Annotated in this window: 53 protein-coding genes (2 of these 53 only partly in view); 37 read left to right on the top strand and 16 right to left on the bottom strand. The window is 71.5% G+C overall.

Features of this window, described 5'->3' with window-relative positions:
• Together ACIBTU_RS30200 and ACIBTU_RS30205 are read left to right on the top strand one after the other, a co-directional pair.
• A protein-coding gene (locus ACIBTU_RS30200; RefSeq protein WP_399129713.1) for a M23 family metallopeptidase crosses the window boundary here: on the top strand, positions 1-778 show its 3' portion. It extends 26 nt beyond the left edge of the window; only the last 778 of its 804 coding nucleotides appear in the window; its start codon lies off the left edge, out of view; it ends in the stop codon at positions 776-778.
• Between the two features lie 267 nt (positions 779-1,045).
• Positions 1,046-1,732: a GntR family transcriptional regulator gene (locus tag ACIBTU_RS30205; protein ID WP_399129714.1), complete on the top strand. Its 687-nt coding sequence runs from the start codon at positions 1,046-1,048 to the stop codon at positions 1,730-1,732.
• A 263-nt stretch (positions 1,733-1,995) separates the two neighbouring features.
• Here the strand turns inward: ACIBTU_RS30205 and ACIBTU_RS30210 are convergent, their stop codons facing one another.
• Entirely contained in the window at positions 1,996-2,277 is a 282-nt protein-coding gene (locus ACIBTU_RS30210) for an HPr family phosphocarrier protein (RefSeq protein ID WP_399129715.1), read from the bottom strand.
• A 178-nt stretch (positions 2,278-2,455) separates the two neighbouring features.
• Between ACIBTU_RS30210 and ACIBTU_RS30215 the strand changes: the two genes are divergently transcribed.
• From ACIBTU_RS30215 to ACIBTU_RS30230, 4 genes are all read left to right on the top strand, one after another.
• The gene (locus ACIBTU_RS30215) at positions 2,456-5,278 is read left to right on the top strand and encodes a GNAT family N-acetyltransferase (RefSeq protein WP_399129716.1); all 2,823 of its coding nucleotides are present in this window, start codon (positions 2,456-2,458) and stop codon (positions 5,276-5,278) included.
• 83 nt (positions 5,279-5,361) lie between these two features.
• On the top strand, positions 5,362-5,952 hold the full coding sequence (locus tag ACIBTU_RS30220) for a DUF5998 family protein (protein WP_188336415.1): 591 nt from the start codon (positions 5,362-5,364) through the stop codon (positions 5,950-5,952).
• On the top strand, positions 5,949-7,136 hold the full coding sequence (locus ACIBTU_RS30225; RefSeq protein WP_399129717.1) for an alkaline phosphatase family protein: 1,188 nt from the start codon (positions 5,949-5,951) through the stop codon (positions 7,134-7,136). Before ACIBTU_RS30220 ends, ACIBTU_RS30225 begins: the two co-directional genes overlap by 4 nt.
• A 69-nt stretch (positions 7,137-7,205) precedes the next feature.
• On the top strand, positions 7,206-7,856 hold the full coding sequence (locus ACIBTU_RS30230; protein WP_188336413.1) for a thymidine kinase: 651 nt from the start codon (positions 7,206-7,208) through the stop codon (positions 7,854-7,856).
• A gap of 12 nt (positions 7,857-7,868) precedes the next feature.
• Here the strand turns inward: ACIBTU_RS30230 and ACIBTU_RS30235 are convergent, their stop codons facing one another.
• A complete protein-coding gene (locus tag ACIBTU_RS30235; RefSeq protein WP_399129718.1) occupies positions 7,869-8,651 on the bottom strand; it encodes a VOC family protein in 783 nt (260 codons plus the stop codon).
• A 216-nt stretch (positions 8,652-8,867) separates the two neighbouring features.
• Between ACIBTU_RS30235 and ACIBTU_RS30240 the strand changes: the two genes are divergently transcribed.
• Positions 8,868-9,722 carry a sulfurtransferase gene (locus tag ACIBTU_RS30240; RefSeq protein ID WP_399129719.1) on the top strand — a complete coding sequence of 285 codons (855 nt, stop codon included), beginning with the start codon at positions 8,868-8,870 and terminating at the stop codon, positions 9,720-9,722.
• A 75-nt stretch (positions 9,723-9,797) separates the two neighbouring features.
• On the opposite strand, the gene sepH is transcribed toward ACIBTU_RS30240, so the two are convergent.
• Positions 9,798-10,880: a septation protein SepH gene (sepH, locus tag ACIBTU_RS30245; RefSeq protein ID WP_399129720.1), complete on the bottom strand. Its 1,083-nt coding sequence runs from the start codon at positions 10,878-10,880 to the stop codon at positions 9,798-9,800.
• Positions 10,881-11,399: 519 nt separating this feature from the next.
• On the opposite strand from sepH, the gene ACIBTU_RS30250 reads away from it, so the two are divergent.
• On the top strand, positions 11,400-12,653 hold the full coding sequence (locus tag ACIBTU_RS30250) for a hypothetical protein (protein ID WP_399129721.1): 1,254 nt from the start codon (positions 11,400-11,402) through the stop codon (positions 12,651-12,653).
• A 13-nt stretch (positions 12,654-12,666) separates the two neighbouring features.
• Here ACIBTU_RS30250 and ACIBTU_RS30255 read toward each other — a convergent pair whose 3' ends face one another.
• A complete protein-coding gene (locus ACIBTU_RS30255; protein ID WP_399129722.1) occupies positions 12,667-13,995 on the bottom strand; it encodes a D-arabinono-1,4-lactone oxidase in 1,329 nt (442 codons plus the stop codon).
• Positions 13,946-15,199: an MFS transporter gene (locus ACIBTU_RS30260; RefSeq protein WP_399129723.1), complete on the bottom strand. Its 1,254-nt coding sequence runs from the start codon at positions 15,197-15,199 to the stop codon at positions 13,946-13,948. The genes ACIBTU_RS30255 and ACIBTU_RS30260 overlap by 50 nt, the downstream gene beginning before the upstream one ends.
• Positions 15,200-15,360: 161 nt before the next feature.
• Here ACIBTU_RS30260 and ACIBTU_RS30265 point away from each other — a divergent pair, with 161 nt between their 5' ends.
• Positions 15,361-16,500, top strand: coding sequence for a ferrochelatase (locus tag ACIBTU_RS30265; protein WP_399129724.1), 1,140 nt, complete (start codon positions 15,361-15,363; stop codon positions 16,498-16,500).
• 10 nt (positions 16,501-16,510) lie between these two features.
• Positions 16,511-17,326 carry an inositol monophosphatase family protein gene (locus ACIBTU_RS30270; protein ID WP_399129726.1) on the top strand — a complete coding sequence of 272 codons (816 nt, stop codon included), beginning with the start codon at positions 16,511-16,513 and terminating at the stop codon, positions 17,324-17,326.
• Positions 17,327-17,441: 115 nt separating this feature from the next.
• On the opposite strand, the gene ACIBTU_RS30275 is transcribed toward ACIBTU_RS30270, so the two are convergent.
• Positions 17,442-17,606, bottom strand: coding sequence for a hypothetical protein (locus ACIBTU_RS30275; RefSeq protein ID WP_188336404.1), 165 nt, complete (start codon positions 17,604-17,606; stop codon positions 17,442-17,444).
• A gap of 327 nt (positions 17,607-17,933) precedes the next feature.
• Between ACIBTU_RS30275 and ACIBTU_RS30280 the strand changes: the two genes are divergently transcribed.
• From ACIBTU_RS30280 to ACIBTU_RS30295, 4 genes are all read left to right on the top strand, one after another.
• Complete coding sequence (locus ACIBTU_RS30280; protein ID WP_399129727.1) at positions 17,934-18,587, top strand: response regulator transcription factor; 654 nt, start codon at positions 17,934-17,936, stop codon at positions 18,585-18,587.
• A gap of 7 nt (positions 18,588-18,594) precedes the next feature.
• Positions 18,595-19,836 carry a sensor histidine kinase gene (locus ACIBTU_RS30285; RefSeq protein ID WP_399129728.1) on the top strand — a complete coding sequence of 414 codons (1,242 nt, stop codon included), beginning with the start codon at positions 18,595-18,597 and terminating at the stop codon, positions 19,834-19,836.
• 427 nt (positions 19,837-20,263) lie between these two features.
• Positions 20,264-20,560 (top strand): DUF4193 domain-containing protein, encoded by a 297-nt coding sequence (locus ACIBTU_RS30290; protein WP_018535993.1) that lies wholly within the window; start codon positions 20,264-20,266, stop codon positions 20,558-20,560.
• 13 nt (positions 20,561-20,573) lie between these two features.
• Positions 20,574-21,566, top strand: coding sequence for a hypothetical protein (locus tag ACIBTU_RS30295; protein ID WP_399129729.1), 993 nt, complete (start codon positions 20,574-20,576; stop codon positions 21,564-21,566).
• Between the two features lie 51 nt (positions 21,567-21,617).
• Here the strand turns inward: ACIBTU_RS30295 and ACIBTU_RS30300 are convergent, their stop codons facing one another.
• Positions 21,618-22,067, bottom strand: coding sequence for a DUF3093 domain-containing protein (locus tag ACIBTU_RS30300; protein WP_399129730.1), 450 nt, complete (start codon positions 22,065-22,067; stop codon positions 21,618-21,620).
• A 58-nt stretch (positions 22,068-22,125) separates the two neighbouring features.
• On the opposite strand from ACIBTU_RS30300, the gene ACIBTU_RS30305 reads away from it, so the two are divergent.
• The 9 genes from ACIBTU_RS30305 (at position 22,126) to ACIBTU_RS30345 (ending at position 30,981) form a co-directional block, all read left to right on the top strand.
• On the top strand, positions 22,126-22,710 hold the full coding sequence (locus tag ACIBTU_RS30305; RefSeq protein ID WP_399129732.1) for a PaaI family thioesterase: 585 nt from the start codon (positions 22,126-22,128) through the stop codon (positions 22,708-22,710).
• The gene (dut, locus tag ACIBTU_RS30310; protein WP_399129734.1) at positions 22,707-23,252 is read left to right on the top strand and encodes a dUTP diphosphatase; all 546 of its coding nucleotides are present in this window, start codon (positions 22,707-22,709) and stop codon (positions 23,250-23,252) included. Before ACIBTU_RS30305 ends, dut begins: the two co-directional genes overlap by 4 nt.
• 1 nt (position 23,253) lies before the next feature.
• Positions 23,254-24,018: a DUF3710 domain-containing protein gene (locus ACIBTU_RS30315; RefSeq protein WP_399129735.1), complete on the top strand. Its 765-nt coding sequence runs from the start codon at positions 23,254-23,256 to the stop codon at positions 24,016-24,018.
• A gap of 213 nt (positions 24,019-24,231) precedes the next feature.
• On the top strand, positions 24,232-25,446 hold the full coding sequence (locus ACIBTU_RS30320) for an alginate lyase family protein (protein ID WP_399129737.1): 1,215 nt from the start codon (positions 24,232-24,234) through the stop codon (positions 25,444-25,446).
• A gap of 96 nt (positions 25,447-25,542) precedes the next feature.
• Positions 25,543-26,277 (top strand): ABC transporter ATP-binding protein, encoded by a 735-nt coding sequence (locus ACIBTU_RS30325; RefSeq protein WP_399129738.1) that lies wholly within the window; start codon positions 25,543-25,545, stop codon positions 26,275-26,277.
• A gap of 144 nt (positions 26,278-26,421) precedes the next feature.
• Positions 26,422-28,992, top strand: a complete 2,571-nt coding sequence (locus ACIBTU_RS30330; RefSeq protein ID WP_399129739.1) for an ATP-binding protein — start codon at positions 26,422-26,424, stop codon at positions 28,990-28,992.
• The gene (locus ACIBTU_RS30335; protein ID WP_399129740.1) at positions 28,989-29,672 is read left to right on the top strand and encodes a response regulator; all 684 of its coding nucleotides are present in this window, start codon (positions 28,989-28,991) and stop codon (positions 29,670-29,672) included. The genes ACIBTU_RS30330 and ACIBTU_RS30335 overlap by 4 nt, the downstream gene beginning before the upstream one ends.
• A 94-nt stretch (positions 29,673-29,766) precedes the next feature.
• Complete coding sequence (locus ACIBTU_RS30340; protein WP_399129742.1) at positions 29,767-30,177, top strand: OB-fold nucleic acid binding domain-containing protein; 411 nt, start codon at positions 29,767-29,769, stop codon at positions 30,175-30,177.
• A 3-nt stretch (positions 30,178-30,180) separates the two neighbouring features.
• Positions 30,181-30,981, top strand: a complete 801-nt coding sequence (locus ACIBTU_RS30345) for a DUF3159 domain-containing protein (RefSeq protein WP_399129743.1) — start codon at positions 30,181-30,183, stop codon at positions 30,979-30,981.
• 88 nt (positions 30,982-31,069) lie between these two features.
• Here ACIBTU_RS30345 and ACIBTU_RS30350 read toward each other — a convergent pair whose 3' ends face one another.
• Both ACIBTU_RS30350 and ACIBTU_RS30355 read right to left on the bottom strand, forming a co-directional pair.
• Positions 31,070-31,741: a TrkA family potassium uptake protein gene (locus tag ACIBTU_RS30350; protein WP_161301657.1), complete on the bottom strand. Its 672-nt coding sequence runs from the start codon at positions 31,739-31,741 to the stop codon at positions 31,070-31,072.
• Entirely contained in the window at positions 31,741-32,412 is a 672-nt protein-coding gene (locus ACIBTU_RS30355; protein WP_399129744.1) for a potassium channel family protein, read from the bottom strand. The genes ACIBTU_RS30350 and ACIBTU_RS30355 overlap by 1 nt, the downstream gene beginning before the upstream one ends.
• A 325-nt stretch (positions 32,413-32,737) precedes the next feature.
• On the opposite strand from ACIBTU_RS30355, the gene ACIBTU_RS30360 reads away from it, so the two are divergent.
• Together ACIBTU_RS30360 and ACIBTU_RS30365 are read left to right on the top strand one after the other, a co-directional pair.
• Entirely contained in the window at positions 32,738-34,786 is a 2,049-nt protein-coding gene (locus tag ACIBTU_RS30360; RefSeq protein ID WP_399129746.1) for an APC family permease, read from the top strand.
• A gap of 114 nt (positions 34,787-34,900) precedes the next feature.
• Complete coding sequence (locus tag ACIBTU_RS30365) at positions 34,901-36,229, top strand: class I SAM-dependent RNA methyltransferase (protein WP_399129748.1); 1,329 nt, start codon at positions 34,901-34,903, stop codon at positions 36,227-36,229.
• A 101-nt stretch (positions 36,230-36,330) separates the two neighbouring features.
• On the opposite strand, the gene ACIBTU_RS30370 is transcribed toward ACIBTU_RS30365, so the two are convergent.
• Both ACIBTU_RS30370 and ACIBTU_RS30375 read right to left on the bottom strand, forming a co-directional pair.
• Positions 36,331-39,279, bottom strand: a complete 2,949-nt coding sequence (locus tag ACIBTU_RS30370) for a tetratricopeptide repeat protein (protein ID WP_399129750.1) — start codon at positions 39,277-39,279, stop codon at positions 36,331-36,333.
• Positions 39,276-39,746 carry a hypothetical protein gene (locus ACIBTU_RS30375; protein WP_399129751.1) on the bottom strand — a complete coding sequence of 157 codons (471 nt, stop codon included), beginning with the start codon at positions 39,744-39,746 and terminating at the stop codon, positions 39,276-39,278. The genes ACIBTU_RS30370 and ACIBTU_RS30375 overlap by 4 nt, the downstream gene beginning before the upstream one ends.
• Before the next feature lie 366 nt (positions 39,747-40,112).
• Between ACIBTU_RS30375 and ACIBTU_RS30380 the strand changes: the two genes are divergently transcribed.
• Complete coding sequence (locus ACIBTU_RS30380; RefSeq protein ID WP_399129752.1) at positions 40,113-41,261, top strand: amidase domain-containing protein; 1,149 nt, start codon at positions 40,113-40,115, stop codon at positions 41,259-41,261.
• Positions 41,262-41,320: 59 nt separating this feature from the next.
• Here the strand turns inward: ACIBTU_RS30380 and ACIBTU_RS30385 are convergent, their stop codons facing one another.
• Together ACIBTU_RS30385 and ACIBTU_RS30390 are read right to left on the bottom strand one after the other, a co-directional pair.
• Positions 41,321-42,013 (bottom strand): hypothetical protein, encoded by a 693-nt coding sequence (locus ACIBTU_RS30385; RefSeq protein WP_399129753.1) that lies wholly within the window; start codon positions 42,011-42,013, stop codon positions 41,321-41,323.
• Entirely contained in the window at positions 42,006-42,551 is a 546-nt protein-coding gene (locus tag ACIBTU_RS30390; RefSeq protein ID WP_399129754.1) for a SigE family RNA polymerase sigma factor, read from the bottom strand. Before ACIBTU_RS30390 ends, ACIBTU_RS30385 begins: the two co-directional genes overlap by 8 nt.
• 154 nt (positions 42,552-42,705) lie before the next feature.
• On the opposite strand from ACIBTU_RS30390, the gene ACIBTU_RS30395 reads away from it, so the two are divergent.
• From ACIBTU_RS30395 to ACIBTU_RS30405, 3 genes are all read left to right on the top strand, one after another.
• Complete coding sequence (locus ACIBTU_RS30395) at positions 42,706-43,098, top strand: carboxymuconolactone decarboxylase family protein (protein WP_188336385.1); 393 nt, start codon at positions 42,706-42,708, stop codon at positions 43,096-43,098.
• A 2-nt stretch (positions 43,099-43,100) separates the two neighbouring features.
• Complete coding sequence (locus ACIBTU_RS30400; RefSeq protein ID WP_399129755.1) at positions 43,101-43,319, top strand: hypothetical protein; 219 nt, start codon at positions 43,101-43,103, stop codon at positions 43,317-43,319.
• Positions 43,320-43,424: 105 nt separating this feature from the next.
• A complete protein-coding gene (locus ACIBTU_RS30405) occupies positions 43,425-43,688 on the top strand; it encodes a GlsB/YeaQ/YmgE family stress response membrane protein (RefSeq protein WP_399129757.1) in 264 nt (87 codons plus the stop codon).
• Positions 43,689-43,770: 82 nt separating this feature from the next.
• On the opposite strand, the gene ACIBTU_RS30410 is transcribed toward ACIBTU_RS30405, so the two are convergent.
• Together ACIBTU_RS30410 and ACIBTU_RS30415 are read right to left on the bottom strand one after the other, a co-directional pair.
• Complete coding sequence (locus ACIBTU_RS30410; RefSeq protein WP_399129758.1) at positions 43,771-44,808, bottom strand: LacI family DNA-binding transcriptional regulator; 1,038 nt, start codon at positions 44,806-44,808, stop codon at positions 43,771-43,773.
• Positions 44,805-47,222, bottom strand: coding sequence for a glycoside hydrolase family 2 protein (locus ACIBTU_RS30415; RefSeq protein ID WP_399129822.1), 2,418 nt, complete (start codon positions 47,220-47,222; stop codon positions 44,805-44,807). The genes ACIBTU_RS30410 and ACIBTU_RS30415 overlap by 4 nt, the downstream gene beginning before the upstream one ends.
• 212 nt (positions 47,223-47,434) lie before the next feature.
• Between ACIBTU_RS30415 and ACIBTU_RS30420 the strand changes: the two genes are divergently transcribed.
• Positions 47,435-48,244: a thioesterase family protein gene (locus ACIBTU_RS30420; RefSeq protein ID WP_399129760.1), complete on the top strand. Its 810-nt coding sequence runs from the start codon at positions 47,435-47,437 to the stop codon at positions 48,242-48,244.
• Between the two features lie 10 nt (positions 48,245-48,254).
• Here the strand turns inward: ACIBTU_RS30420 and ACIBTU_RS30425 are convergent, their stop codons facing one another.
• The gene (locus tag ACIBTU_RS30425) at positions 48,255-48,986 is read right to left on the bottom strand and encodes a GNAT family N-acetyltransferase (protein WP_399129761.1); all 732 of its coding nucleotides are present in this window, start codon (positions 48,984-48,986) and stop codon (positions 48,255-48,257) included.
• Positions 48,987-49,324: 338 nt separating this feature from the next.
• On the opposite strand from ACIBTU_RS30425, the gene kdpF reads away from it, so the two are divergent.
• The 7 genes from kdpF to ACIBTU_RS30460 all read left to right on the top strand — a co-directional run.
• A complete protein-coding gene (gene kdpF, locus ACIBTU_RS30430; RefSeq protein ID WP_399129762.1) occupies positions 49,325-49,414 on the top strand; it encodes a K(+)-transporting ATPase subunit F in 90 nt (29 codons plus the stop codon).
• Between the two features lie 8 nt (positions 49,415-49,422).
• A complete protein-coding gene (kdpA, locus tag ACIBTU_RS30435) occupies positions 49,423-51,084 on the top strand; it encodes a potassium-transporting ATPase subunit KdpA (RefSeq protein WP_399129763.1) in 1,662 nt (553 codons plus the stop codon).
• Positions 51,085-51,165: 81 nt separating this feature from the next.
• A complete protein-coding gene (gene kdpB / locus ACIBTU_RS30440) occupies positions 51,166-53,274 on the top strand; it encodes a potassium-transporting ATPase subunit KdpB (RefSeq protein ID WP_399129764.1) in 2,109 nt (702 codons plus the stop codon).
• 24 nt (positions 53,275-53,298) lie between these two features.
• Positions 53,299-53,949: a potassium-transporting ATPase subunit C gene (locus ACIBTU_RS30445; RefSeq protein ID WP_399129766.1), complete on the top strand. Its 651-nt coding sequence runs from the start codon at positions 53,299-53,301 to the stop codon at positions 53,947-53,949.
• Positions 53,950-54,109: 160 nt separating this feature from the next.
• The gene (locus ACIBTU_RS30450; RefSeq protein WP_399129767.1) at positions 54,110-54,964 is read left to right on the top strand and encodes an ABC transporter ATP-binding protein; all 855 of its coding nucleotides are present in this window, start codon (positions 54,110-54,112) and stop codon (positions 54,962-54,964) included.
• Between the two features lie 120 nt (positions 54,965-55,084).
• A complete protein-coding gene (locus ACIBTU_RS30455) occupies positions 55,085-55,900 on the top strand; it encodes an ABC transporter ATP-binding protein (protein ID WP_399129769.1) in 816 nt (271 codons plus the stop codon).
• 12 nt (positions 55,901-55,912) lie between these two features.
• Positions 55,913-56,595, top strand: the 5' portion of a protein-coding gene (locus ACIBTU_RS30460) for an FtsX-like permease family protein (RefSeq protein ID WP_399129771.1). It continues 655 nt past the right edge of the window; the window shows 683 of its 1,338 coding nt (coding positions 1-683); it begins with the start codon at positions 55,913-55,915; the stop codon falls past the right edge of the window.

The following is a 56,595-nucleotide window of genomic DNA, read 5'->3' on the forward strand; positions in this document are numbered from 1 at the left end:
GCATCGTCGTCCGAGCCGCCTCACGCGCACCACGGCGCAGGTCGCCGGCGTCGCGGCGCTCACCACGACCGGTGTCATCGGAGGCCTCGCCGCCCCCGCTCTCGCCGCCGACACCGCCGCGCCCGCCGACCAGAACGGTCTGACGCAGGCCATCGCGATCGGCGACACCCTGGCCGCCCAGATCGACGCCCAGGCGACCGCCCAGAAGAAGGCCGCCGAAGAGGCCGCCGCCCAGGAGAAGGCCGAGGCCGAGGCCAAGCGCCGGGCCGAGGAGGCCAGGCGTGAGGCCGCGAAGAAGGCCGCCGAGAAGGCCGAGAAGGAGCGCGCGGCCAAGGAGCGCGCCGCCCGCGCGGCCGAGCGCAAGCGCCTCAACACCTACGTGGCGCCCATCTCCGGCTCGTACGTCTCGACCGCCTACAAGGCGTCCAGCGGCCTGTGGTCCTCCGGCAGCCACACCGGCATCGACTTCCACGCCGCCAGCGGCACGAGCGTCCACGCGGTCGGCTCCGGCACCGTCGTGGAAGCCGGCTGGGGCGGCGCCTACGGCAACAACATCGTGATCAAGATGAACGACGGCACGTACACCCAGTACGGCCACCTGTCGTCGATCGGCGTCTCCGTCGGGCAGAGCGTGACGCCCGGTCAGCAGATAGGCCTCTCCGGCGCCACCGGCAACGTGACCGGGCCGCACCTCCACTTCGAGGCCCGCACGACGCCCGAGTACGGCTCGGACATCGACCCCGTCGCGTACCTGCGCTCGCACGGCGTCGGCATCTGACCCGACGCCCGCAGCATGCAAGAAAGCCCCGGCCGCGCGCCGGGGCTTTCGCGTTCCCGTGCTCGGTCGAACGTTCACCGAGTCCCAGGTCCCCGCGTCTTCGCTGTCCAAAAAATATCCCTCAATTAGAAGCTCCCGTCGGAAATTCGGGCGCGGTGGAATAGAGTCACTGGACGAGCGCGCGGAAATCGGTGCCGATCGCGCTTTCAGGGGCGCCCGCCGTCCGCGTTTCGCGGGGCGGGCGGAGAGCAAGGCGGAGGTCGGGGCATGCGCATTCCCGCGCACTCGGTATGCGCGGCGATCCGCGACGACATCGTCGCGGGCGTGTACGAGCGCGGCAGCAGACTCACCGAGGAACTGCTCGCGCGCCGCTACGGAGTCTCGCGCGTTCCGGTCCGCGAGGCGCTGCGCACCCTGGAGGCGGAGGGCTTCGTCGTCACGCGCAGGCACGCGGGCGCGTGCGTGGCCGAGCCCACCGAGCAGGAGGCGGCCGACCTCCTGGAGATCCGCATGCTGCTCGAACCGCTGGGCGCCGCCCGCGCGGCACAGCGCCGCACGGACGCCCACCTCAAGGTGCTGCGCGGCCTGGTCAGACTGGGCCAGGACCGCTCCAAGGAGGGGAGCGGCGAGGATCTGCGCTCCCTGGGCACCTGGTTCCACGAGACGCTCGCCCAGGCCTCCGCCAGCCCCGGCCTCATCACCCTGCTCACTCAGGTCCGGCACAAGATCGCGTGGATGTACGCGGTGGAGACCCCCGAGCGGCCGGTCGACTCCTGGGCCGAGCACGGCGCGGTCGTCGACGCGGTGGCCCGTCGCGACGTCGAGCGCGCCCGTGCCCTGACGGCCGCGCACATCGCTCGCGAGGCGACGGTCCACAGGCTGCGCGTCCCCCGCGCGAGTGAACGTGTGAGGACTTCGCAACATGCCGTAAACACGACCGGGCTCCACCATTAACACGACCGCCGTATACAAATACGTACGGCATTCATGGAGCGGTCCGTCCGGAGTTTTCCCCGCCTGAATTCTGGCAGGGAATTAACCCCGTGAATCTTTCTGTGACGAATTCCTGTCGCGCCCTGAGTGTCCTGGGCGTCGTGAGCGCCTTGAGTGCTCTGAGTCCGGAAGCGGAAATGCTTCCGGGAAAAGCAGAACCGCGCGCTCCCGGAGGGAACGCGCGGTTCTGACGTCGAGCGCCGTCGAGTCGGCGCCCGGCGATGTCAGACGGTCTCGGGCAGCTCGTCGAGGCCCTCGGCGACCAGCTTGGCCAGACGGTCGAGCGCGACGTCCGCGCCCTCGGCGTCGGAGGCGAGGACGATCTCCTCGCCACCCTGGGCGCCCAGGCCCAGCACGGCGAGCATGGAGGCGGCGTTGACGGGGTTGCCGTCGGCCTTGGCGATGGTCACGGGGACGCCGGAGGCCGTGGCCGCGCGGACGAAGATGGAAGCGGGGCGGGCGTGAAGGCCCTCGGCCCAGCCGACGTTGACGCGGCGCTCAGCCATGTGATGCTGCCCTTCAGGTGACTCAAGGTTGTCTAGACCATTCTAAGCACACCGGGCTGCGGGCCCGGATCCCCCGGGCGTACGGCCCCGCGGACCCCCTCAGCGTGCCCCCGGGCCGCCGGGCACGCGACCCGTACGACAGACGCCACTTGTCGGTGGTCCGCCCTACTCTTGCCGCATGGAGACCCCGTCGGACCGGCACGCCTACCCCTCCCACTGGGAGGCCGACGTGGTGCTGCGCGACGGCGGCACCGCGCGGATCAGGCCCATCACCACCGACGACGCGGACCGGCTGACCAGCTTCTACGAGCAGGTGTCGGACGAGTCGAAGTACTACCGCTTCTTCGCCCCCTACCCCCGGCTGTCCGCCAAGGACGTGCACCGCTTCACCCATCACGACTACGTGGACCGGGTGGGACTCGCCGCCACCGTGGGCGGCGAATTCATCGCGACCGTGCGCTACGACCGGATCGACGCGCACGGCCGGCCCGCCTCCGCGCCCGCGGACGAGGCCGAGGTCGCCTTCCTCGTCCAGGACGCCCACCAGGGGCGCGGCGTGGCCTCCGCCCTTCTGGAGCACATCGCGGCCGTCGCGCGCGAGCGCGGCATCCGCCGGTTCGCCGCCGAGGTGCTCCCCGCCAACACCAAGATGATCAAAGTCTTCACGGACGCCGGATACACCCAGAAGCGCAGCTTCGAGGACGGCGTCGTACGCCTCGAGTTCGACCTGGAGCCCACCGAGGCCTCCCTCGCCGTGCAGCGCGCCCGCGAGCAGCGCGCCGAGGCCCGCTCCGTCCACCGCCTCCTCGCCCCCGGCTCCGTCGCCGTGATCGGCGTCGGACGCACCCCGGGCGGCGTCGGCCGCAGCGTTCTGCACAACCTGAAGGAGGCCGGATTCACCGGCCGCCTCTACGCGGTCAACAAGGCCTACCCGGAAGGCCTCACCGAGGCCGAGGGCGTCCCCTTCCACCGCTCCGTGCGCGACATCGACCCGGCCGTCCAGGTCGACCTGGCCGTCGTTGCCGTCCCCGCCCCCCAGGTGCCCGAAGTCGTCGCCGAGTGCGGCGAGCGCGGCGTCCAGGGCATCGTCGTCGTCTCCGCCGGCTACGCCGAGAGCGGCCCCGAAGGACGCGAACGCCAGCGCGCCCTCGTCCGCCAGGCCCGCACCTACGGGATGCGCCTCGTCGGACCGAACGCCTTCGGGATCGTCAACACCTCACCCGACGTGCGCCTCAACGCCTCGCTCGCCCCAGAGATGCCACGCCCCGGCCGCATCGGACTGTTCACCCAGTCCGGCGCCATCGGCATCGCCCTCCTGTCCCGCCTGCACCGCCGCGGCGGCGGCGTCACAGGAGTCACCGGAGTCTCCACCTTCGTCTCCGCCGGCAACCGCGCGGACGTCTCCGGCAACGACGTCCTGCAGTACTGGTACGACGACCCCGACACCGACGTCGCCCTCATGTACCTCGAATCGATCGGCAACCCCCGCAAGTTCACCCGCCTCGCCCGCCGCACCGCCACCGTCAAGCCCCTCGTGGTCGTCCAGGGCGCCCGGCACAGCGGCGTCGCCCCCACCGGACACACCGTCCGCGCCACCCGGCTGCCCTACGCCACGGTCTCCGCCCTCCTGCGCCAGGCCGGCGTCATCCGCGTCGACACCATCACCGAGCTCGTCGACACCGGCCTCCTCCTGGCCCGCCAGCCGCTCCCCGCCGGCCCGCGCGTCGCCATCCTCGGCAACTCGGAATCCCTCGGCCTGCTCACCTACGACGTGTGCCTCTCCGAAGGCCTGCGCCCCAAGACACCCCGCGACCTGACCACCGCCGCCACTGCAGCCGACTTCCGCGCCGCGCTCGAAGCCGCCCTCGCCGACGACAAGACCGACTCCGTCGTCGTCACCGCGATGCCCGCCGTGGGAGAGGACATCACCGGCGACGCCGAGCTCGCGGCCGCCCTGAGCGCCGCCGCGGCCACCGCGCCCGCCAAGCCCGTCCTCGTCGTCCACGTCGAGCTCGGCGGCCTCGCCGAGACCCTCTCCCGCGCCGCCAGCACCGGACCGAACGCGCCCGGCACCCAGGCACCCCGCCCGGCCCCCACCGCCGCGGAGACCCCGGCCGGCGCCGCCCCGCGCCTCATCCCCGCCTACCCGGCCGCCGAGCGCGCCGTCCACGCACTCTCCGAAGTGGTCAAGTACGCCCAGTGGCGCCGCGACACCGCCGAGCCGGGCAAGGTCCCCGAGTACGAGGACATCGACGAGGCCGGGGCCGCCGCCCTGATCGCCGAGGCGCTCGCCGCCGACGACGACCCGCGCGGCATCGAGCTCACCCCCGAGGACACCCGCGCCCTGCTCTCCCACTACGGGATCACCGTGCGCCGGACGCTGCCCGCCCCCGACGCGGACCAGGCCGCACAGGCCGCCGCCGCACTCGGCTACCCGGTCGCGCTCAAGACCACCGCCCCGCACCTGCGCCACCGCGCCGACCTCGGCGGCGTCCGCCTCGACCTCGCCGACGAGCGCGAGCTGCGCCGCGCCTACGAAGAGCTCACCGACCGCCTCGGCAAGCCGGCCGAGCTCCGCCCCGTGATCCAGGCCATGGCACCGCGCGGCGTCGACACCGTCGTCCGCGCGGTCATCGACCCCGCGGCGGGCGCCGTCCTCTCCTTCGGCCTCGCCGGAGCACCCTCCGAGCTCCTCGGCGACACGGCGCACCGCCTGATCCCCGTCACCGACAAGGACGCCCAGGCGATCGTCCGCTCGATCAAGACGTCCCCGATCCTGTTCGGCTGGCGCGGCGCCGCCCCCGTGGACACACCCGCCCTGGAGGAGGTGCTCCAGCGCGTCTCACGGCTCGTCGACGACCACCCCGAGGTCGCCGCGGTCGCCCTCGAGCCGGTCGTGGTCGCCCAGGACGGTGTCACCGTCCTCGGCGCCTCCGTCCGCCTCGCGCCACCACCCGCCCGCGACGACCTCGGCCCCCGCACCCTGCCCGCCGCCTTCTGACCCCGCCACGGGCGGCCCCGGGCCCCGCGAGCGTTGTCCACAGGCGCACCGGAGGCCTCTTGGCGGGCCTTAAGATGGAGGGCATGGCCAAGACCAGTACGACGACCCAAGGGCTGCGCGCGGCGATCGAGCGCAGCGGCTACTACCCGGCCCTCGTGGCCGAGGCGGTCGAGGCCGCGGTGGGCGGCGAGGCGATCTCGTCGTACCTCGTGCACCAGGAGACCACGTTCGACGCGAACGAGGTGCGTCGTCATGTCACCGTCCTGGTCCTGACCGACACCCGCTTCATCGTCAGCCACACCGACGAGCAGGCGGCCGACAGCACCTCCCCGACGCCCTACGCGACCACCTCCACCGAGTCCGTCAAGATCGGCCGGATCTCCTCGGTCGTCCTCAGCCGCGTCGTGGCGAACCCCGAGAAGTACGTCCCGGGCACCCTGCCCCGTGAGGTCGTCCTGACCATCGGCTGGGGCGCCGTCTCCCGCATCGACCTGGAGCCCGCCGCCTGCGGCGACCCGAACTGCGAGGCGGACCACGGCTACACGGGCAGCTCCACCGCGGACGACCTGAGCCTGCGCGTCAGCGAGGCCGGCGACGGCCCGGAGACGGTGCGCCAGGCCCTGACCTTCGCCCAGTCCCTGTCCGAGGCGACAGCGGACGCGGGACGCCGATGACCCAGGCCGCCTGGGACGACGTAGAGCCCCTGCCCGTCCACACCGCTCCCGTCCCGGCGTACGGCACCGGCTCCCTCGCCGACCTGCTGCCGACCCTCGGCTCCCACCTCGGCGTCCCCGACTGCACGGCGGCGATCCCCGAGCTCGCCCCGGCCGACCGCGCCTGCGTCTTCCTCATCGACGGCCTCGGCTGGCGCCAGCTTCAGGAGCACCCCGACGAGGCGCCGTTCCTCAGCTCGCTCATGGCGTCCTCGCGCGGCGGCACCGGCCGCCCGATCACCGCGGGCTACCCGGCCACCACCGCGACCTCCCTCGCCTCGGTCGGCACCGGCCTGCCGCCCGGAGCCCACGGCCTGCCCGGCTACACGGTGCGCAACCCGGACACCGGCGAGCTCATGAACCAGCTCCGCTGGAACCCGTGGACGAAGCCGCAGACCTGGCAGCCGTACCCGACCGTCTTCCGGCGCGCCCACGACGCCGGAGTCCACACCGCGCAGGTCTCCGCGCCCGCCTTCGAGTCGACGCCGCTCACCAAGATCGCGCTCAGCGGCGGCACCTTCCACGGCCGTCTCTCCGGCGAGGACCGCATGGACCTGGCCGCCGAGCAGCTGGCGGCGGGCGACCGCTCGCTGGTCTACACGTACTACAGCGAGGTCGACGGCAAGGGGCACCGCTTCGGCGTCGACTCCGACGCCTGGCGCGGCCAGCTCATGTACGTCGACCGGCTCGCCCAGCGCCTCGCCGAGCAGCTCCCGCCGCGCAGCGCCCTGTACGTCACCGCCGACCACGGCATGATCGACATCCCCTTCGACGAGCAGTCCCGCATCGACTTCGACGAGGACTGGGAGCTGCGCGCCGGAGTCGCCCTGCTCGGCGGCGAGGGACGCGCACGCCACGTGTACGCGGTCCCCGGCGCCCAGGGCGACGTCCTCGCCGTCTGGCGCGAAGTCCTCGGCGAGCAGTTCTGGATCGCGAGCCGCGACGAGGCCATCGCCGCCGGCTGGTTCGGCCCACAGATTGATCAACGGGTGTACGAGCGACTCGGCGACGTGATCGCGGCCGCCCGCGACGACGTCGTCATCATCGCTTCCGAGAACGAGCCGAACGAGTCGAAGATGGTCGGCAACCACGGCTCCATGACCGAGGCCGAGCAGCTCGTCCCCCTCCTCGAAGTACGCTCCTGAACGCGCCACGCCCGCCCGACCGTTCCCACGGATCTCCCTGAACTCCCCCTGAAAGGTGCTCACTTCCCCATGCCCGAGCTGGTGTTCTTCTCCGGAACGATGGACTGCGGAAAGAGCACCCTGGCTCTGCAGATCGAGCACAACCGCTCCGCACGCGGCCTCCAGGGCATGATCTTCACCCGCGACGACCGGGCCGGCGAGGGCAAGCTCTCCTCGCGCCTCGGCCTGGTCACCGACGCCGTGGAGGTCGCCGACGACCTGGACGTGTACGCGTACGTCGTCGAGCACCTCTCCCAGGGCGGCAGGGTGGACTACGTGATCGCCGACGAGGCCCAGTTCCTCGCACCCGGCCAGATCGACCAGCTCGCCCGCGTCGTCGACGACCTGGACCTGGACGTCTACGCCTTCGGCATCACCACCGACTTCCGCTCCAAGCTGTTCCCCGGCTCGCAACGCCTGGTCGAACTCGCCGACCGCGTCGAGGTGTTGCAGGTCGAGGCGCTCTGCTGGTGCGGCGCCCGCGCCACCCACAACGCGCGCACCATCAACGGTGAGATGGTCGTCGAGGGCGCCCAGGTCGTCGTCGGCGACGTGAACCACGCGGAGGACGAGATCGGCTACGAGGTGCTCTGCCGACGTCACCACCGACGCCGCATGACCGCCGCCTCCACCCGCGCGGGAGCCCTGTCCCCGGACGTGCTGCCCGTCGCCGCCGACTGAACGCCGGACGGACTACCCGTCGCTCTCCCGCGACGCCACCAGCGCGAACCGCGCACCCTCCGGGTCCGCCACCGTGGCCACCCGCCCGTGCGCGCCGTCCCGCGGCGCACGCACCACGCGCCCGCCCAGATCGGCGACCCGCTCGACGGCCTCGTCCACGTCCTCGACCTCGAAGTACGTCATCCAGTGCGGCCCGCGGTCCCGGGGGAGCGCGTGCCCGACGCCCTGCACGGAGGCCACGGGGCGATCCTCCAGACACAGCGTCAGACAGTCGAAGTCGGCCGAGATCACCGCCTCTTCGGTGTATCCGAACACCGCCTGGTAGAACTTCGCGACACTCGCCGTCTCCCGTGTCACCAGCTCGTTCCACGCCACCGCGCCCGGCACCCCGGTCAGCCCCGTGCCCACATGCGCAGCGGCCTGCCAGATGCCGAACACCGCGCCTTCCGGATCGGAGCCGATCGCCATCCGGCCCGCCTCCCCGGCGTCCAACGGCCCCACCCCGACGGTGCCGCCGCAGTGCCGCACCGACTCGGCGGTCGCGTCCGCGTCGTCCGAGGCCAGGTACGGCGTCCACGCAACGGGGAGCTGCCGGTCGGGCGGCAGCTGACCGATCCCGGCCACCTCCTTGCCGTCGAGCAGCGCCCGCACATACGGGCCGAGCTGCTCGGGGCCCGGCCTGAACTGCCAGCCGAACAGCGCCCCGTAGAAGTCCTGGGTCGCCACCATGTCGTGCACCATCAGGCTCACCCAGCAGGGGGTGCCAGGTGCGCGACGGGCCGCTGCCTCGGTCATCGTCACTCTCTCCTCTGATGGCGGCACTCCGTGCCGCGCGGAGCTCCCGGACCGCGCCGGAACCGCCGGGCCCTCGCCCAGGGTGCCCGCGTTCGGGTCGCGCAGTCGTCGCGGCGCGCATCCCGGCCGTGACCGACCGGTGAACGCTCGGTAGTCGATCGAGCACGCTAGCCGAACGATGCCGCTCGGGCCAGCCCATGAGCAAGGATGGCCTCCATGAATGCCATCATCACCGCATCCGAACTCGCGAGCGACTTGGCGGCGGGGAACCCGCCCGTCCTGCTCGACGTCCGCTGGCAGCTGAGCACCGCCAAGGCTGCCGGCGAGCCCGCCTTCGACGGCAGCGCGGAGTACCGCGCGGGTCACGTCCCCGGGGCCGTCTACATCGACCTCGACGCGGAACTGGCAGGTCACGCGGGTACGAGCGGCCGCCACCCGCTGCCTGACACGGAGGCGTTCGGCGCCGCGATGCGGGCCGCCGGTGTGTCGGCGGACCGGGACGTGGTCGTGTACGACGGCGGCCAGGGCTGGGCGGCGGCCCGTGCCTGGTGGATGCTGCGCTGGACCGGTCACCCGTCCGTGCGGGTCCTGGACGGCGGCCTCGCGGCCTGGGACGGGCCCCTGGAGACGTCCGTACCGGCCCCGCAGCCCGGCACCTTCACCCCTGCACCGGGTGCCAAGGGCCTCCTCGACGCGGACGCCGCCGCCGCGCTGGCCCGCTCGGGCCTCCTCCTGGACGCGCGGGCGGCCGAGCGCTACCGCGGTGACGTGGAGCCCTTGGACCGGGTCGGCGGCCACATCCCGGGCGCGGTGTCGGCGCCGACCACGGAGAACGTCGTGGAGAACGGCCGGTTCCGCCCGGCGGCCGAGCTCGCCGAGCGCTTCAAGTCCCTTGGCGCGACCGGCGATCCGGACCAGGTCGGCGTGTACTGCGGCTCCGGCGTCTCCGGTGCCCACCAGGTGCTCGCGCTGGCTGTGGCGGGCATCGACGCGCAGCTCTACGTGGGTTCCTGGTCGGAGTGGTCCTCGGACACCTCCCGTCCGGTGGCGACGGGGCCCGACCCCCAGTGACGACCGTGCGGTGAGACGCAGTCGGGGCCCGCACCGAGCGATCGGTGCGGGCCCCGACTGCGTCGTCCGCCTCGGTCAGTCCTGCTTCTTGCGACGCGTGCCGAAGACGATCTCGTCCCAACTCGGCACCGCGGCACGGCGTCCCGGACGCACCCCGTCGGCCTCGGCCTGCCGGTCCGTGGTCCCGGTGAGCCGGTCCCGGTGTCCCGCCACACTGCGTGGCATCAGGATGTCCGCGTACGCAGATCCCGCACCGGCCGACGCGGCGGGCGCCGGCGGCTCCTCCACGGCCTCGGCGGCCGCGGGCGGCTCCGGCTCGTCCAGTGGCGGCGGCTCGGGAGCCGCCGACGGACGCTCCGGCAGCACGAGGTCGCCGCGGTAACTGGGCACGGCTTCCAGGAGGCTGGTCAGCGAGTCCCGCTCCGAGGAGGAGGACGACGCGATCGCCGGCAGGTTCTCCTCGAGAGGAGGCTCCGGCGGTGTCGGACGCTCCAACTGCCGGTCCAGGGCGCGGTCCAGCGGACGGTCCCGGGGCAGCCGGGCGATCCGCGGCACGAACGGGAACGTGGGTTCGGGCGCACCGATGTCGTCGGACTCGCCGATCAGTGAGCGTGCCTCGTCGTCCACGGCCTGGACGAGCCGGCGCGGCGGGTCGTAGGTCCAGCTCGCCGAGTGCGGCTCACCCGCGACCCGGTAGACGAGCAGGACCTCCCAGGTCCCGTCGTCGCGGCGCCACGAGTCCCACTGGACGGTCTCCTTGTCGGCGCCGCGCAGCACGAGTCGTTCCTGCACCGCCTCGCCGAGCTGGGGGCCGGTGTTCTCGCCGGGACGGCGCACGGGAGTCTTCCTGGCCCGCTCGGCCATGAAGGCACGCTCCGCGAGCACGGGGCCCTCGAAACGGCGCACACGGTCGACGGGGATACCCGCGAGCTGGGCGACCTCCTCGGCAGAGGCACCGGCACGTATACGCGCCTGGATGTCGCGGGGGCGGAGATGACTCTCCACCTCGATCTCGATCTGGCCGAGGCGCGGACGGTCGCCGCGTACCGCGGCCCGGAGGCGCTCGTCGATCGGAAGCGTGTACTCCGTGCTGTCCGCAGCCTTCAGCACCAGCCGTGTGCCGTCGTTAGAGACGGCCACGACACGCAGTTCGGGCATGGGGACCTCCCGGGTGGTGCCTGCCGACGTCACGTGCGTCGCTGCTTCCGCTAGTCGAGTGTGGCCTGCCCGGGTGCAGCCTGCCACAACCTTGCTGAGTTGCCCGGCGTGTCGGGCACGGGCCCAGGATCGCCGTTATGACACGGTTACCTGTTCGCAACGCTAAGTGACGGAAGTCGTCACCCTGTGCAACAAGCCCCCTCCTGACGGCCCTGGAAGGCCTCGGGCACCCTGGCGGGAGACCGGGCCCAGGGCTCGCAACAGTACTCCATTCGGGCCACTCACGTGGATCGGCACGCCGCCGAACTTCTCACAGGGGAGGGGAGTTGGGTACGGGGCCTCGGTACCGGAAGGGCGATTCGTGGGGGATCCGCGTGGCGTGCTTCACGAAATCTGCAGAACCGGAACTGTGCTCTTCGTCCATACGTCCCCTTGTCGTGCGGCACAAGAAGTTCGCGTAGCCTCGAGGGCTTCCTGTGTATTGGGCGTTATGTCGAGAAAGGCAGGCAAGATCCACAGATGGGCGAGAAGCCGGAGAACTCCGAAGACGGTCAGGGCGAGGTCAAGGAGAAGAAGCGGCTGGATCTGAGCGTGCCTCAGGTGGCGGGCAGTGCGGTCGCCGCCGTCGTGGCCGCGAAACTCGCCTCCAGCTTCGGTGTCTACGGGACGATCCTCGGCGCCGGTGTCGTGAGTGCCCTCGCGACCTGCGGAGGCACCGTCTTCCAGCACTTCTTCAAGCGGACCGGCGAGCAGATACGTGACGCGACGGTCCAGACGGAGCCGAAGGGCCGTCAGATACCCGTCACGGCGGAGGGGCGACCGGTGCCCCGGACCTTCCGCTCCGACGCCTCCATGGACGCGACGCAGGTCATGGCTTCCCCGAAGGCCGTCGCGACCGGCGTCCCGCAGCCCGCCGCCGGTGTGCTGCCCACCACCACGACCTGGGGCCGCCCGTCCGGCACGGACGACGACGCCTGGCCGGCCGACGAGGACGGCACGCAGCTCCTCGACACCGGAGCCGTGGCCGATCTGCTGCCCGACGACCCCGAGAGCGATCCGGAGCGGACCCGGCTGCTCGGCACGGCCGACCCGGAGCGGACCCGGCTCCTGCGCCAGAGCCCCGTCGACGAGGCGACCCGGCTGCTCCGGACCGCTTCCGCCGAGCCGGAGCTCGAGCCGGAGCGCGAGGGGCGGTTCGAGGGGAGCGCCGACGAGTTCACCGAGGGGACCGTGCACCGGTCCCGAGTCAAGAGCTGGAAGCGGCCGTTGATCGCCGCCGCACTCGTGTTCGGCGTCACCATGGGCGGCATCACCACGTACGAACTTGTCTCCGGCCACAGCTTCAACGGCGACAGCGGGAGCACCACGTTCCGCGACGCCTTCACCGGCCACGGCACGTCGTCCGGCGGCGACGCTCCCGCGCCCGGCACCTCGACGCGGCCGTCCGACGGCAGCAGCACCGGCACCGAGGACCGCACGCGGCAGCAGGACGGCGGCGCGGCCCAGGACGGCACGGCCACCCCGACGCCCAGCGGCAGCACCGGCAAGGGGAGCGGCACGGACCCGGACGCCGGGGCCGGCACGGGCACCGGCTCGGGCGACGACTCCGGTACGGACCCGGGGGCGGGCTCCGGCGACGGCGACTCCTCCACGAGCCCGACACCCACACCCACCCCGTCGCAGAGCGCGGGTTCCGGCACGGGCGACGACGGTTCGGCGACCGGAGCCGCCGAGGGCGCCGCGGGCGCCGACGGGCAGCCGGCCGCCCAGTGAGCGAGCCGCGTCGTCAGTCGCCCAGGATCCGCCGCAGGTAGGCGTTACCGAACAGGCGATCCGGGTCGAGCCGGTCGCGCAGCGCCGTGAACTCGTCGAAGCGCGGGTACGCCGACGCGAAGTACTCGGCGTCGCGCGTGTGCACCTTGCCCCAGTGCGGGCGCCCCTCATGGGCCGTGAAGATCTGCTCGGCGGCCGTGAAGTACCGCTGGTACGGGGTGCCCTTGTACATGTGGACCGCGATGTACGCGCTGTCCCGGCCGGACGCCGTGGACAGCGCGATGTCGTCGGCCGGGGCCGTGCGCACCTCGACGGGGAAGCTGATGCGCAGGTTCGAGCGGTCCACCATGGACTTCAGCTCGCGCAGCGTGTCCACCAGGGCCGCGCGCGGAACCGCGTACTCCATTTCCACGAAGCGGACCCGGCGCGGGGATGTGAAGACCTTGTAGGGAATATCCGTGTACGTCCGGGCCGACAGGGCCTTGCTGGAGATCTTGGCGATCGTCGGGATCGTGGCGGGCACGGCGCGGCCGATCGAATTGACCACCTGGAACATGCCGTTGGAGAGCAGTTCGTCCTCGACGAAGCCGCTGACCTTCGAGACCGGGGCCTCAGGGCCCGCGCTGCGGTTGTTGCGCTTGGTGTTGCAGCTGCCGGTGTGCGGGAACCAGTAGAACTCGAAGTGCTCGTTCTCCGCGTGGAGCTCGTCGAAGTCGGCGAGGACGCGGTCGAAGGCCATCGGCTCCTCCCGCGCGGTGAGCAGGAAGAGCGGCTCCACGGCGAAGGTGATGGCCGTGACGATGCCGAGCGCGCCGATGCCGATCCGGGCGGCCGCGAAGACCTCCGGGTTCTCCTTCTCGGAGCACGTCAGCAGCTCGCCGCTCGCCGTGACCAGCTCGAGGCCCTTGATCTGCGCCGAGATCGAGGCCGAGTCACGGCCCGTGCCGTGCGTGCCGGTGCTGGTCGCCCCGGACACGGTCTGCTCCATGATGTCGCCCATGTTCGTGAGCGACAGGCCCTCGCGGGCCAGGGCCATGTTGAGCCTCTTGAGCGGAGTGCCGGCCTCGACCGTGACCGTGCCGTTCTCCCGGTCGATACCGCGGATGCCCGTCAACAGTTGAGGGCGGATCAACACCCCGTCGGTCGCGGCCGCCGCCGTGAACGAGTGACCGGTGCCGACGGCCTTCACCTTCAGGCCGTCCTCGGCGGCCCTGCGCACGGCCGCGGTCAGTTCCTCGACCGAGGCGGGCGTCACCTCGCGCACCGGGCGGGAGACGACGTTCCCCGCCCAGTTACGCCACGCTTCGCCGCTCTTCGTGCTGCCCGTCTGCGCCGTGCTCATCGGAAGTCCCTCCCCGCTGCGGAACCGGCTGCTGCAGCCGGCGACAGCCGAGGAACGCGACCACGACCGCGACGGCCCCCGACACTCCGGGCACCCCGTACCCGGCCTTCGCACCGGCGGCGTCGATCACCCAGCCGGCCACGGAGGAACCGAGCGCGACACCGACCGCGAGTCCGGTGCTCACCCAGGTCATGCCCTCGGTCAGTTTCGCGCGTGGTACGTGCTGTTCGACGAGGGCCATCGTCGTGATCATCGTCGGTGCGACGGACAGGCCCGCAATGAAGAGCGCCACGGCCAGGAACGGCAGGCCCCCGACCAGTTGGAGGGGGATCATACTCACGGCCATCGCGACGACTCCCACCAGCCACCTGCGGGCGGGAGCCCCCTTGAAGTGCAGCAGCCCGAAAAGAGCGCCCGCGAGACACGACCCGGCCGCGTACAGGGCGAGCACGACACTGGCCATCGCCTTGTGCCCGCGTTCCTCGGCGAAGGCCACCGTCACCACGTCGACCGCTCCGAAGATCGCGCCCGTCGCCACGAAGGTGGCCACCAGCACCTGCAGCCCGCCCGCGCGGAGCGCCGAACCGCTGTTGTGCTGCTCGCGCGGGTGCGGCGTGGGCTCGGTGGCCCGCTGGGCGGTCAGCCAGAAGACGCCGACCGCGAGGAAACCGGCCGCCAGGAGAGGGCCTGCCTCGGGGAACCACGCGGTGGACAGGCCGATCGAGAAGATCGGCCCGAAGATGAAGCACACCTCGTCGATGACCGACTCGAACGAGTACGCGGTGTGCAGCTGCCGCGGCGCCTCCGAGTACAGCGCCGCCCACCGGGCGCGGATCATCGACCCGACGCTCGGCACACAGCCGATGAACGCGCAGCTCACGAAGAGCGTCCAGTCCGGCGCCGCGTACTTCGCGCACAGCAGGAGCGCCGCGGCCGCCACCAGGGACACCAGCGTGACCGGGCGCAGCACGCGCCGCTGCCCGTGCCGGTCCACGAGCCGCGAGATCTGCGGACCGATGGCCGCCGCCGACAGCGCGACGGTCGCCGACAGAGCGCCGGCGAGCCCGTAACGCCCGGTCAGCTGCGAGATCATCGTGACGATCCCGATGCCCATCATCGACAGGGGCATCCGGCCCAGGAACCCGGCCACAGAGAAGCTCTTGGTGCCGGGCAGGGCGAAAATGGCGCGGTACGGGCTGGGCAACTCGACTCCGGTCAGGCGTCGTCCAGGCACACCGGAGCGCGGCTCGGCGGGGCCGGACGTAAGGGGTAAGGCGTAAGTGCAGCTGATACAGCTTACGCGTGTCACGGAGCGGTGGCATGGCGGTTCCGCGCCTGTCGGTGGCGGGTGGCAGGATCGAAGACATGCCAGACGCGCACGCTGCCACCCCGGACGCCCGCCCCTACGACGCCCTGCTGCTGCTCTCCTTCGGCGGCCCCGAAGGCCCTGACGACGTCGTCCCGTTCCTGGAGAACGTGACGAAGGGCCGGGGCATCCCCAAGGAGCGGCTCAAGGAGGTCGGACAGCACTACTTCCGGTTCGGTGGCGTCAGCCCCATCAACGAGCAGAACAGGGCCCTGCTCGACGCCCTGCGCAAGGACTTCGCGGACCACGGCCTGGACCTCCCGGTGTACTGGGGGAACAGGAACTGGACGCCCTACCTGACCGACGTCCTGCGCGACATGGCCACCGCCGGCCACCGCCGCATCCTCGTCCTGGCCACCAGCGCGTACGCCTCGTACTCGGGCTGCCGCCAGTACCGGGAGAACCTGGCGGACGCGCTCGCCACGCTGGAGGCCGAGGGCCGGGAGCTGCCGCGCGTCGACAAGCTGCGGCACTACTTCAACCACCCGGGCTTCGTGCGCCCCATGGTGGACGGCGTCCTGAAGTCGCTCGCCGACCTGCCCGACGACGTGCGCGACGGCGCCCACATCGCGTTCACCACGCACTCCATCCCCACCGCCGCGGCCGACACCTCCGGCACCGTCGAGGACCACAGGGACGGCGGCGCGTACGTGAAGCAGCACCTGGACGTCGCCCGGCTGATCGCCGACGCCGTGCGCGAGGAGACCGGCGTCGACCACCCCTGGCAGCTCGTCTACCAGTCGCGCTCCGGCTCCCCGAGCATCCCCTGGCTCGAGCCCGACATCTGCGACCACCTCGAGGAGCGGCACGAGGCCGGGGCCCCGGCCGTCGTCATGGCCCCCATCGGGTTCGTCTCGGACCACATGGAGGTCCTCTACGACCTCGACACCGAGGCCACCGCCAAGGCCGCCGAGCTTGGTCTGCCCGTGCGCCGCTCCGCCACCGTGGGCGCCGACCCACGCTTCGCCGCCGCCGTGCGGGACCTGGTCCTGGAGCGGGCCGCCTCGGAGAACGACCGGCAGGTCACCCCCTGCGCCCTGGGCGCGCTCGGCCCGAGCCACGACCTGTGCCCCGTGGGCTGCTGCCCCGCCCGCACCCCCAAGCCCGCCGCCGCGGGCGCCGACAGCCCGTACGCGTAAGGACGGCCACGTGACCGACGACAGGGCCCCCGAGGGCCTCACCGCAGAACTGCTCGACGTCGCCCTGGAGGCGGCCGCCCGCGCGGGTGTCTTCCTGCGCGAGGGCCGGCCCGCCGACCTCGGCGTCGCCGCCACCAAGACCAGCGCCGTCGACGTCGTCACCGAGATGGACATCGCGTCCGAGAAGCTGATCACGGACTACCTGGCCGAGCGCCGCCCCGACGACGGGGTGCTCGGCGAGGAGGGCGCCGCCACCCAGGGCACCAGCGGCATCGAATGGGTCATCGACCCCATCGACGGCACGGTCAACTACCTGTACGGGCGCCCCGATTGGTCCGTCTCCATCGCCGCCCGCAAGGACGGCGAGACCGTCGTCGGCGTCGTCGCCGCACCCCTGCGCGGCGAGACCTACCGCGCGGTCCTCGGCGAGGGCGCGTACGTGAACGACCGGCCGGCCCACGCGCGCGTGGCGCCCTCCTTCGAGCAGGCCCTGGTCGGCACCGGCTTCGGCTACCTGGAGTCGCGCCGCGTCCACCAGGCCGACGTCGTGCGGCAGTTGATCCCCCGCGTGCGCGACATCCGGCGCGGCGGCTCCGCGGCCATCGACCTGTGCGACGTCGCCACGGGCCGGCTCGACGCGTACTACGAGCGCGGGCTGAACCCCTGGGACTACGCCGCCGGCGAGCTCATCGCGCGCGAGGCGGGCGCGCTCACGGGCGGCCGCCCCGGCGTCCCCGTGTCGCCGGAGCTCACGATCGCCGCGCCGCCCGGCCTGTTCGAGCCGCTCCAGGCCTGGCTGGAAGAGCTCGGCGCCTGGCACGACTGACCGACCGGCTCACAGGGCACGCGTGAGGGCCCCGGCGCCCGCCTGGATCGAACCAGGCGCCGGGGCCCTCACACGTGCTCACTGCGTTCACTTGCTCACTGCGAAGCGCTGACGCTCAGGCGTGGATCTCCACGCCGTGCTCGGCGGCCAGACGACGCAGGTCGTCCAGCTCGCCCTGCTCGACCTCGGCGAGGAAGTCGTCGCCGGTCTCGCGCGCCCGCGTCAGGTCGGTCTCGGCCGCCCTTATGCGCTGCAGAAGTCCTGCGGTGAATGCGTCCATGGTTGCGCCCCCTCGTCCTGGGTCGTGGGTCGGTGGCACGGGGGTGTGCCCGGTGGAAGGGGCGATCACGTCTCGAACGGCCTTACGGGAAACGGCTCGTGGCATGCCACATACAAAGCGTGATCGCGGGTGTAAACCCGTCCTCCCCGTGCTTCCTCCCGCGGAAACCTCAACCTCACGAGAAAAACCGGCATTCCCGGGCCCTCAGACCGCCTTACAGCCGGTTTATGGCCGAAAGGGGCAGGATGGTGACTCACACCCCGTGACCGAACCTGCCCGTGTGCGCCTGAGCGCTGCCCGCAGGTGACCAGAGGAAGGACAAGCGACGTGCGCGTACTCGTCGTCGAGGACGAGCAGCTGCTCGCCGATGCGGTGGCCACCGGACTGCGCCGGGAGGCCATGGCCGTCGACGTCGTGTACGACGGTGCGGCCGCCCTGGAGCGCATCGGCGTCAACGACTACGACGTGGTCGTCCTCGACCGTGACCTCCCGCTCGTGCACGGCGACGACGTCGCCCGCAAGATCGTCGAGCTGGGCATGCCCACCCGCATCCTGATGCTCACCGCCTCCGGTGACGTCAGCGACCGCGTGGAGGGCCTGGAGCTGGGCGCCGACGACTACCTCCCCAAGCCCTTCGCGTTCAGCGAGCTGACGGCCCGCGTGCGGGCGCTCGGCCGTCGTACGAGCGTGCCGCTGCCGCCCGTCCTGGAGCGGGCCGGCCTCAAGCTCGACCCGAACCGCCGGGAGGTCTTCCGCGACGGCAAGGAGGTCCAGCTCGCGCCCAAGGAGTTCGCCGTCCTGGAGGTCCTGCTGCGCAGCGAGGGCGCCGTCGTCTCGGCGGAGCAGCTCCTGGAGAAGGCCTGGGACGAGAACACGGACCCGTTCACGAACGTCGTCCGCGTCACCGTCATGACCCTGCGCCGCAAGCTCGGCGAGCCCGCCGTCATCGTCACCGTGCCCGGCTCGGGCTACCGGATCTGAGTTCTCCATGGCCGCCACACCCGCGCCCCCCTCGGCGCCCCCGAAACCGACCTGGAAGCCGGGGACGAAGGACGAGCCGCCCTTCCCCTGGCTCCGGCCCACGATCCGCATAAGGCTCACGCTGCTCTACGGCGGCATGTTCCTGATCGCGGGCATCCTGCTCCTCTCGATCATCTATCTGCTCGCCGCCCAGGCACTGAACGTGGGCAGCGAGCTCCCGTTCAAGATCGTCGAAGGCACGGTCTCCAGCAGCGTCTGCAACATTCCGGACGGCTCCAAGCTCCCGGCCAGCGAGCTGAACAGCGCGCTGAACGACTGCGTCGCCCAGCAGCGCAACCACGCGCTGGACGTCCTGCTGAGCCGCTCCCTGATGGCGTTGCTCGGCCTCGCGGTCATCGCGTTCGCCTTCGGGTACGCGATGGCGGGCCGCGTGCTGTCCCCGCTGGGCCGCATCACGCGCACCGCCCGCCGCGTGGCCGGAACGGACCTGTCGCGCCGCATCGAGCTGGACGGCCCGGACGACGAGCTCAAGGAGCTGTCCGACACCTTCGACGAGATGCTCGACCGCCTGGAGCGGGCCTTCACGGCCCAGCAGCGCTTCGTGGGGAACGCGTCGCACGAGTTGCGCACACCCCTGGCGATCAACCGCACGCTCCTGGAGGTCCACCTCTCCGATCCCGGCGCCCCCGTGGAGCTCCAGCAGCTCGGCAAGACGCTCCTCGCGACCAACGAGCGCAGTGAGCAGCTCGTGGAGGGCCTGCTCCTGCTCGCCCGCAGCGACAACCAGATCGTGGAGCGCAAGCCCGTGGACCTGGCGGAGGTCGCCTCGCAGGCGATCGACCAGGCCAGGTCCGAGGCCGACGAGAAGGGCGTGGAGATCCGCGGGGAGCGCAAGGAGGCGGTCGTCCAGGGCAACGGCGTGCTCCTGGAGCGCATCGCGCTGAACCTGGTGCAGAACGCGATCCGGTACAACGTCCGCGAGAGCGGCTGGGTCCAGGTGGACACCGAGGCCCAGCACGGCCAGGCGGTCCTCGTCGTGGCCAACACGGGCCCCGTGGTCCCCGCGTACGAGATCGACAACCTCTTCGAGCCGTTCCGCCGGCTGCGCACCGAGCGCACCGGCAGCGACAAGGGAGTGGGCCTCGGTCTGTCCATCGCCCGGTCCGTGGCCAGGGCGCACGGCGGCCGGATCACCGCCACACCCCGCGAGGGGGGTGGGCTCGTGATGCGCGTCACCCTGCCGATCTAGGAGCGTTCGATGTGCGGCGCGCCTGTGGATCTGACATGCTTCCGCCGACGCGCTGGAGGAGTTCGCTTTTAGCGGAATTTTCGGGACCTGCACCCGGGGGATCCGTGTGTGATCGATCACATGGGCGAATTTCCGGCCATCCACGCTCTGTGAGCGCACAGGCCGCCGGAAAGCCGGGAAAATCCGGGTTTTCGGGCGCCCTGATCACGGGAAGTACACGGGATGGTGCCTGTGCGGTGCGTTGATCGGACCGTGTACGGTCCCGTTCGCCACCCAAGCCGATCACTCAAGAGGAGTCCGGTTGGGTGTCGATTGAGTAACAGACCTTGATGTGAGGCAAAATCTCCGCCTCAGGTCGGGCACAAGTCCGGCCTCTCATGCGTTACGTGCGCTGAGACACCGCATACACCCAGAGGGGGAGAGCGACATGGCCACGGATTACGACACCCCACGTAAGACCGATGACGACCTCAACGAGGACAGCATCGAAGAACTGAAGTCCCGGCGGAACGACAAGTCCGCGTCGAACGTCGACGTGGACGAGTTCGAGGCGGCCGAGGGCCTGGAGCTTCCGGGCGCCGACCTCTCGAACGAGGAACTGGCCGTCCGCGTCCTGCCCAAGCAGCAGGACGAGTTCACCTGCATGAGCTGCTTCCTGGTGCACCACCGCAGCCAGCTCGCGCGGGAGAAGAACGGTCAGCCCATCTGCCGCGACTGCGACTGAGGCAGGGTCGGGCATGACCGGCTCGACCCCGCCCTGGAAGCGCCGTACCCGGAAGCAGGACGTTCCGGGGACGGCACAAGGCCCGTCCGAGGCCGTGCGCGAAGACGAGCGAGGCTCTTCATCATCCGAAGACGCCTCGCTCGAATCAGCGGACGACCGGCAGACGGCGGGCGCCCCGACGGCCACCGGCACGGTGGACCTGCGCTCAGCGGGTCACAGCGCCGTGACCCGGCCCGAGGAGCCGCCCGCCAGAAGCCGTACGGCGGCCGTGAAGGACGGCATACGCAGAAGCGGCAGCGCCGCACGGACCGGCATCTCCAAGAGCGGCAGCGCCGCGCGTACGGGGATCGTCCGAAGCGGTGCCGCCGCCAAAGCCGGTATCGGCTACGTCGCCGACCGGATCATCGACATCGCGCCACGGGTCCCCGTCCGGGACCTGGCCGCGCTCCGCCGGCAGTTCCCGGGCCTCGGCCCCGAGCAGCTCGCGGACAAGCTGGTCATGGGCGCGGCCAACGCCTCGTCCACCGTGGGCGCGGGAGTCGGCGCCGCCGCGATGCTGCCCGTGCCGCCCGCGATGCCGACCGAGCTCGCCGCCGAGATCACCGGAGTCGCCGCGATCGAGCTGAAGCTCATCGCCGAGCTCCACGAGGTCTACGGACTGCGCCCGCCCGGCGGTCTGAAAGAGCGCACCAGCGCCTATCTGACCTCCTGGACGGAGGAGCGCGGCATCGACGTGTCCAAACCGATGACGATCAACGCGGCGCTCGGCGGCCAGATGAAGCGCGAGCTCCGCCAGCAGATCATGAAGCGCATGGTGCGGAACCTGCCGAGCCTGACGCCGTTCATGATCGGTGCGGCCGTCGGCGCGGTCATGAACCGCCGGGACACCAGAAAGCTCGCCGAGCGCGTCCGCAAGGACCTCAGGCACCTCCAGGTGCCCTGGGACGCCCTGCCCGAACTGCCGGCCCTGGACGTCCCGAAGGACGCCCTGGAGATCGAGGACTGAGTCCGGGCACCCGCCCGGCCCGTCCGGTCGCCCGGCGCCGCAGCCCGCGCGTCAGCCCCGGCGCAGCGCCTTCGCCAGCGCCTCGGGCTCCCGGGTCGACACATAGACGTACGGCGTCGGGTCCGTCGGATCGGTGACCTCCGCACGCACCGCCGTCGGCACGTAGCTGCGCAGCAGCATGAAGGCACGCGGATCGGACTTGTACGTGCGCCAGGCGCGCGCCTCCTCCGCGTCGAGGATCTCCACGTCACCCAGCGCCGCCAGCGGGATCTTCGCGTCGCCCGCGATCAGCGCGTCACCCACGACGCGGACCCGCACCGAGCCGTACGAGCTGGTGATCACGGCCGCGAAGAGCAGGCCGCCGACGAAGCCGCCGAGCAGCGGCAGCGTGCCGAAGGGCAGCAGGATCAGCCCGCACGCGACGCCCACCAGGAACGTGACGAGCCACCACGCGCGCGGTGCGGTGAGGCGTTCTTCGTAAGGCGTCGTCGAGAGCTCCATGCGCTCAAGCTTGGCACGATGCGTGAACGCACTGGACGCGCGGGTAAGGTCTGCGCCTGTGAGTGGTACTTCAGCAGCTCTGACGCCCCCCGCCGACGCCATAGCGCCGGTGCGGCACCCCGACGCCCCCGCACCCGGCGCGCTCATCGGCGCGCACTACGGGCACTGTTTCGGCTGTGGCGGCGAGCAGCCGCACGGGCTGCATCTGGCGACGCGGGCCGGTGACGGCGTGAACGTCACCGCCGAGTTCACCGTGCGCCCCGCGCACCAGGGAGCGCCGGGGCTCGCGCACGGCGGGCTGCTCGCGACCGCGCTCGACGAGACGCTCGGCTCGCTGAACTGGCTGATCCAGACCATCGCCGTGACCGGCCGGCTGGAGACGGACTACGTGCGTCCGGTGCCCGTGGACACCGTGCTGCACCTGTCCGCCGAGATCACCGCCATCGCCGGCCGCAAGATCTACTCGACCGCGACCGGTCGGATCGGCGGCCCCGACGGGCCCGTCGCGGTCCGGGCCGACGCCCTCTTCATCGAGGTCAAGGTCGACCACTTCATCGAGAACGGCCGCGAGGAAGAGATCCAGGCGGCCATGAGCGACCCGGACCAGATCCGGCGTGCCCGCGCTTTCGAGGTGAACCCGTGACGCACCAGCCCCTCGACGTGCTCATCACGCGCGTCGACCCCGACGTACCGCTGCCCGCGTACGCGCACCCCGGCGACGCCGGCGCGGACCTGCGCACCACCGAGGCGTGCGAGCTCGCCCCGGGCGAGCGGGCCGTCCTGCCGACCGGTGTTTCCATCGCCCTGCCCGAGGGGTACGCGGCCTTCGTGCACCCACGATCCGGTCTTGCCGCACGCTGCGGTGTCGCCCTGGTGAATGCCCCAGGGACGGTGGATGCCGGGTACCGTGGAGAGATCAAGGTGATCGTGGTGAATCTCGACCCGCGCGAGAGCGTGCGGTTCGAGCGCTTCGACCGGATTGCCCAACTGGTCGTCCAGCAGGTCGAGAGGGTGTGCTTCCGCGAGGTGGCGCAGCTTCCCGACTCGGTGCGGGCCGAGGGGGGATTCGGGTCCACCGGCGGACACGCCTCTGTGGGCGGCTCCACCGGCGCCCATGAGGGCACAGGCGGTCAAAAGGGTGGGAATCGATACGCTTCGGTCGTATCCGACCGGGAAGGACAGTGACGTGTTCGGACGTCGCAAGAAGAACGGCTCCGCTGAAGGCGCAGTGGACGCGGCGGGCGAGGCCGAGCAGGTCGACGGCGTCGACACCGGGGTCGACGGGGAGCAGGAGCGTGTGCGGCTCGAGCCCGAGCCGCGTCCCGACGGTCCCTGGGACTCCTCCGAGGTTCGCGAGCCCGGCGAGGGCCGCGTCGATCTCGGCGGACTCTTCGTCCCCGGCGTGGAGGGCATGGAGCTGCGCGTGGAGGTCGCGGGGGACGCGATCGTCGCCGCGACCGTGGTCCTCCAGGACAGCGCGGTCCAGCTGCAGGCCTTCGCCGCCCCCAAGAAGGAGGGCATCTGGGGCGAGGTCCGCGAGGAGATCGCCGGTGGCATCACTCAGCAGGGTGGTGTGATCGACGAGGTCGAGGGTCCGCTCGGCTGGGAGCTGCGGGCCCAGGTGCCCGTGCAGCTGCCCGACGGCACCGGCGGCTTCCAGGTCGTGCGCTTCGTCGGCGTGGACGGCCCGCGCTGGTTCCTGCGCGGTGTCATCTCCGGCCAGGGCGCGGTGCAGCCGCAGGCGGCCGGCCTGCTGGAGCAGATCTTCAAGGACACGGTCGTCGTGCGCGGCGAGGGCCCGATGGCCCCGCGCGACCCGATCGTCCTCAAGCTGCCCGACGACGCGCAGATGGTCGCCGAGGGCGCCGCGCAGGACGCCCAGGAGGGCTCCCGCTTCTCCGGCGGCATGGGCCAGCTGGCCCGCGGCCCGGAGATCACCGAGGTCCGCTGACGCGACCGCGCGGACAGCCCGCACAGGCACGAGGCCGGGGCCGCACATCCCGAGAGGGTGTGCGGCCCCGGCCGTTTTCGTGCCCATGGGCCCTCAACTGCTCTTCCTTCCCGGGTACTTGACGGGATGCTGGTCCGTACCTAGGGTCACCGGCCAGCGCCATGGTTCACACTGGCGCCTCACGTTCACATACGAGAACGGATGGCCCCCAGCATGCAGGCTCGTCACGGAAGACCGCGCACCACCCTGCTTGCCTCCCTCCTCACCTCCGCCGCCGTCGCCGCACTGGTCGCCGGAGCCCTCGCCTGGCCCGGCGCCGACCGCGCCGAGGCCGCCCCCGCCACGTTCGCCCACCCCGGCGTCACCGTCTCCCAGGGGCAGCTGGACTTCGCCAAGGCCAAGATCGACGCCGGGGCCCAGCCCTGGAAGAGCGCCTTCGACCAGATGAAGGCGAGCAAGTACGCCGACCTGAACCGCACGCCCAAGCCCCGGGCGATCGTCGAGTGCGGCTCCTACTCCGACCCCAACTACGGCTGCACGGACGAGCGCGAGGACGCCATCGCCGCGTACACCGACGCGCTCGCCTGGTACTTCACCCGCGACGAGCGCTACGCGAAGAAGTCGATCGCGCTCATGGACGCCTGGTCCGCCACCATCCAGGACCACACCAACAGCAACGCCCCGCTGCAGACCGGCTGGGCCGGCTCCTCCTGGCCCAAGGCCGCCGAGATCATCAAGTACACGTACAACGGCGGCTGGGCGAACGAGGGCCGCTTCAAGACCATGCTGCGCGACGTCTACCTGCCCGAGGTGATCAACGGCTCGAACTCCAACGGCAACTGGGAGCTGACGATGACGGAGGCCGCCGTCGGCATCTCCGTCTTCCTGGAGGACAAGGCCTCGTACGACAAGGCGATGGCCACCTTCCGTACCCGCACCGCCGCGTACGTGTACCTGGCCTCGGACGGTGCACTGCCCAAGACGGTGCCGAGTCAACATCTCGACACCAAGGAGAAGATCGTCAAGTATTGGCAAGGCCAGTCCACCTTCGTGACCGGGTTGACGCAGGAGACCTGCCGCGACTTCACCCACACCGGATACGGCATTGCGTCCATCTCCCACATCGCCGAGACCAGCCGCATCCAGGGCCAGGACCTGTACGGCACGGACGTCGGCGAGCGGCTGCGCCAGGCACTCGGCTTCCAGTCCCGCTACGAGCTCGGTGAGACGCCGCCCGGCTGGCTGTGCGGCGGCACCGTGAAGCGCGGCCTCGGGCCCGTCACCGAAGTCGGCTACAACGCCCTCCACACCCGCCTCGGCACCGCCATGACCAACACCCAGAAGCTCACCGAACAGCAGCGGCCCGCCGGCTCCAACAACCTGTTCGTCGCCTGGGAGACCCTCACCCACGCGGAGAACCCCGCCTGAGGACCGGCCCGCGCTGGTCTCGACCATTGCCCGGCCGGGCGCCCAGCGGCCATACTGGCGCCCGGCCGGGAACGTACGTACGGGGGAGCGGTACCGATGAGCGAGAGCGCCGAGGCGAGAGGCACCGTCCTGGAGAAGGACCCACAGGGCCCGATGGTCGCCGTGGAGAACCTGCACCGCTCCTACGGAACCGGCGCCGCCGCCGTGCACGCCCTGCGCGGCGTCTCCTTCGAGATCCCGCGCGGCGAACTCGTCGCCCTCAAGGGACGCTCCGGATCCGGCAAGACGACCCTGCTCAACCTCGTCGGCGGCCTCGACGAACCGGACAGCGGACGCATCGCCGTCGACGGGCGCGAACTCTCCGGCCTCGGCGAGAACGGCCTCCTGGAGCTGCGCCGCGACCGCATCGGCTTCATCTTCCAGTCCTTCGGACTCATCCCGATCCTCACCGCCGCCGAGAACGTCGGCATCCCCCTGCGGATGCGCGGCGCCGACCCGCGCGAGCGCGAGGAGCGAGTCGACCTGCTGCTCTCCCTGGTCGGCCTCGACGGGCACGCCAAGCAGCGGCCCGGCGAGCTCTCCGGCGGCCAGCGCCAGCGCGTCGCCATCGCCCGCGCCCTCGCCAACAAGCCGGCCCTCCTCATCGCCGACGAACCCACCGGACAGCTCGACGCGCAGACCGGTCTCGCCGTCATGGAACTGCTGCGCGCCGTCGTACGCAGCGAGAACGTCACCGCGCTCGTCGCCACGCACGACGCCACGCTCCTCGACCTCGCCGACCGCGTCCTGGAGCTCAGCGACGGCGAGATCGTCGAGCACGGAAGCGTCTGACGCCCCCGACGCGCCGCGCACACCGCATCAGGGTTCTGTCAAAGAGGCCCGTTCACCAGGCCTCCGTCCCTTTTGCGAGAATTCCTGGCCGTAGGGTCGACTCTGCGACACCGCGAGCGGCGGTGACAGGAAGACGATGAGGCCATGGGACGCGGCAAGCTCCGGATCTATCTCGGTTCCGCACCGGGCGTCGGCAAGACCTACGCGATGCTCTCCGAGGCCCACCGCCGGGTCGAGCGCGGCACCGACTGCGTCGTCGCCTTCGTCGAGCACCACGACCGGCCCCGCACCGAGGTGATGCTGCACGGCCTCGAAAGGATCCCGCGCCAGGAGATCACCTACCGCGACGCCGTCTTCCCCGAGATGGACGTCGACGCCGTGCTGCGCCGCGCCCCCGCCGTCGCCCTCGTCGACGAGCTCGCGCACACGAACGTGCCGGGCTCGCGCCACGCCAAGCGCTGGCAGGACGTCGAGCAGCTGCTCGCGGCCGGCGTCGACGTCATCTCGACCGTCAACATCCAGCACCTGGAATCACTCGGCGACGTCGTCGAATCCATCACCGGCGTACGGCAGCAGGAGACCGTCCCCGACGAGTTCGTCCGCCGCGCCGACCAGATCGAACTCGTCGACATGTCGCCCCAGGCGCTGCGCCGCCGAATGGCGCACGGGAACATCTACCGGCCCGACAAGGTCGACGCCGCCCTGTCCAACTACTTCCGCCCCGGCAACCTCACCGCCCTGCGCGAACTGGCCCTCCTGTGGGTCGCCGACCGCGCGGACGAGTACCTCCAGGAGTACCGCGGCGAGCACAACATCCGCTCCACCTGGCAGGCCCGCGAGCGCATCGTCGTCGGCCTCACCGGCGGCCCCGAGGGCCGTACGCTCATCCGGCGCGCGGCGCGACTCGCGGAGAAGGGCGCCGGCGGCGAGGTCCTCGCCGTCTACATCGCGCGCAGCGACGGCCTCACCGCTGCCTCGCCCAAGGAACTCGCCGTCCAGCGCACCCTCGTCGAGGACCTCGGCGGCACCTTCCACCACGTCGTCGGCGACGACATCCCGGCCGCGCTCCTGGAGTTCGCCCGCGGGGTGAACGCCACCCAGATCGTCCTCGGCTCCTCACGCCGCAAGACCTGGCAGTACATGTTCGGTCCCGGCGTCGGCGCCACCGTCGCGCGCGAGTCCGGCCCCGACCTCGACGTCCACATCGTCACCCACGAAGAGGTCGCCAAGGGCCGCGGGCTGCCCGTCGCCCGAGGCGCCCGCCTCGGCCGCTCCCGGATCGTGTGGGGCTGGCTGATCGGCGTCGGCGGCCCCGCGCTCCTCGCGCTCGCCCTCACCCACGTCGAATCCGACCTCGGCCTCGCCAACGACATGCTGCTGTTCCTGGCCATGACGGTGGCGGCGGCCCTGGTGGGCGGACTGCTGCCCGCGCTCGCCTCGGCCGCGTTCGGCTCCCTGCTCCTGAACTACTTCTTCACCCCGCCCAAACACCTGTTCACGGTCGCCGACCCCAAGAACATCGTCGCCATCGCGATCTTCGTGGGCGTGGCGGTGTCCGTCGCCTCCGTGGTCGACCTGGCCGCCCGCCGCACCCACCAGGCCTCCCGGCTGCGCGCAGAGTCCGAGATCCTGTCCTTCCTCGCGGGCAGCGTGCTGCGCGGTGAGACCAGCCTCGAGGCTCTCCTGGAGCGGGTCCGCGAGACCTTCGCCATGGAGTCCGTCGCCCTCATGGAGCGGGCCGGCGACACCGAGCCCTGGACCGTCGCCGGAAGCGTCGGACCGCACCCGCCGGACCGCCCCGAGGACGCCGACGTCGACGTGCCCGTCGGTGGCGGCTACGACATGGTGCTCGCCCTGTCCGGCCGCGTGCTGCCCGCCGAGGACCGGCGCGTGCTCGCCGCGTTCGCCGCACAGGCCGCCGTCGTCCTCGACCGCCAGCGCCTGCAGTCCGAGGCCGACCGCGCCCGCACCCTCGCCGAGGGCAACCGCATCCGTACCGCCCTCCTCGCCGCCGTCAGCCACGACCTGCGCACCCCGCTCGCCGGCATCAAGGCGTCCGTCTCCTCCCTGCGCTCCGAGGACGTCGACTGGTCGCCCGAGGACCGGGCCGAACTCCTCGCCGGCATCGAGGAGGGCGCGGACCGTCTCGATCACCTCGTCGGCAACCTGCTCGACATGTCGAGGCTCCAGACCGGCACGATCAACCCGTTGATCCGAGAGATCGACCTCGACGAGGTGGTCCCGATGGCCCTGGTCGGCGTACCGGACCCGGAGGTCAGCGTGCAACTGGACGTGCCCGAGACGCTGCCCATGGTGACCGTCGACAAGGGCCTCCTGGAGCGCGCCGTCGCCAACGTCGTCGAGAACGCCGTCAAGTACAGCCCGAACGACGAACCCGTCCTCGTCTCCGCCAGCGCCCTCGGCGACCGCGTGGAGCTGCGCGTCGTCGACCGGGGCCCCGGCGTCCCGGACGAGGCCAAGGACCGCATCTTCGCCCCGTTCCAGCGCTACGGTGACGCTCCGCGCGGCGCCGGTGTGGGCCTCGGCCTCGCCGTGGCGCGCGGGTTCGCCGAGGCCATGGGCGGCACACTGACCGCGGAGGACACTCCGGGCGGCGGCCTCACCATGGTCCTCACCCTGCGGGCGGCGCCCCGCACCCCCCGGGCGGCGTCCGCCGCACCGGGAGCAGCGACGCAGAGAGGCAGGCACGCATGACCCGGGTGCTCGTGGTCGACGACGAGCCGCAGATCGTCCGCGCCCTCGTCATCAACCTGAAGGCGCGCAAGTACGAGGTGGACGCGGCGGGCGACGGAGCCCAGGCGCTCCAGCTCGCGGCCGCCCGCCACCCCGACGTGATCGTCCTGGACCTGGGCCTGCCCGACATGGACGGCGTCGAGGTGATCAAGGGACTGCGCGGCTGGACCCGGGTCCCCATCCTGGTCCTGTCCGCACGGCACTCCTCCGACGAGAAGGTGGAGGCCCTCGACGCCGGCGCGGACGACTACGTCACCAAGCCCTTCGGCATGGACGAACTCCTCGCCCGGCTGCGCGCGGCCGTACGGCGGGCCGAACCCACCGGCGGCGGCGAGGACGAAGGCATCGTCGAGACCGAGGACTTCACGGTGGACATGGCGGCCAAGAAGGTCCACCGCGACGGACGCGACGTCCGGCTCACCCCCACCGAATGGCACCTCCTGGAGGTGCTCGTGCGCAACACCGGGCGCCTGGTGAGCCAGAAACAGCTCCTCCAGGAGGTGTGGGGCCCCTCCTACGGCACGGAGACCAACTACCTGCGCGTCTACATGGCGCAGTTGCGCCGCAAGCTGGAGACCGACCCCTCGCACCCGCGGCACTTCATCACCGAACCGGGCATGGGATACCGATTCGAGAAGTAGGTCTCGAAGCGGGTCGCGTCGGCGGGGGAGAGGTGGGTCTCACCGGCAGGCGGCCCTTTCCCGCCTGTCCGCGGGCCCGGGTAGGCTTCTTTTCATGAGTGCTGTTCCCCGTTCCGACAGGGCGTCCGAGAAGCCGGCCGGCCGGTTCCGTCGCATGCTCGACCGACTGTCCACCTCCCAGGAGGACCTGGAGTCGGAGGAGCTGCGCGAGGACTCGCAGACCACGGGCTGTACCCGGATCGACAATTGCCAGGACCGACAGATGGTCACCGTAACTGGTACGTTGCGCACGGTGACCCTGCGTCCACGCGCCGGAGTCCCGGCTCTCGAGGCGGAGTTGTTCGACGGATCGGCCGCTCTGGACGTGGTGTGGCTGGGCCGCCGCTCGATCGTCGGGATCGAGCCGGGCCGCAAGCTCATCGCCTCCGGGCGGGTCTCGATGAGCCATGGCCGTAGGGTGCTCTTCAACCCGAAGTACGAACTCAGACCGCTCGGACGGGAGTAGCCGGTGACGTCGCTCGACAAGCCGACGGATCGTGAACTCGGAGTCGATGCCGATACCGAGACCGCCGACTCCAAGGCGGTGACCGAGGCCGCGCTCTTCGAGGCCTTCGGCGGTGTGCGGGGCATGGTGGAGACCGTCGCCCCCGGCCTCCTCTTCGTGACCATCTTCACGATCAACAAGGACCTGCGCATGTCGGCCATCGCGGCCGTCGCGGTGTCCCTGGCGCTTGTCGTCGTGCGCCTGGTCATGCGGGACACCGTCAAGCACGCCTTCAGCGGGGTGTTCGGCGTCGCCTTCGGTGTCGCCTTCGCGATGATGACGGGCAACGCGAAGGACTTCTACCTCCCCGGCATGCTCTACACGCTGGGCCTCTCGCTCGCCTACATGGTCACGACCCTGTGCGGGGTGCCGCTCATCGGGCTCATCCTCGGACCGGTGTTCAAGGAGAACCTGTCCTGGCGCACGCGTAACCCCGGCCGCAAGAAGGCCTACGCGAAGGCCAGTTGGGCCTGGGGCCTGATCCTGCTCGCCAAGTGCGCGATCCTCTTCCCGCTCTACTGGTGGGCGGACACCACGCAGTTCGGCTGGGTGCTCGTCGCCCTGAAGATCCCGCCGTTCCTGCTGGCCGTATGGCTGACCTGGGTCTTCCTCGCGAAGGCGCCCGCACCCATCGACGTGTTCGCGGAGATGGAGGCGGCCGAGGAGGCGGAGGCCGCGCGCAAGGCCGAGGCCGAGGCCGCCGGACTCGGCGAGCCCCAGACCGCCGAGCGCAAGGGCGGCGCACGCCACCGCCGCGAGGCCTGAGGCCCCCGTCCCGGACATGCGACAGGGGTGAGCCCCGGCGAGCACTGCTCGCCGGGGCTCACCCCTTTCACCTGTCCGTCCGGCGGCGCTACGCGTCCTCGCGCCGCACCGACAGCAGATCCTCCAGCTGCTCCTCCCGGGCCTGCGCCGCGACGAACAGCAGCTCGTCACCCGCCTCCAGGGAGTCCTCCTGGCTCGGCGCCAGGACCCGCGTGCCACGGATGATCGTGACCAGCGAGGTGTCCTGCGGCCACTGGACGTCACCCACGCGCGTGCCGGCGAGCGCCGACTCCGGCGGCAGCGTCAGCTCCACCAGGTTCGCGTCGCCGTGGCTGAAGCGGAGCAGGCGCACCAGGTCGCCGACGCTGACCGCCTCCTCGACCAGGGCCGACATCAGACGCGGGGTGGACACCGCGACGTCGACGCCCCACGACTCGTTGAACAGCCACTCGTTCTTCGGGTTGTTCACCCGGGCGACGACGCGCGGGACGCCGTACTCGGTCTTCGCGAGCAGCGAGACGACCAGGTTGACCTTGTCGTCACCGGTGGCCGCGATGACCACGTTGCAGCGCTGCAGCGCCGCCTCGTCCAGGGAGGTGATCTCGCAGGCGTCGGCGAGCAGCCACTCCGCCTGCGGGACGCGCTCGACCGAGATGGCGGTCGGCGCCTTGTCGATCAGCAGGACCTCGTGCCCGTTCTCGAGCAGTTCGCCCGCGATCGAGCGGCCCACCGCGCCGGCTCCGGCAATGGCGACCCTCATCAGTGACCGCCCTCCTCTTCAGGACCCTCGGCGAACGCCGCCTCGACCTTGTCGACGTCGTCCGTGCGCATCATCACGTGCACGAGATCGCCCTCCTGCAGCACCGTCTGCGACGTCGGCAGGATCGCCTCGCCGAGCCGGGTCAGGAACGCCACGCGCACACCGGTCTCGTCCTGGAGGCTGCTGATCTTGTGCCCCACCCAGGCGTCCGAGGCGTGCACCTCGGCGAGCTGGACGCCCCCGGTGGGGTCGCGCCACAGCGGCTCCGCGCCCGACGGCAGCAGCCGCCGCAGCATCTGGTCGGCGGTCCAGCGGACCGTCGCGACGGTCGGGATGCCGAGACGCTGGTACACCTCCGCGCGGCGGGGGTCGTAGATGCGCGCCGCCACGTTCTCCACTCCGAACATCTCGCGGGCCACCCGGGCCGCGATGATGTTGGAGTTGTCACCGCTGGAGACGGCGGCGAAGGCGCCCGCCTCCTCGATGCCGGCCTCGCGCAGGGTGTCCTGGTCGAATCCGACGCCGGTGACGCGGCGGCCGCCGAAACCGGAGCCCAGACGGCGGAAGGCCGTCGGGTCCTGGTCCACGACGGCGACCGTGTGCCCCTGCTGTTCCAGAGTCTGGGCGAGTTGGGACCCTACGCGGCCACAGCCCATGATCACGATATGCACGGCCCTACCACGCACTCCTCATAGGCCTACTGACCTGGGTAAACGTCCTGCTCATGTCTCTCTCTCGCGGCTCGGTCCGGCCGGTGCGGCCGGCTCTCGGGCACGATGCGGGCATTTCGCGGCTCGCGCTCGGCACCACCGTATCGGCTGTCCGCTCGAACACGACCTCCGCGTCGGCTCCTGGATCATCACGGTCCCACGGGAGCCCCGCACGGCGTGCGGGACGCGCACCGAACCCCCTCGGGCCGTCCGTATTCCGGGCATCCGGCGGAGTTGGGGGGTGGTGGGTGGGCGGCCCCACGTTCGAACCCTTACGATCCTCTGCGTGTCCAAACTGACCGACGTGCCCAAACGGATCCTGATCGGGCGCGCACTGCGCAGTGACCGGCTTGGAGAAACGCTCCTGCCGAAGCGCATCGCCCTCCCCGTCTTCGCATCCGACGCCCTGTCCTCCGTTGCCTACGCGCCCGGAGAGGTCCTGCTCGTCCTGTCCGTCGCGGGCATCTCGGCGTACCACTTCAGCCCGTGGATCGCCCTGGCCGTCGTGGTCGTGATGTTCACCGTGGTGGCGTCGTACCGGCAGAACGTGCACGCGTACCCCAGCGGCGGCGGTGACTACGAGGTCGCCACCACCAACCTCGGTCCCAAGGCCGGCCTGACGGTCGCCAGCGCGCTGCTCGTGGACTACGTCCTCACCGTCGCCGTCTCCATCACCTCCGGCATCGAGAACCTGGGCTCGGCGATCCCGTTCGTGGTCGAGCACAAGGTGCTGTGCGCCATCGCGGTCATCCTGCTGCTGACCCTGATGAACCTGCGCGGCGTCAAGGAGTCCGGCTCGCTCTTCGCGATCCCCACCTACGTCTTCGTCGCGGGCGTCTTCATCATGATCGCGTGGGGCGCCTTCCGCGGCCTCGTGCTCGGCGACACCATGCGCGCACCCACCGCCGACTTCCACATCAAGGCCGAGGAGCAGGGCCTCGCGGGCTTCGCCCTCGTCTTCCTGCTGCTGCGCGCCTTCTCCTCGGGCTGCGCCGCGCTCACCGGTGTCGAGGCCGTCTCCAACGGCGTCCCGGCCTTCCGCAAGCCCAAGTCCAAGAACGCCGCGACGACCCTGTCGCTGATGGGCGTGCTGGCCATCACCATGCTCGTCGGCATCATCGGCCTCGCCCTGGTCACCAAGGTCCGCATGGCCGAGAACCCGGCGCACGACCTGCTCAGGAACGGGGTGCCGGTCGGCGCGGGCTATGTGCAGGACCCGGTGATCACCCAGGTCGCCGAGGCCGTCTTCGGCAACGGCAGCTTCCTGTTCATCGTGCTCGCCGCGGCCACCGCCCTGGTGCTGTTCCTCGCGGCCAACACCGCGTACAACGGCTTCCCGGTCCTCGGCTCGATCCTCGCCCAGGACCGCTACCTGCCCCGCCAGCTGCACACCCGCGGCGACCGCCTCGCGTTCTCCAACGGCATCGTCCTGCTCGCCGGCGCGGCCGCCATGCTCGTCGTCATCTACGGCGCCGACTCGACCCGCCTGATCCAGCTCTACATCGTCGGCGTGTTCGTGTCCTTCACGCTCAGCCAGATCGGCATGGTCCGTCACTGGAACCGCCACCTGCGCACCGAGAAGGACACCGCCAAGCGCCGCCACATGATCCGCTCCCGCGCGATCAACGCCTTCGGTGGCTTCCTGACCGGCCTCGTCCTCGTCGTCGTCCTGGTCACGAAGTTCACCCACGGCGCGTGGGTCGCCCTGCTCGGCATGTGCATCTTCTTCGCGACGATGACCGCGATCCGCAAGCACTACGACCGGGTCGCCGAGGAGATCGCCGCGCCGGAGACGCCGTCCGACGACAGCGTCCGCCCCTCCCGCGTCCACTCCATCGTGCTCGTCTCCAAGATCCACCGCCCGACGCTGCGCGCGATCGCGTACGCCAAGTTGATGCGTTCGGACACGCTCGAGGCATTGAGCGTCAATGTTGATCCGGCCGAGACCAAGGCCCTGCGCGAGGAGTGGGAGCGGCGCGGCATCGACGTACCCCTCAAGGTGCTCGACTCGCCCTACCGCGAGATCACCCGGCCCGTCATCGAGTACGTGAAGAACCTGCGCAAGGAGTCGCCGCGCGACGCCGTCAGCGTGATCATCCCCGAGTACGTCGTGGGCCACTGGTACGAGCACCTGCTCCACAACCAGAGCGCGCTGCGCCTCAAGGGACGCCTCCTGTTCACCCCCGGCATCATGGTCACCTCCGTGCCCTACCAGCTGGAGTCCTCCGAGGCCGCCAAGCTGCGGGCCCGCAGGCGCCAGGAGTGGAACGCTCCGGGCTCCGTGCGCCGCGGACCGGTGGAGAAGCGACAGCCCAAGGAGCCCAGCGGCAAGTAGCCGCACAGCCGGCGCAGCCGTGTGGTGAGCGGCCGGACGACAGCCACGTAGACTGGTGGGCTGTTGTCCGGCCGCTTCCGTGCGGCCACCCCCTTGACGTACTGGAGCCCCGCCATGCAGGCAGAACCGAAGACCTCACTGGTGGGGACGGAGTACGAGGTCGAGGTCGGTCCCGTCGCGCACGGCGGCCACTGCATCGCGCGCACCGCCGAGGGCCAGGTCCTCTTCGTGCGCCACACCCTGCCCGGCGAGCGCGTCCTCGCGCGCGTGACCGAGGGCGAGGAAGGCGCACGCTTCCTGCGCGCCGACGCCGTACAGATCCTGGAAGCCTCCAAGGATCGCGTCGAGGCCCCCTGCCCGTACGCCGGACCCGGCCGCTGCGGCGGCTGCGACTGGCAGCACGCCAAGCCCGGCGCCCAGCGCCGCCTCAAGGGCGAGGTCATCGCCGAGCAGCTGCAGCGCCTCGCGGGCCTGACCCCCGAGGAGGCCGGCTGGGACGGCACGGTCATGCCGGCCGAGGGCGACAAGCTTCCGGCGGGCCAGGTGCCGCAGTGGCGCACGCGCGTGCAGTACGCCGTGACTCCGGAGGGCAAGGCGGGCCTGCGCCGCCACCGCTCCCACGAGGTCGAGCCGGTCGAGCACTGCATGATCGCCGCCGAGGGCGTCTCCGAGCTGGGCATCGAGCAGCGGGACTGGACCGGCATGGAGTCGGTCGAGGCCATCGCCGCCAGCGGCTCCCAGGACCGACAGGTCATCCTCACCCCGAAGCCCGGCGCCCGCCTGCCGATCGTCGAGCTCGACAAGCCGGTCTCCGTCATGCGGGTCGAGGAGAAGGACGGCGGCATCCACCGCGTCCACGGCCGCCCCTTCGTCCGCGAGCGCGCCGACAGCCGCACCTACCGGGTCGGCAGCGGCGGCTTCTGGCAGGTCCACCCCATGGCCGCCGAAACGTTGATGAAGGCCGTCATGCAGGGCCTCCTCCCGCGCAAGGGCGACACCGCCCTCGACCTCTACTGCGGCGTCGGCCTCTTCGCGGGCGCGCTCGCGGACCGCGTCGGCGAGAAGGGCGCGGTGCTCGGCATCGAGTCCGGCAAGCGCGCCGTCGAGGACGCCCGCCACAACCTCGCCGCCTTCGACCGCGTCCGCGTCGAACAGGGCAAGGTCGAAGCCGTCCTGCCCCGCACCGGCATCACCGAGGTCGACCTCATCGTCCTGGACCCCCCGCGCGCCGGCGCCGGCAAGAAGACGGTCGCCCACCTCACCACCCTGGGCGCCCGCCGCATCGCCTACGTGGCCTGTGACCCGGCCGCGCTGGCGCGGGACATCGCGTACTTCAAGGAGGGCGGGTACAAGGTGCGGACGCTGCGGGCGTTCGACCTGTTCCCGATGACGCATCATGTGGAGTGCGTGGCGATCCTGGAGCCGGTGAAGAAGGACGCCTGAACCGCTGTTCCTCCCGTACGCATGACGTGCGGTCCGGTCGTGCTCGGCCGGGCCGTTGAAGGGGCGGTGCCGCGCGCCCGGTCCCGTCGACGGCCCGCCGACTACGACTCGCCGAGTTCAAGGCGGCACTGGTCCGCCCAGTAGTGATCGCCGAAGCTCACGAAGAGCTCCAGGGCCGCGCGGAAACAGCGCTCGGCCTCTTCGGGGCCCGCGAGTGCGCGGTGGCAGTGGCCGAGCCCCCACAGGGCGTTCGCCTGACCGTGGCGGTCACTGGTGTCATTGGCGTGGCCGAGGGCTTGTTGGTAGAGCTCGGCCGCCGTCTCGTACTGGTTCCGCAAGAGGTGGCTGTCGGCGAGGCCGTCTAGCGCCCGCATCTGGCCCTGGCGGTTGCCCGACTCGACGGCGAGGCCGAGGGCCTCCCGGAAGTGTTCGGTGGCCACGTCGTACTCGCCCGAGACTCTGTGGCGGTTCCCGAGGCCGGTGAGCGCGTTTGTCTGACCCAGGCGGTTGCCGGTGGCGCGGGCGAGGTCGAGGGCCTGCCGGTAGAGCTCGGCCGCGGCATCGTCCCGGCCCTGCACGGACAGGGTGTCGGCGAGGCCGGTGAGCGCGTTCGTCTGGTCCAGCCGGTCGCCGGTCTCCTCGGCGAGCTCAAGGGCCTGCCGGTACAGCTCGACCGCCGATTCGTCCTGGGACTGCACGCGGTGCATGTCGGCGAGTCCCCACAGCGCGCGTGCCATGACCCGGTGGTCGTCCGGGCCCCGGACGAGGTCGAGGGCCTGCCGGTAGAACGAGGCGGCTGTCGCGTACCGGTTGCGGAGGCGGTCGCTGTGCCCGAGGTCGGTCAGCGCGTACATCTGGCCCCGGCGGTCGCCGGTGTCGTCGGCGAGATCGAGAGCCTGCTGGGCGAGCTCGGCCGACATACCGTGCCGGAAGTCGTGACGCAGCCACCGGCCGCACTCGGTGGCGAGACGGCCCGCGTCCTCCCACTCGTCGCTCAGGGCCGCGCTCGCCGACGCCTCCAGCGCGGCGGACCTGTCACGGAGCCAGCCGAGCGCCGCCTGCGGGCTTTCGAAGCGAGCGGACCCGGCCGCGGCCAGCCACTCGGGACTCGGGCCGTACAGGGCGAGCAGCGCCGCGGAGACGCGGGCCAGCAGATACCCGTACAGGCGCCCGCGCGCCTCCCGCTGACCGTCGGTCGCGCCGGCCCCGGCGGTCGCCCTGGCCAGCGGCAGGTAGAGATCGTGAAAGGTGATCGCGCCCTGGATGCGCTGCAGAAGATGCACGTCGAGGAGACGCCCCAACCGTGTGTCGGCCCGTCCCTCCGGGACACCGATCATGGCCGCGACGCTTTCGGCGGAGTAGCTGCGTCCCGGGTGCCAGGCGCAGTGGTGCAGGACGTCACGGAGCTCGGCCGGCAGCGCGTCGTAGGAGATCTGGAAAGCGCCGCGGACCGCCGCCTCGGCGCGCGGGAACTCGGCCAGGGAGTCGTCGTCCATGGCCGCCAGAATGCTGCCCGGCGAGCTGTTGCGCAGAGCGGCCCCGATGGTGCGCAGGACGACAGGGAGGTAGCAGCAGCGCCGGGCGAGTTCGGCGAGTTCGGCCTCGGGAGCAGCCTCCGCCGGGAGGTCGCCGGTGGCCTTCAGGAGGGCGACGGCCGTGCTCTCACCCATGCCGCCCAGGGCGATGCGGTGCGTCGCCGGGACGGCGAAATCCTGGCTGCGGCTGGACACGAGGACCAGACAGTGGGCGTCCGCCCCGGGCAGCAGAGGAGCGATCGTACGGGCGTCGGCCGCGTTGTCGAGCACCAGCAGGACGCGCCGGCCCGACAGCCAGGCCCGCCACTCGTCCGCACGCTGCGCCAGATCCGCCGGGATCTCCGGATGCCGGACGATGCTGAGCAGCCGCTCCAACGCCCCCTCCGCACTGAGCGGTTCGGCCCGTCTGACGCCGCCCGCGGTGTCCGTCTCGCTCTCGAACCCGTTGAGGTTGATCGCGATACGGCCGTCCGGGAACCGGTCCTTCAGCCGCGCCGCGGCCTGCTCGACCAGCGCCGTCTTGCCGACCCCGCCCATGCCGTGCACCAGCCACGTCGCCGGGCGCCCGTCCGCGAGCACGGCGTCCGCGGAGCCCTCCAGGCGGGCCAGGTCCTCGCCACGGCCGATGAACACCGGGTCCGGCGCCGGGAGATTCGACGGCACGGCCGGTGCGGGTACCCGCGTCGCGGGGCCTCCGGTGAACGCCGGGTTGGGCCCGAGCGCGATCGCGCCGCCCTGATTGCGGGTGCCGAGCTGCGGCTCCGGCAACGGACGACCCGACACCTCACGCCCCGTCAGGCGCTCACGGAGACAGGCGTGGACCGTCGTCACGTCCAGCAGCCGCAACTCCTCGCCGAGCCGGCCCTCGGGATGGTGGGGGACCGGGCCGGTGACCCCGTTGCGCAGGACGTCGACGAGCGCTCCCGTGAACGCGCTGAACTCCCACCCCGGCGGGCACATCGCCTGCTCCACACCCGACGCGGCGGTCAGGACCACGGCACCGTCCATGTCGGCCAGTTCGAAAAGGCGAGGCCCCGGCACGCGCCCGGCCCGCCCCTCAGCGGCCGCCGACATGCCCCCGTCGATGGCACGGCCGGCGTAGCAGCAGTCCAGGACGACGATCCGGCGCTGCGCGGGGGACCGGCGCACGGCCTCGCGCACATCGCCGTAGCGCAGCCAGTGCCCCGGGCGGTCGGCGCGGGACGCGTGCATGGCGAGACGCAGCTCCGCGGCGTCGCCGCCCGAGCCGGGGTCGCCGTGACCGGCGTAGTAGATCAACAGGGTGTCGGTCGCGGCCTCGGCTGCGTCGAACAACTCGTCGGCCAGCACGCACGGGTCCCCGGGCTGCGGCCGGGCCAGACAGTTCTCGCGGGGCAGCGCCCACCCGGCCGGCCCGGTCAGATACTCCTGCAACGCCTCGACATTGCCCCGCACACCGGCGAGATCCGGCAGGTGCCGGTACGCGTACGCGCCGATCAGAACCGCCCGGGACGCCTCCGGGTCCGGCAGCTTCACGCGCCCGGGAGCGGAGGTGTGGGGCCCGGCGCGCCGTCACGGTCCGCCTGGCCTTCGAGGGAGCGCAGGAGTTGTTCGATCTCCGCGGGGGTGAGGTCCCGGTGCACGGTCACGGACACCTCGGTCCCGGCCCGTGTCACCGTGAGCGTCGAGGAGGCTGGCCCGCCGGTTCCACCGCTGCTTCCGCCTCCGGGTCCGCCGCTGTTTCCACCGCCGGCCCGTCGGCCGCGCAGGGCGCTGTAGAGCGCGACGGCCAGCCCGCCGTAACCCGAGGCCTGCGACAGCACGGCATTGACGACCTCGAAGGTCGACATGCCTCCTTGCAGCCGCTCGTCGTCCGCCGGCCCCCGCGCCAAAGCGGGCCGCACCACGACCCCGCGCATCGCGGGATGCCCCTCGAGAACCCCTCGCACCTCGGCCAGAGCCCGGTGCCCGTCGTCACCCGGCACCGCAATCTCGATCTCCATGCCGCCCCTGTTCCCCTCGCCCCGGCCACCGTGGACCGGTCATCGTACTGAACCGGAGGCGGGTGAAGTCAGGGCTTGACAGGGCTTGACCATCGGAGTCGGACCCCGCACCGCAGCGACGGATTCCGTACGTGAAGGAGGGGTGCAGCGGCAGTGCCCACTCCGGGCAGACGGTCACACAACTCCCAACCAGCGCTTTTCAGCCCACATTTGATGAGGGCGTGTCAAATCGGTTCCGCACCACTAGCGTCGGCGGAGACCACTCGACGTACGTCGCTCAACTCCCGTCCCGCAGGCGCCGCGAGCCGGGAAGAGACACGACACAGGGGAGTACCAGTGATCATCCGTACAGGGGTGCGACGGTCCGTGGCGGCCGCAGCAGTCACGGGGCTGGCCGCCACACTGCTCGCGATCGGACCGGCGCACGCCGCCGCACCGGCCGCAGAGGAATCCGCACTGCTCGACGCCGCGCAGACGTACCTGGCCGGCGAGAACGCCGTCACGGTCGACGGCGGTGGCGCGGCCGCGAACGCGACCCGCAAGGCCGCCGGGCTCGACGTCGCCGGCGCCTTCCGGAAGGTCCGCGACGACCGCATGGAGGCACGCGAGCAGCTCCGCGGCATCAACGAGCTCGCAGGAGTGCGCTATTCGGCCGTGGACACCGACGTCACCGCGACGGGCCGGCCGCACACCGAGGGGGACACCGCACGGATCGGCGTGCGGGAACACACGAAGTACACCTTCGCCGGCGCCCAGGACGATCCGTACAGCTACACCGTGCGGCACGAACTGTCCTTCACGCGCTCCGGCGACGCCTGGCAGCTCGCCCGGATCACCACAGACGACGGCCCGGCGAACCTGGCCGCACCGTCGAAACTCGGCCCCGCCGAGCTGACAGCCGCCCGGAAGGCGGCGAAGGAACTCAGGGCCGGAGCCGCCGACGGCGAGAAGAAGATCACCGACCCGGCGCGCAAACCGTCGCCGAAGAACCGTACGGGTGCCCGTCCGCTGGCGTCGTACGACTACTCGGCCATGGTGGACTTCGCGACGAAGTACGCGGAGCCCGAGCCCGAGGACAACGTCCCCTACGACCGCGACGAGAACGACTGCACCAACTTCGTCTCGCAGGCGCTGGCGGCGGGCGGCTGGGAGCGGGAGCTCGGCTGGTACCGCAGCGACTCGGTCTGGTGGTACACGGGCGCCCCGTGGCCGCTGCCGCCGCACAGCTACACCTGGGGCGGTGCGCCCAACTGGCAGCGCTTCGCGCGTGATGAGTCGAAGCGCGTGTACGAGCTGTCGGGGCCGTCGAGCCTGGGGATCGCGGACGTGGTCCAGTTCGAGATCTTCGGCTACAGCGACCCCGGCCAGCCCGGGCACACCATGATGGTCACCGACTTCACGTCGGACTGGATGCCGAAGATGAGCTACCACACCACGGACACGCTCAACAGGCCGCTCAGCGAGATCCTCGCGCAGCACAACACCGGTGAGAAGTTCTGGTACTTCCGTACCTGACGCGTCCTGACGCGTCCTGACGCGTCCTGACGTGCCGGAGTCGGCCGTGGTGGGCGGGGTCACCCCCCGTCCACCGCGGCGCGCAGCCTTTTCTGCGGCACGGAGCCCGTGCGGCCGTCCGCGCAGCGCAGCCGGACTTGGCCGTCGTCGACGGGCAGTGCCTGCTCGGGCGCGAAGTGGAAGAGGGGCGCGCCATCGGCGCCGGGACGGTCGGCCCGGCGCAGGAGCAGCAAGTACTGGCCAGGGGCTGGTAGTTGGACCTCGGCTGCCGGGTACCAGACCTGGACCGAGCCGTGCGCGGGGGCCTCGCCGGCCGCTGTGAGAGCACCGTCGACGTCGAAGCGGAACGCCGAACTCCTGGTGACGCCGTCGTCCGTGCGGATCCTCCCCTCGCGCACCGTCCCGAACACCGCGCGGTAGCCCTGTTCCTGACGGTCCCTGATCCTCTCGGCCGCGCCGCGCAGACAGTCCGCGGACGCGGCCGGAACGGGCTCGCCCTCACCGGTCGACGCCCGGACCACCAGGACCCCGGCCAGCACGGCCGCGCAGACCGCCGTCACGGTCGTCACGGCGGCGAGCCGGCGACGCCGCAGCGACCGCCGGGCGCGCGCGGTGAAGTCCCGGCCCGGCGGGCTGACCCGGACCTCCGGCTCCGCGGCGGCGGCGAGCAGCAGGCGTACCTCATCGTGCTCGGAGGGCTCGGAAGGCTCGGAAGCCCCTGACGGCTCGGCATCAGGCTGCTTGTCAGTCATGACCGTGACCCCTCTCCAGGAAGGCGCCGGATCCCCGGCCGGGAACGGTGCCGGCGGACCGTCCGCCGTCGCGCAGCGCGGCCAGCGCCCGCGCGGCCCGGCTCTTCACCGTGCCGCGCGAACACCCCAGCACATCGGCGATCTCCGCCTCGGTGAGCTGGTGGTAGAAGCGCAGCACGAGGACCGCACGCTGAGCCCGAGGGATGCCGCGCAACAGCGCCCGGACGGCGACCGCCGTCGCCACGTCCTCCTCGTGCCCCGGGGCCGGGACTTCCGGAAGCCGCTCGGTGGGGAGCTCGGAGCTCCAGCGGCGCCGCCGGTCCTTCACCAGCAGCCGCACCATGGTCGTGCGGGTGTACGCCTCGGCGGCCTCGGCGCGTCCGATGCGCAGCCACGCCCGGTACGTGCGCAGGAGCGCCTCCTGGGCCAGGTCCTCACCCTGCGCATGCGCTCCGGTCAGGAGCGTCGCGGTGCGGACCAGCGATCCGTAGCGCGCGGCCATGAAGGCCGTGAACGCCTCGTCCCTGCCGTGCCGCATCCGTGCCCTCCCGCTCGGCCCACACCCTGTCACTGGTGAGAGGACCTGGGGTGCGCGGAAGGTTCCATGGAGTGCGCCGGGCAGCCGCCGAATCCCGGGCATATCGTGGACAAGGGGGAACCGGTTCCGCTTCGGCTGAGAGGAAGTGGTCGCCATGGCGGGACGTAACCGGGGCGAGGTGGAGGCGGAGATCAAGGAGACCCTGGGGCTCGTGCCTCATTTCTTCTCCGCGATCCCCGACGACCTGCTGGACTACGAGTGGGAGATCTTCAAGAAGCTCGAACTCGGCGAGACGCTGATCCCGAACAAGTACAAGGAGCTCATCGGGATCGCACTGCACTCCGAGACGAAGTGCCGTTACTGCACGCTGTTCCACACCGAGGCCGCGAAGCTGTTCGGGGCCACGGACGAGGAGATCCAGGAAGCCGTCCACTACGCCAAGAACAGCCTCGGCTGGAGCGCGTACCTCAACGGGATGCGCGAGGACTACGACGACTTCGAGAAGGAACTCGGCCAGATCAAGGAATACCTGTCGTCGAAGGGCTGATCATGCGCCTGGAGTGGGCCCGGCCCGGCGTCCTGCGGGCGACTGCCCACGCCTTCGAGTTCGCGGCCCTCGTGGCCGCCGCCCGTTACGTGGTCGAGTCCGCTCCGCCCGACATCCCCGAGGAGTCGCTGGAGCAGCTCAGAGCAGTGCTGAGCGGTTACGACGACCAGGCACGCCACCTTCACGAGGCACGCGCACCGGAGGAGAACCCCGACCCCTGACCGTCCCGACCCCGCCCGACCCGGCGCCCGCTCAACCCGCCGGGGCACAGCCGCGTCCATCCCCACGGGGCGTCGCAGGGACTCGACGAGGGGCAGGCAGCAGTCATGGAGATCTCCGGCATCTTCACCGCGATCGTGATCGGCATCGTCATCGGCATCCTGGGACGCCTGGTGATCCCGGGCCGTCAACGCATCGGCGTCCTGTGGACGATCCTCGTCGGCATCGCCGCAGCACTGGTCGGCACGGCCGTCGCCGGTGCCTTCGGCGTCGCCGACACCCGGGGCGTCGACTGGATCGAGCTCGCCGTACAGGTGGGCCTCGCCGCCGTCGGCGTCACCGCCGTGGAGCGGCTCAAGAGACGACGCTGAGCGTCAAGAGCCGCATCAACAGCATCGCCAAGTCAACAGCATCGTCAAGGCCGTCAAGGTTCATCAAGGTCTGTCAAGACAATCAAGGCGTCCGCGGCGTCGCCGTCGACCCGCGCGGTGTCAGCGACGGGCGTGACACCGGCTCCGTACCGAGGGCGCGCCCCTCGATCACCTCGAAGAGTGCCCGGGCCACATCCGCCCCGAACCCGTGCACGTCATGACTCATCGCCGACAGTGACGGGCGGGTCAGCCGGCACAGCTGGGAGTCGTCCCAGGCCAGCAGCGACAGCTCGTCCGGGACCGGGATCCCCAGCTCGGCGGCCACCCCGAGCCCGGCCACGGCCATGATGTCGTTGTCGTACACGATCGCCGTCGGCCGCTCGGGCCGCAGCAGCAGCGACCGGGTCGCGCGGGCGCCCTCCTCACCGGAGTAGTCCGTCGCGACCTGGAGCCCCGCGTCCAGGCCGAGCGAGCCCAGCGCGCCGCGGAAGGCCCGTTCGCGCAGCACACTGTGACCGAGCCGCTCCGGTCCGCCGACCCGGGCGATCCGGCGGTGCCCGAGCGCGGCGAGATAGCGCACCGCCTCGTCCATCGCGGCCACGTCGTCCCGCCACACCGAGGGCAGCCCGCCGGCCAGGTCCGGGTGGGCGACCGCGACGGCCGGGACGCCGAGCGCCGCGACCGGCGCGACCCGCGGATCGTCCCGGTCCAGGTCGACGAGGACCGTGCCGCCGACCTGCCGCTCGCGCCACCAGGCCTCCTGCACCCCGATCTCCTCCTCCCGGCTGCCGACGAGCCGCAGCAGCAGCGAGCAGGAACGCTCGGCGAGCACGCTCTGCAGACCGGACACGAACTCCATGTAGAACGGCTCCAGTCCGAGCAGCCGCGCGGGACGGCACAGCGCCAGACCGACCGTGTCGGTGCGGCGCCGCGACAGGCTGCGCGCCGACGCGTCCGGCGCCCAGCCCAGCTCGCGCGCCACCCCGAAGATCCGCTCCCGCGTCGGCTCGGACAGCCCGGGCTTGTGGTTGAACGCGATCGACACCGCGCCCTTGGACACCCCGGCCGCCGCCGCGACGTCCCTGATGGTGACCCTCCGGCCGCCGCCGCTCACGCTCATGCGGGCTCCACGCAGAAGAGGGCGGCCCGGATCGCGTTGGCCCCGCAGCCCGGCGCGCCGTGCACCCGGATCCTCGTCGTCTCGCCCGGCAACAGGGTGACCAGACCCCGATCGGTGTGGGCGTCCGAGGCGAGGCGGTCGGGCTGGAGCAGCAGGTCTCGTACGAGCGTGTGGGCCGTGACCACGACGTCGACCGTGTCCCGCGACCCGCCGACGCTCTCGACCGCGATGTCGAAACGCGGCTCTGGGTAGGCGAACTCGCGGTCGCGCGCCTCGAAGTGGAGGGCGCGCAGCCCGTCGGCGTCCGCGACCAGATACTCCTTCGCCGAGCCCGCCACGGGAACGGCCCGCGCCGGGACCGGCAGTCGCAGCACCTCGCGCGCGGGCGCGGTGACCTCCAGCGGCACCCGGGCGGCCTCCGTGCCGTCGGCGTGCATCAGGCGCAGCGTCACCTCGCAACTCCACGCCGTGGACGACTGGTTGTCGAGGACGAGCACGGGTCCGTCCGGACCGGGCTGGAGGGTGAGCAGCCGGTCGGCGTAGAGGCGGCGCAGCTCGTGGTAGAGCGGCTTGAGGCGGCCGTCGCCGTCGATCGCGGACCAGGAACTGACCGGCCAGCAGTCGTTGATCTGCCAGACGATCGTCCCCGCGCAGCGCGGCCGGTGGGAACGCCAGTGCTCGATGCCGGTGGCGACGGCGCGCGCCTGGACGACCTGCGTGAGGTAGTGCCAGCGGTCGAAGTCGCCCTCGGGCACCGCGAAATGGCGGGCCAGACCGCGCCGCAACTTGCCGTTGCCGTCCTCCGCCTTCTGGTGGTGCAGCATGCCGGGGGAGTCCGGGGCCAGCTCCTCACCGGGCAGCGCACGGCGCAGCGTGGCGAGCGCGGGCGGCGCCTGCCAGCCGAACTCAGCGACGAACCGCGGCACATCGGCCCGGTACTCGGTGAAGTCCACCCGGTTCCACACGTCCCACGAGTGATGCGTGCCGTGATCCGGATGATTGGGGTGGTGGTCCCAGGAACCGGACCACGGACTGCCCGCCATGTACGGCCGCGTCGGATCGAGCTCGGCGACGATCCGCGGCAGCAGCACCAGGTAGTACCCCTCGCCCCACGAGTCCCCGGCGAGCTCCTCCTCCCAGCCCCAGTCCCGGAAGCCCCACAGGTTCTCGTTGTTGCCGTTCCACACCACGAGACTCGGATGCGGCATCAGCCGCGCCACGTTCTCCCGCGCCTCCGCCTCGACCTCCCCGCGCAGCGGCTGCTCCTCCGGATAGGTGGAACAGGCGAACAGGAAGTCCTGCCACACCATCAGGCCCAGCTCGTCACACGCGTCGTAGAACGCCTCGTCCTCATAGATCCCGCCGCCCCACACCCGCACCAGATCGGCGTTCGCCTCCGCCGTCTGCCGCAGCCGCGTGCGATACCGCTCCGGCGTCACCCTCGACGGCAGCACATCATCGGGGATCCAGTTCACACCTCGCACGAAGACGCGTACTCCGTTCACCACGAACGTGAAGCCCGTGCCGTGCTCGTCCGGCGCCCGGTCGAGCTCGACGCTCCTGAACCCGACCCGCCGCTCCCAGCCGTCCAGCGCTGAATCGCCGTCGAACAGCGTCAACTCGACCTCGTACAGCGGCTGTTCGCCGTAGCCGCGCGGCCACCACAACCGCACGTCCGGCACCTCGAGGACCAGGGTCGTGCCGTCGCCCTCGACCTCGCCCGTCACGGTGACTCCCGCGACGCCGGCCCGCACGGTCAGCGCACGCTCCGCGCCCCGCGCCGTGCGCTCCACGTCGATCCGCAGCTCGACACGCCCCGAGCCGTCCGCGCCGACCGTCACCAGCGGCCGGACCCGGGCGAGCCGCGCCGTCGACCAGCGCTCCAGCCGGACCGGACGCCACATGCCCGCCGTGACCACCGTCGGACCCCAGTCCCAGCCGAAACTGCACGCCATCTTCCGGATGTACTGGGAGGGCGCCGGATACACGTTCGGCCGGTCGCCCGTCACCCGCCGCACCGCCTCCGCCTCTTCGTACGCGGAGGCGAACTCCACGTCCAGCGGCCCGCTCAGGCCCGTGACGTCGAAGCGGTACGCGCGGTGCATGTTCCGGGTGCGGCCCAACTCCCGCCCGCCGAGCGTGATCCGGGCCGCCGTGTCGAGCCCGTCGAACACCAGATCCGTGCGCTCGTGCCGCTCGTCCGCCGCGGTCTCCTCGGCGGTCACGTCCCGCGCGTACGTCCAGGCACGGCGTCCCACCCAGTCGACCTCGAGCTCGGCCGAGCCGATGAACGGGTCCGGGATCAGGCCCGCCGCCAGCAGATCGGTGTGCACACATCCCGGCACCTGCGCGGGCAGCGGCCTCCCGTCGTGATCCAGGCTCCACCCCGAGTCGAGCGGAACGATGAGCTTCAAAGGCTGCGAGGGCTGCATGGTGTGACTCCCAACTGACGGGCCACGACCCGTTCATCGCCGGTTCACGGACGCTGCGCGCCAACCTAGCCCGCGGCTTCTTAACCGGTCCAGTACGCCTGAGCGGCCGCTCGGTTACGTTGGTCGCCGGGCCTCGCCCCCGGCCGTGACCCGGCCGAGGGACAGCGCCCCGCGACAGGAAGGGGAAGTGTCCGTTGTCCACCGGCAGTCACCACAGCTACTACGAGCCCATCGACGCGTTCCGCTACAAGCCCACCGTGCACGCGGGCGGCGCCTGGGACCCCGACGAGCAGCACTTCAGCCCGCTCGGAGGTCTCGTCGTCCACGCGATCGACCGGCACCTGGCCGCGCGCCCGGAGACCGCCGGGCTCGCCGTCGCCCGGATCAGCTTCGACATCCTCGGACGGCTCGCCCTCGACGAGTGCGAGATCCGGGTGGAGACCCTCCGGCCCGGCCGCACCATCGAACTCCTCGAAGCCGTCGTCCTGATCGCCGGACGCGCCGTGGTGCGCGCCCGCGCCTGGCTGCTCGCCGCCACCGACACCACGGCCGTCGCCGGCGGCGGGCCCGACCGGCTCACCCCGCCCGACGCGCTCGCCCCCTGGCCGATGGCGGACCAGTGGCCCGGCGGCTACATCGCCTCCATCGACGTCCGCCCCCTCGCGCCCCCGCGGCCCGGCCGCACCACCGCCTGGATCTCGACGCCGCTCGACCTGGTGGCCGGCGAACCGAGCAGCCCGCTCGCGTCCTTCGTCGCCCTCGTCGACACCGCCAACGGCATCGCCGTGCGCGAGTCGCCGAACGAGTGGATGTTCCCCAACGTCGATCTGACCCTGCACCTGCACCGGCAGCCGCGCGGCCGCTGGACCGGCCTCGACACGACGGTGACCTTCGGCCCGGCGGGGCACGGCGTCACCAGCACGGTGCTGCACGACGTCGACGGACCCGTCGGGACGGCGCAGCAGATCCTCACGGTCAGGCCGCAGCCGCAGCCGCAGCGCTGACCCGCCCGCTTCAGGGGGACACGCTTCGCGGGATGCGGAAGCCCCGGAACGTCACCGGGCGCCGCACCTCGAAACCGAGCCGCCCGTACAGCGCCACCGCCGCCGTGTTGGACGCGGCCACGTGCAGGAACGGGCGCTCGCCCCGCGCCTCGATCCGGGCGCTCAGGGCGCGGACCAGACGCGCGGCGTGACCCCGGCCGCGCGCTTCGGGCGCGGTGCACACGGCGCTGATCTCGGTCCAGCCGGGCGGCCGCAGCCGCTCACCGGCCAGGGCGACGAGCGCGCCGTCCGCGCGGACGCCCAGATAGGTGCCGAGTTCGTGGGTGCGGGGCCGGAACGGTCCCGGCCGCGTCCTCGCGACGAGCGCCAGCATGTCGGGGACGTCGGCCGGGCCGAGCTCGACGACGCCGGACTCGTCCGCGCGGGCCGGTTCGCCGCGTACGGGCCCGGTCAGCTGGAGACCGTCGAGGGAGAAGACGGGCTCCCAGTCCAGCGGCGGCGTCGCGGGGGAGGAGAACAGGTCGGCCAGTTCCCCGCGGCCGAGCAGCGCCGCCAGATCCGCCCACGCGGCCGCGTCCGGCGCCGCCGGCAGCGCGGCGAACGTGGCGACGTCCGCCTGATAGGTGAACGCCTCGCCGCGGCGGCGGGCGAGGTGCGCGTGGGCCCCGCGCAGGGACGCCCCGACGGGGTCGTCCAGCACGGAGTCCTTCTCGTTTCCGTCCGCCGTCACGCCGTCTGCCATCGCGCGCGTCCCTCCGTGGTGCCGTCGCCGCCGTCCCGCTCACTGAACCGGTCTACCGGTCTCACCGGATCGTAGGCGCAGGGCGGCGCGATCCCGTCCCGCGCCGGTCCCCGTATGGGACGCGTCAAGGCCGTATGGGACACGTCAAGGCCGCCCTCACCCCCGTAAGGGAGCCGTCAACGGAGGCGGAACGGGCCCTGGCCGGAGGTTTCCTCTCAGTGTCCGTACTGATTCGAACCTTCATCCAGGGAGCTCACGATGGCCGACGTGGCCTTCGTCGTCACCACGCTCGCGGTCTTCGCGCTGGTGGCACTCGTCGCCAAGGGGGTGACGAAGCTGTGAACACGGAGAACGTGGTCGGCCTCGTCGTGGCCGTGGCCCTCCTCGCCTATCTCGTCCTCGCCCTCATCTACCCGGAGAGGTTCTGAGTACAGATATGAGCCCCGTACTCGCCGGCGCGCTCCAGCTCCTCGCGCTCGTCGCGGCCCTGGCGCTGGCCTACCGTCCCCTGGGCGACCACATGGCCCGGGTCTACTCCTCCCCGAGACACCTGCGGGTGGAGCGGTGGATCTACAAGGGCATCGGAGCGAACCCCGACACCGAGATGCGCTGGACCGCGTACCTGCGCGGTGTGCTGGCCTTCTCCGCCGTAAGCGTCCTGTTCCTGTATCTGCTGCAGCGGCTCCAGGGCAGCCTGCCCGGCTCGCTCGGCTTCCGCTCCATCGACCCGGACCAGGCGTTCAACACGGCCGCGTCCTTCGTCGCGAACACCAACTGGCAGTCGTACTACGGCGAACAGGCCATGGGCCACGTCGTGCAGACCGGCGGCCTGGCGGTGCAGAACTTCGTGTCGGCCGCCGTCGGCATCGCCGTCGCCGTCGCCCTCGTGCGCGGCTTCGCCCGCTCCCGCACCGGGGAACTCGGCAACTTCTGGGCCGACCTCGTGCGCGGTGTCGTACGCATCCTGCTGCCGATCTCCGTCATCGGCGCGCTCGTCCTCGTCGCGTGCGGAGCCATCCAGAACTTCGCCGGGATCCACGAGGTCGGGCAGTTCATGGGCGGCAGCCAGCAGTGGAACGGCGGCGCCGTCGCCTCCCAGGAGGCCATCAAGGAACTCGGCACCAACGGAGGCGGCTACTTCAACGCCAACTCCGCCCACCCCTTCGAGAACCCCAACGGCTTCTCGAACCTCTTCGAGGTCTTCCTGATCCTCGTCATCCCCTTCGCCCTGACGCGGACCTTCGGCCGCATGGTCGGCTCGCTCCGGCAGGGCTACGCGATCCTCGCCACCATGGGCACCATCTGGATCGCCTTCGTGGGTCTGATGATGTGGACCGAGTTCGCCCACCACGGCCCCGCGTTCCAACTCGCGGGCGGCGCCATGGAAGGCAAGGAGACACGCTTCGGCATCGGCGGTACGTCGATCTTCGCGGTCTCCACGACACTCACCTCGACCGGCGCCGTCGACGGCTTCCACTCCTCGCTCACCGGGCTCGGCGGCGGCATCACCATGCTGGGCATGCAGCTCGGCGAGATCGCGCCCGGCGGAGTCGGCTCCGGCCTCTACGGCATGCTGATCATGGCGATCATCGCGGTGTTCATCGCCGGCCTGATGGTCGGCCGCACACCCGAGTACCTGGGCAAGAAGATCGGCACCCGCGAGATCAAGCTCGCCGCCTGCTACATCCTCGTCACCCCGGCGCTGGTCCTCGTCTTCACGGCCCTCGCGATGGCACTGCCGACGCCGCCGAACTCGATGCTCAACCCGGGCGCGCACGGCTTCTCCGAGATCCTCTACGCGTACACCTCCGGCGCCAACAACAACGGCTCCGCCTTCGGAGGACTGAACGCGGACACGCAGTGGTTCAACACCACGATCGGTCTGGCCATGCTCCTCGGGCGCTTCCTGCCGATGGTGTTCGTCCTCGCGCTCGCCGGATCGCTCGCCGGGCAGCAGCCGGTCCCGGCCTCCGCCGGCACCCTGCACACCGCGAAACCGCTGTTCACCGGCCTGCTCGTCGGCACCGTCCTGATCATCACCGGCCTCACGTACTTCCCGGCGCTCGCGCTCGGGCCGCTCGCGGAGGGACTCGCGTAAATGAGCCCTCACACCCAGAAGTCACAGCTCCAAGAGTCACAGCTCCAGACGTCACAGCTGATGAAGAAGCCAGAGGGCTCCATGTCCACAGTCACTCCAACCCGGGCCCCGCACGACGACCTGCCCACCGGGCACGGATCCGGCGAAGGCGAAGGCCGGGTCGGCGCCGGTCTCTTCGACCCCCGCCAGCTCCTGAAGTCCTTCCCGGGCGCCCTGCGCAAACTCGACCCGCGCATCATGATCAAGTCGCCGGTCATGTTCGTGGTGCTCGTCGGGTCCGTGCTGACCACGGCGTTCTCGTTTACCGATCCGACCGACTGGTTCGGCTGGACCATCAGCGCCTGGCTCTGGCTGACCGTGATCTTCGCCAACCTCGCGGAGGCCGTCGCCGAGGGCCGCGGCAAGGCGCAGGCCGACACGCTGCGCAAGGCCAAGACCGACACGGTGGCGCGACGGCTGACAGGCGACGGCTCGGCCGAGGAGCAGGTGCCCGGCACCGACCTGTGCATCGGGGACCGCGTCGTGTGCGAGGCCGGCGACATCATCCCGGGCGACGGTGACGTCGTCGAGGGCGTGGCCAGCGTCGACGAGTCGGCGATCACCGGCGAGTCCGCGCCCGTCATCCGCGAGTCCGGCGGCGACCGTTCGGCCGTCACCGGCGGCACCAAGGTCCTCTCCGACCGCATCGTCGTCAAGATCACCACGAAGCCCGGCGAGACGTTCATCGACCGCATGATCAACCTGGTCGAGGGCGCCGCCCGGCAGAAGACCCCCAACGAGATCGCGCTCAACATCCTGCTCGCCTCGCTGACCGTCGTCTTCCTCCTCGCCGTCGCGACACTCCCGCCGTTCGCCGACTACGCGGGCAAGCAGCTCGACATGGTCGTCCTGGTCGCCCTCCTGGTCTGCCTCATCCCGACCACCATCGGCGCCCTGCTCTCCGCCATCGGCATCGCCGGCATGGACCGCCTGGTCCAGCGCAACGTACTGGCGATGTCCGGCCGCGCGGTCGAGGCCGCCGGCGACGTCTCCACCCTGCTCCTCGACAAGACCGGCACCATCACCGTCGGCAACCGCCAGGCCGCCGAGTTCGTCCCCGTACGAGGCGTCACCGAGGCCGAGGTCGCCGACGCGGCACAGCTCTCGTCCCTGTCCGACGAGACCCCCGAAGGCCGCTCCGTCGTCGTCCTCGCCAAGGAGAAGTACGGGCTGCGCGAACGCCACCAGGGCGAACTGGTAGGCGCCACCTGGATCGAGTTCACCGCACAGACCCGGATGTCCGGCGTCGACGTCGACGGACGCCGCATCCGCAAGGGCGCGGCAGGCTCGGTCATCACCTGGGTCCGCGAACGCGGCGGACAGGTCACCGAGGACGCCGGGCAGCTCACCGACGGCATCTCCGCGGCCGGCGGCACCCCGCTCCTCGTCGCCGTCGAGGACGCCGACGGAGCCCGCGTGCTCGGCGTGATCCACCTCAAGGACGTCGTCAAGGACGGCATGCGCGAACGCTTCGACGAGCTGCGCCGCATGGGCATCAAGACCGTCATGATCACGGGTGACAACCCGCTGACGGCCAAGGCCATCGCGGAGGAGGCCGGCGTCGACGACTTCCTCGCCGAGGCCACGCCCGAGGACAAGATGGCCCTCATCAAGCGGGAGCAGGCGGGCGGCAAGCTCGTCGCGATGACCGGCGACGGCACGAACGACGCGCCGGCGCTGGCCCAGGCGGACGTCGGTGTCGCGATGAACACGGGCACGTCGGCCGCGAAGGAGGCCGGCAACATGGTCGACCTCGACTCGAACCCGACCAAGTTGATCGAGATCGTCGAGATCGGCAAGCAACTGTTGATCACCCGCGGTGCGTTGACCACCTTCTCGATCGCCAACGACGTCGCCAAGTACTTCGCGATCATCCCGGCGCTCTTCGCGGCCGTCTACCCCGGGCTCAACACGCTCAACATCATGCATCTGTCGAGCCCGAACTCGGCGATCCTGTCCGCCGTCGTCTTCAACGCGCTCATCATCGTCGCGCTCGTCCCGCTCGCCCTGAAGGGCGTCCGCTACCGGCCGATGAGCGCCGACCGCATGCTCCGCCGCAACCTCGGCGTCTACGGGCTCGGCGGCCTGATCGCCCCCTTCGTCGGGATCAAGCTCATCGACCTGCTCCTCTCCCTCGTCCCCGGCCTGTGACGTCCAGAAAGCGTGCTGACGACCATGAACACCTCCGTAGGCAACACCGGCCGGCTGCTCTGGGCGGGCCTGCGCGCCCTGCTCGTCCTCACCGTGGTGTGCGGCGTGCTCTACCCGCTCGCCGTCACGGGAGTCGCCCAGGCGGTCTTCCCCGACAAGGCCGACGGGTCCGAGGTCCGGTCCGGGGGCAGGACTGTCGGCTCCTCCCTCATCGGCCAGTCGTACACGACGAAGGACGGCAAGCCCGACCTCAAGTGGTTCCAGGGCCGCCCGCAGAACGGCCTCGGCACGAACAGCGTGAACACCCGGTACAAGCTGATCCTTTCCGGCGCCACCAACCTCGCCGGTGACAACCCCGAACTCGTCGCCCAGGTGAAGAAGGCCCGCGCCGCCGTCGTCGCGGACAACTCCACACCCACGTACAAGGTGGACCCCGCCGACATCCCGGCCGACGCCGTCACCTCCTCCGGCTCCGGACTCGACCCCGCCATCTCCCCGGCCTACGCCGACCTCCAGGTGCACCGCGTCGCCGAACGCAACCACCTGCCCGTCGACCGCGTGCGCCGGCTCGTCGACGCCCACACCGACGGCCGCGCCCTCGGCTTCATCGGCGAACCCACCGTCAACGTCCTCGAACTCAACGTCGCCCTCCAACAGTTGACGCGCAACAGTTGACCGGGGACCGTTGCCCCCCGCGGGACGCCGCGCGGGCAGCGGCACGGGGCGGGCCGGTCACCCACCGGCTCGCCCCGCGGCCCCGCCCGCCGTCCACGACCCGGACGTCCGCCCGTATGCGTGCCGCCTACAGCTACTGTTCCGGCGGGAGGCACGCACCATGAGCGACAACCTGGACGGCACGAGCACGCGTACCTGTACTGAAGGCGCCACCGGTACCGGCGGCCGGATCGTGGCCGCACTCGACGGCGTCGGCATGCGCCGCATCACCACCGGCCAGATCATCCTCGACGGCATCGACTGGACCGTCCGGGCCGGCGAACACTGGGCCCTCCTCGGCCCCAACGGCGCCGGAAAAACCAGCATCCTGCGCCTCGTCGGCGCCACCCACCACCCCACCACCGGCACCGTCGAGGTCCTTGGCCACCGACTCGGCCGCGTCGACGTCCGCGAACTGCGCGCCCACATCGGCCACGTCTCCACCTCCCAGCGCGTCCCCCTCGACCTCCCCGGCCACACCGTCGTCCTCACCGGCCACACCGGCACCGTCCAACCGCTCTGGAAGGCCTACGACACCGAGGTCCGTGACCGCGCCGACGCGCTGCTCGCCGAACTCGACATCAAGGAGCTCGCCGACCGCCCCTACGGCGTCAGCTCCGGGGGCCAGCGCGCCCGCGTCCTCATCGCCCGCGCCCTCATGGCCGACCCCGCGCTGCTGCTGCTCGACGAGCCGTTCAACGCGCTCGACCTGCCCTCCCGCGAGGACCTCATCGACACCATGAGCCGCCTCGCCACCGGCCGCCCGCACCTGACCACCGTCACGGTCACCCACCACCTGGAGGAACTCTCCCCGGCCATCGGCCACGCCCTCCTGCTGCGCGACGGCCGCGTCCTCGCCCGCGGCCCCGTCGACGACGTCCTCACCACCGACCGGCTGACCGCCTGCTTCGGCCGCCCCATCGAGGTCACCCGCCACGCCGGCCGCTGGCTCGCCCGCTCCACGGGCCGGCCCTAGCGGGCGGGGTGGATCCAGCACCACCCCGGTCCGCCACGTACGCCCCGTGTGCCGCCCGCCCGCCGTCCCTAGCGTCGTAGGACGAGGCGCAGAGCGCGCCGGACAAGGGGAACGGCGATCATGCGACACCACGGACGGACACCCCGGCACACGGCCCACGCGGAGGCGCTGCGCCTGGTCCGGGTCACCAAGACTTACGGCACGGACGACGACGGCGGCGCCGACCGCGTCACCGCACTCGACGACATCACGCTCAGCCTGCCCGCGGGCACGTTCACCGCGGTCATGGGCCCCTCCGGCTCCGGCAAGTCCACGCTGCTGCACTGCGCGGCCGGACTCGACCGGCCCGACAGCGGCGTCGTCGCGGTCGACGGCGAGGAGATGAGCGGAGGCCCCGGCCCGGCCCGCGGCGAGGCCGCCCTGACCCGCTTCCGCCGCACCCGCGTCGGCTTCGTGTTCCAGCAGTACAACCTGCTGCCCACCCTCACCGTCGCGCAGAACACGATCCTGCCGCTCAAGCTCGCGGGCCGCCGCGTCGACCGGGAACGCGTCGAGCGCGTCCTCACCGACGTCGGCCTCGGCGACCGGCTCGGACACCGCCCCGACCAACTCTCCGGCGGCCAGCGCCAGCGCGTCGCCATCGCCCGCGCGCTGGTCACCGAACCCTCCGTGATCTTCGCCGACGAGCCGACCGGAGCACTCGACACCCGCAGCGCCCGCGACGTGCTGCGGCTCCTCCAGGAGGCCGTCCGGCTGCACGGCAGGACAGTCGTCATGGTCACCCACGACCCGGTCGCCGCCTCCTACGCCGACACCGTCCAGTTCCTCGCCGACGGCCGGCTCGCCGGACGACTCAACGCCCCGACCGTCGACGCCGTTGCCGAACGCCTCGCCCACCTCGGCGACACCATCCCGAACACCCCGATGGGAGTGTGAACCGTGTTCACCATGCTCGGCCTTGCCCTGCGCTCCGTACGCCAGCGCCCCGGCCGCTTCGTCGCCACACTCCTGTCCGCGTTCCTCGGCGCCACCATCGTCATGACGTTCAACTCGATGCACGACACCGCCGGCGCGGACGGCGTCGACAAGATCAGCTCCGACACCCTCACCACCGCCGCGACCGTCGTCGGCGGCTACGGCACCCTGCTCGTCTTCTTCGCGATCGCGTCCACATTGACCGTCAACGTGCGTCAACGTGCCGAGGAGATCCAGCTGTTGCGCCACACCGGCGCGACCCCCGCCCAGATCACGCGCATGGTCGTCGGCGAATCCGTCACCGTCGCGCTCGTCGCCACCGCTCTCGCCGTCGGCCCCGCCGCACTCGGCGGCTCGCTCCTGCTCGACCTGTTCAAGGACAGCGGCCAGGTCGCCACCTCCGTCCACTACACCTTCGGCCCGATCGCCCTCATGTCCGGCGTCACGGTCACCCTCCTCGCCTCGGCGGGCGCCGCGTTCCTCGCCGTACGACGTGCCACGAAGGCCGCCGCCGGCCAGGTCCGACGGCCCGGCCGCGCCCGGAAGTCCGCCTCCTGGGCGGCGCTCGCCCTCGGCGCCCTCGCGGTCACGAGCACCTTCGCGATGAACGCCACCGACGCCGCCCTCATGGCGGCCCCCGCCTACGGAGCCATCCT

The organism is Streptomyces sp. NPDC050145 (genome assembly GCF_044460245.1).
Classification (GTDB): Bacteria; Actinomycetota; Actinomycetes; order Streptomycetales; family Streptomycetaceae; genus Streptomyces.

Excerpts from the sequence above, each read along its gene's own strand:
- ACIBTU_RS30205 (WP_399129714.1), top strand. The coding sequence starts at position 1,046 with ATGCGCATTCCCGCGCACTCGGTATGCGCGGCGATCCGCGACGACATC.
- ACIBTU_RS30210 (WP_399129715.1), bottom strand. The coding sequence starts at position 2,277 with ATGGCTGAGCGCCGCGTCAACGTCGGCTGGGCCGAGGGCCTTCACGCC.
- ACIBTU_RS30215 (WP_399129716.1), top strand. The coding sequence starts at position 2,456 with ATGGAGACCCCGTCGGACCGGCACGCCTACCCCTCCCACTGGGAGGCC.
- ACIBTU_RS30220 (WP_188336415.1), top strand. The coding sequence starts at position 5,362 with ATGGCCAAGACCAGTACGACGACCCAAGGGCTGCGCGCGGCGATCGAG.
- ACIBTU_RS30225 (WP_399129717.1), top strand. The coding sequence starts at position 5,949 with ATGACCCAGGCCGCCTGGGACGACGTAGAGCCCCTGCCCGTCCACACC.
- ACIBTU_RS30230 (WP_188336413.1), top strand. The coding sequence starts at position 7,206 with ATGCCCGAGCTGGTGTTCTTCTCCGGAACGATGGACTGCGGAAAGAGC.
- ACIBTU_RS30235 (WP_399129718.1), bottom strand. The coding sequence starts at position 8,651 with ATGACCGAGGCAGCGGCCCGTCGCGCACCTGGCACCCCCTGCTGGGTG.
- ACIBTU_RS30240 (WP_399129719.1), top strand. The coding sequence starts at position 8,868 with ATGAATGCCATCATCACCGCATCCGAACTCGCGAGCGACTTGGCGGCG.
- sepH (WP_399129720.1), bottom strand. The coding sequence starts at position 10,880 with ATGCCCGAACTGCGTGTCGTGGCCGTCTCTAACGACGGCACACGGCTG.
- ACIBTU_RS30250 (WP_399129721.1), top strand. The coding sequence starts at position 11,400 with ATGGGCGAGAAGCCGGAGAACTCCGAAGACGGTCAGGGCGAGGTCAAG.
- ACIBTU_RS30255 (WP_399129722.1), bottom strand. The coding sequence starts at position 13,995 with ATGAGCACGGCGCAGACGGGCAGCACGAAGAGCGGCGAAGCGTGGCGT.
- ACIBTU_RS30265 (WP_399129724.1), top strand. The coding sequence starts at position 15,361 with ATGCCAGACGCGCACGCTGCCACCCCGGACGCCCGCCCCTACGACGCC.
- ACIBTU_RS30275 (WP_188336404.1), bottom strand. The coding sequence starts at position 17,606 with ATGGACGCATTCACCGCAGGACTTCTGCAGCGCATAAGGGCGGCCGAG.
- ACIBTU_RS30285 (WP_399129728.1), top strand. The coding sequence starts at position 18,595 with ATGGCCGCCACACCCGCGCCCCCCTCGGCGCCCCCGAAACCGACCTGG.
- ACIBTU_RS30290 (WP_018535993.1), top strand. The coding sequence starts at position 20,264 with ATGGCCACGGATTACGACACCCCACGTAAGACCGATGACGACCTCAAC.
- ACIBTU_RS30295 (WP_399129729.1), top strand. The coding sequence starts at position 20,574 with ATGACCGGCTCGACCCCGCCCTGGAAGCGCCGTACCCGGAAGCAGGAC.
- ACIBTU_RS30300 (WP_399129730.1), bottom strand. The coding sequence starts at position 22,067 with ATGGAGCTCTCGACGACGCCTTACGAAGAACGCCTCACCGCACCGCGC.
- ACIBTU_RS30320 (WP_399129737.1), top strand. The coding sequence starts at position 24,232 with ATGCAGGCTCGTCACGGAAGACCGCGCACCACCCTGCTTGCCTCCCTC.
- ACIBTU_RS30325 (WP_399129738.1), top strand. The coding sequence starts at position 25,543 with ATGAGCGAGAGCGCCGAGGCGAGAGGCACCGTCCTGGAGAAGGACCCA.
- ACIBTU_RS30330 (WP_399129739.1), top strand. The coding sequence starts at position 26,422 with ATGGGACGCGGCAAGCTCCGGATCTATCTCGGTTCCGCACCGGGCGTC.
- ACIBTU_RS30335 (WP_399129740.1), top strand. The coding sequence starts at position 28,989 with ATGACCCGGGTGCTCGTGGTCGACGACGAGCCGCAGATCGTCCGCGCC.
- ACIBTU_RS30340 (WP_399129742.1), top strand. The coding sequence starts at position 29,767 with ATGAGTGCTGTTCCCCGTTCCGACAGGGCGTCCGAGAAGCCGGCCGGC.
- ACIBTU_RS30350 (WP_161301657.1), bottom strand. The coding sequence starts at position 31,741 with ATGAGGGTCGCCATTGCCGGAGCCGGCGCGGTGGGCCGCTCGATCGCG.
- ACIBTU_RS30365 (WP_399129748.1), top strand. The coding sequence starts at position 34,901 with ATGCAGGCAGAACCGAAGACCTCACTGGTGGGGACGGAGTACGAGGTC.
- ACIBTU_RS30375 (WP_399129751.1), bottom strand. The coding sequence starts at position 39,746 with ATGGAGATCGAGATTGCGGTGCCGGGTGACGACGGGCACCGGGCTCTG.
- ACIBTU_RS30385 (WP_399129753.1), bottom strand. The coding sequence starts at position 42,013 with ATGACTGACAAGCAGCCTGATGCCGAGCCGTCAGGGGCTTCCGAGCCT.
- ACIBTU_RS30390 (WP_399129754.1), bottom strand. The coding sequence starts at position 42,551 with ATGCGGCACGGCAGGGACGAGGCGTTCACGGCCTTCATGGCCGCGCGC.
- ACIBTU_RS30395 (WP_188336385.1), top strand. The coding sequence starts at position 42,706 with ATGGCGGGACGTAACCGGGGCGAGGTGGAGGCGGAGATCAAGGAGACC.
- ACIBTU_RS30400 (WP_399129755.1), top strand. The coding sequence starts at position 43,101 with ATGCGCCTGGAGTGGGCCCGGCCCGGCGTCCTGCGGGCGACTGCCCAC.
- ACIBTU_RS30405 (WP_399129757.1), top strand. The coding sequence starts at position 43,425 with ATGGAGATCTCCGGCATCTTCACCGCGATCGTGATCGGCATCGTCATC.
- ACIBTU_RS30410 (WP_399129758.1), bottom strand. The coding sequence starts at position 44,808 with ATGAGCGTGAGCGGCGGCGGCCGGAGGGTCACCATCAGGGACGTCGCG.
- ACIBTU_RS30425 (WP_399129761.1), bottom strand. The coding sequence starts at position 48,986 with ATGGCAGACGGCGTGACGGCGGACGGAAACGAGAAGGACTCCGTGCTG.
- kdpA (WP_399129763.1), top strand. The coding sequence starts at position 49,423 with ATGAGCCCCGTACTCGCCGGCGCGCTCCAGCTCCTCGCGCTCGTCGCG.
- kdpB (WP_399129764.1), top strand. The coding sequence starts at position 51,166 with ATGTCCACAGTCACTCCAACCCGGGCCCCGCACGACGACCTGCCCACC.
- ACIBTU_RS30445 (WP_399129766.1), top strand. The coding sequence starts at position 53,299 with ATGAACACCTCCGTAGGCAACACCGGCCGGCTGCTCTGGGCGGGCCTG.
- ACIBTU_RS30450 (WP_399129767.1), top strand. The coding sequence starts at position 54,110 with ATGAGCGACAACCTGGACGGCACGAGCACGCGTACCTGTACTGAAGGC.
- ACIBTU_RS30455 (WP_399129769.1), top strand. The coding sequence starts at position 55,085 with ATGCGACACCACGGACGGACACCCCGGCACACGGCCCACGCGGAGGCG.